At 57.8% G+C, this 57,671-nt stretch carries 50 protein-coding genes, 1 tRNA gene and 1 other RNA gene (2 of these 52 running past the window's edge); 43 read left to right on the forward strand and 9 right to left on the reverse strand.

The annotated features are described in order from the left end of the window. Together msrB and FGO67_RS05085 are read left to right on the forward strand one after the other, a co-directional pair. A protein-coding gene (gene msrB, locus FGO67_RS05080; protein WP_203299600.1) for a peptide-methionine (R)-S-oxide reductase MsrB crosses the window boundary here: on the forward strand, nucleotides 1–86 show its final stretch. Its footprint begins 340 nt before the window's first position; 86 of the gene's 426 nt are visible here — the last part of the coding sequence; its start codon lies beyond the left edge, outside the window; it ends in the stop codon at nucleotides 84–86. 13 nt (nucleotides 87–99) lie between these two features. Next, nucleotides 100–864, forward strand: coding sequence for a lysophospholipid acyltransferase family protein (locus FGO67_RS05085; RefSeq protein ID WP_203299601.1), 765 nt, complete (start codon nucleotides 100–102; stop codon nucleotides 862–864). 38 nt (nucleotides 865–902) lie between these two features. Here FGO67_RS05085 and FGO67_RS05090 read toward each other — a convergent pair whose 3' ends face one another. Together FGO67_RS05090 and nhaD are read right to left on the reverse strand one after the other, a co-directional pair. Beyond that, on the reverse strand, nucleotides 903–1,886 hold the full coding sequence (locus FGO67_RS05090) for a calcium/sodium antiporter (RefSeq protein WP_203299602.1): 984 nt from the start codon (nucleotides 1,884–1,886) through the stop codon (nucleotides 903–905). Nucleotides 1,887–1,895: 9 nt separating this feature from the next. Then, on the reverse strand, nucleotides 1,896–3,146 hold the full coding sequence (gene nhaD / locus FGO67_RS05095; protein ID WP_203299603.1) for a sodium:proton antiporter NhaD: 1,251 nt from the start codon (nucleotides 3,144–3,146) through the stop codon (nucleotides 1,896–1,898). Nucleotides 3,147–3,475: 329 nt separating this feature from the next. Here nhaD and mqo point away from each other — a divergent pair, with 329 nt between their 5' ends. From mqo to FGO67_RS05120, 5 genes are all read left to right on the forward strand, one after another. Next, the gene (gene mqo, locus FGO67_RS05100) at nucleotides 3,476–4,957 is read left to right on the forward strand and encodes a malate dehydrogenase (quinone) (protein ID WP_203299604.1); all 1,482 of its coding nucleotides are present in this window, start codon (nucleotides 3,476–3,478) and stop codon (nucleotides 4,955–4,957) included. A 155-nt stretch (nucleotides 4,958–5,112) separates the two neighbouring features. After that, nucleotides 5,113–6,345, forward strand: a complete 1,233-nt coding sequence (locus FGO67_RS05105) for an ATP-grasp domain-containing protein (protein ID WP_203299605.1) — start codon at nucleotides 5,113–5,115, stop codon at nucleotides 6,343–6,345. Nucleotides 6,346–6,399: 54 nt separating this feature from the next. Further along, the gene (locus FGO67_RS05110; RefSeq protein WP_203299606.1) at nucleotides 6,400–8,424 is read left to right on the forward strand and encodes a hypothetical protein; all 2,025 of its coding nucleotides are present in this window, start codon (nucleotides 6,400–6,402) and stop codon (nucleotides 8,422–8,424) included. Nucleotides 8,425–8,513: 89 nt separating this feature from the next. Then, on the forward strand, nucleotides 8,514–10,187 hold the full coding sequence (locus tag FGO67_RS05115; protein WP_203299607.1) for an acetolactate synthase large subunit: 1,674 nt from the start codon (nucleotides 8,514–8,516) through the stop codon (nucleotides 10,185–10,187). A gap of 57 nt (nucleotides 10,188–10,244) precedes the next feature. Next, nucleotides 10,245–11,126, forward strand: coding sequence for an SNARE domain-containing protein (locus tag FGO67_RS05120; protein WP_203299608.1), 882 nt, complete (start codon nucleotides 10,245–10,247; stop codon nucleotides 11,124–11,126). Here the strand turns inward: FGO67_RS05120 and FGO67_RS05125 are convergent, their stop codons facing one another. After that, nucleotides 11,127–12,014, reverse strand: coding sequence for a chemotaxis protein (locus FGO67_RS05125; RefSeq protein WP_203299609.1), 888 nt, complete (start codon nucleotides 12,012–12,014; stop codon nucleotides 11,127–11,129). Between the two features lie 425 nt (nucleotides 12,015–12,439). Here FGO67_RS05125 and FGO67_RS05130 point away from each other — a divergent pair, with 425 nt between their 5' ends. From FGO67_RS05130 to FGO67_RS05185, 12 genes are all read left to right on the forward strand, one after another. After that, nucleotides 12,440–12,880 carry a BLUF domain-containing protein gene (locus FGO67_RS05130; RefSeq protein WP_203299610.1) on the forward strand — a complete coding sequence of 147 codons (441 nt, stop codon included), beginning with the start codon at nucleotides 12,440–12,442 and terminating at the stop codon, nucleotides 12,878–12,880. Further along, a complete protein-coding gene (locus FGO67_RS05135; protein ID WP_203299611.1) occupies nucleotides 12,877–13,173 on the forward strand; it encodes an STAS domain-containing protein in 297 nt (98 codons plus the stop codon). Before FGO67_RS05130 ends, FGO67_RS05135 begins: the two co-directional genes overlap by 4 nt. 5 nt (nucleotides 13,174–13,178) lie before the next feature. Beyond that, a complete protein-coding gene (locus FGO67_RS05140) occupies nucleotides 13,179–13,775 on the forward strand; it encodes a chemotaxis protein CheW (protein WP_203299612.1) in 597 nt (198 codons plus the stop codon). 3 nt (nucleotides 13,776–13,778) lie between these two features. Further along, nucleotides 13,779–14,978 (forward strand): methyl-accepting chemotaxis protein, encoded by a 1,200-nt coding sequence (locus FGO67_RS05145; RefSeq protein WP_203299613.1) that lies wholly within the window; start codon nucleotides 13,779–13,781, stop codon nucleotides 14,976–14,978. 17 nt (nucleotides 14,979–14,995) lie between these two features. Continuing rightward, nucleotides 14,996–15,358 carry a response regulator gene (locus FGO67_RS05150; protein ID WP_203299614.1) on the forward strand — a complete coding sequence of 121 codons (363 nt, stop codon included), beginning with the start codon at nucleotides 14,996–14,998 and terminating at the stop codon, nucleotides 15,356–15,358. A gap of 16 nt (nucleotides 15,359–15,374) precedes the next feature. Beyond that, nucleotides 15,375–17,438, forward strand: coding sequence for a chemotaxis protein CheA (locus FGO67_RS05155; RefSeq protein ID WP_203299615.1), 2,064 nt, complete (start codon nucleotides 15,375–15,377; stop codon nucleotides 17,436–17,438). Nucleotides 17,439–17,454: 16 nt separating this feature from the next. After that, on the forward strand, nucleotides 17,455–19,395 hold the full coding sequence (locus FGO67_RS05160; RefSeq protein WP_203299616.1) for a HAMP domain-containing methyl-accepting chemotaxis protein: 1,941 nt from the start codon (nucleotides 17,455–17,457) through the stop codon (nucleotides 19,393–19,395). A 24-nt stretch (nucleotides 19,396–19,419) separates the two neighbouring features. After that, nucleotides 19,420–20,268 carry a CheR family methyltransferase gene (locus FGO67_RS05165; RefSeq protein WP_203299617.1) on the forward strand — a complete coding sequence of 283 codons (849 nt, stop codon included), beginning with the start codon at nucleotides 19,420–19,422 and terminating at the stop codon, nucleotides 20,266–20,268. A gap of 7 nt (nucleotides 20,269–20,275) precedes the next feature. After that, the gene (locus tag FGO67_RS05170) at nucleotides 20,276–21,349 is read left to right on the forward strand and encodes a protein-glutamate methylesterase/protein-glutamine glutaminase (RefSeq protein WP_203299618.1); all 1,074 of its coding nucleotides are present in this window, start codon (nucleotides 20,276–20,278) and stop codon (nucleotides 21,347–21,349) included. A 19-nt stretch (nucleotides 21,350–21,368) separates the two neighbouring features. Beyond that, nucleotides 21,369–22,043 carry a ParA family protein gene (locus tag FGO67_RS05175; RefSeq protein ID WP_203299619.1) on the forward strand — a complete coding sequence of 225 codons (675 nt, stop codon included), beginning with the start codon at nucleotides 21,369–21,371 and terminating at the stop codon, nucleotides 22,041–22,043. Then, nucleotides 22,033–22,572 (forward strand): hypothetical protein, encoded by a 540-nt coding sequence (locus FGO67_RS05180; RefSeq protein WP_203299620.1) that lies wholly within the window; start codon nucleotides 22,033–22,035, stop codon nucleotides 22,570–22,572. Before FGO67_RS05175 ends, FGO67_RS05180 begins: the two co-directional genes overlap by 11 nt. Before the next feature lie 68 nt (nucleotides 22,573–22,640). Beyond that, on the forward strand, nucleotides 22,641–25,892 hold the full coding sequence (locus FGO67_RS05185; RefSeq protein ID WP_203299621.1) for an EAL domain-containing protein: 3,252 nt from the start codon (nucleotides 22,641–22,643) through the stop codon (nucleotides 25,890–25,892). Nucleotides 25,893–25,968: 76 nt separating this feature from the next. Here the strand turns inward: FGO67_RS05185 and ssrA are convergent. The 3 genes from ssrA to smpB form a co-directional block, all read right to left on the reverse strand. Further along, nucleotides 25,969–26,333: a transfer-messenger RNA gene (gene ssrA, locus FGO67_RS05190) on the reverse strand. Nucleotides 26,334–26,422: 89 nt separating this feature from the next. Then, on the reverse strand, nucleotides 26,423–27,853 hold the full coding sequence (locus FGO67_RS05195; RefSeq protein WP_203299622.1) for a WS/DGAT/MGAT family O-acyltransferase: 1,431 nt from the start codon (nucleotides 27,851–27,853) through the stop codon (nucleotides 26,423–26,425). Nucleotides 27,854–27,994: 141 nt separating this feature from the next. Further along, a complete protein-coding gene (gene smpB / locus FGO67_RS05200) occupies nucleotides 27,995–28,474 on the reverse strand; it encodes an SsrA-binding protein SmpB (RefSeq protein WP_041339082.1) in 480 nt (159 codons plus the stop codon). A 180-nt stretch (nucleotides 28,475–28,654) separates the two neighbouring features. Between smpB and FGO67_RS05205 the strand changes: the two genes are divergently transcribed. From FGO67_RS05205 to FGO67_RS05215, 3 genes are all read left to right on the forward strand, one after another. Beyond that, nucleotides 28,655–30,277, forward strand: coding sequence for a sodium-dependent transporter (locus FGO67_RS05205; protein ID WP_203299623.1), 1,623 nt, complete (start codon nucleotides 28,655–28,657; stop codon nucleotides 30,275–30,277). A gap of 66 nt (nucleotides 30,278–30,343) precedes the next feature. Continuing rightward, entirely contained in the window at nucleotides 30,344–30,787 is a 444-nt protein-coding gene (locus FGO67_RS05210; protein ID WP_203299624.1) for a type II toxin-antitoxin system RatA family toxin, read from the forward strand. Then, the gene (locus FGO67_RS05215) at nucleotides 30,787–31,068 is read left to right on the forward strand and encodes an RnfH family protein (protein WP_203299625.1); all 282 of its coding nucleotides are present in this window, start codon (nucleotides 30,787–30,789) and stop codon (nucleotides 31,066–31,068) included. Before FGO67_RS05210 ends, FGO67_RS05215 begins: the two co-directional genes overlap by 1 nt. Before the next feature lie 10 nt (nucleotides 31,069–31,078). Here the strand turns inward: FGO67_RS05215 and FGO67_RS05220 are convergent, their stop codons facing one another. After that, complete coding sequence (locus tag FGO67_RS05220; protein ID WP_203299626.1) at nucleotides 31,079–31,405, reverse strand: outer membrane protein assembly factor BamE; 327 nt, start codon at nucleotides 31,403–31,405, stop codon at nucleotides 31,079–31,081. 122 nt (nucleotides 31,406–31,527) lie between these two features. Between FGO67_RS05220 and fur the strand changes: the two genes are divergently transcribed. Next, on the forward strand, nucleotides 31,528–31,938 hold the full coding sequence (gene fur / locus FGO67_RS05225; protein WP_203299627.1) for a ferric iron uptake transcriptional regulator: 411 nt from the start codon (nucleotides 31,528–31,530) through the stop codon (nucleotides 31,936–31,938). A 73-nt stretch (nucleotides 31,939–32,011) separates the two neighbouring features. Here fur and recN read toward each other — a convergent pair whose 3' ends face one another. After that, on the reverse strand, nucleotides 32,012–33,691 hold the full coding sequence (gene recN, locus FGO67_RS05230; RefSeq protein WP_203299628.1) for a DNA repair protein RecN: 1,680 nt from the start codon (nucleotides 33,689–33,691) through the stop codon (nucleotides 32,012–32,014). 286 nt (nucleotides 33,692–33,977) lie between these two features. On the opposite strand from recN, the gene grpE reads away from it, so the two are divergent. The 7 genes from grpE to greA all read left to right on the forward strand — a co-directional run bounded on the left by grpE (nucleotide 33,978) and on the right by greA (nucleotide 43,798). Then, the gene (gene grpE / locus FGO67_RS05235; protein ID WP_203299629.1) at nucleotides 33,978–34,580 is read left to right on the forward strand and encodes a nucleotide exchange factor GrpE; all 603 of its coding nucleotides are present in this window, start codon (nucleotides 33,978–33,980) and stop codon (nucleotides 34,578–34,580) included. 90 nt (nucleotides 34,581–34,670) lie between these two features. Next, the gene (gene dnaK, locus FGO67_RS05240; RefSeq protein WP_203299630.1) at nucleotides 34,671–36,587 is read left to right on the forward strand and encodes a molecular chaperone DnaK; all 1,917 of its coding nucleotides are present in this window, start codon (nucleotides 34,671–34,673) and stop codon (nucleotides 36,585–36,587) included. 79 nt (nucleotides 36,588–36,666) lie between these two features. Beyond that, nucleotides 36,667–37,797: a molecular chaperone DnaJ gene (dnaJ, locus tag FGO67_RS05245; protein ID WP_203299631.1), complete on the forward strand. Its 1,131-nt coding sequence runs from the start codon at nucleotides 36,667–36,669 to the stop codon at nucleotides 37,795–37,797. A gap of 26 nt (nucleotides 37,798–37,823) precedes the next feature. Next, nucleotides 37,824–38,624 (forward strand): 4-hydroxy-tetrahydrodipicolinate reductase, encoded by an 801-nt coding sequence (gene dapB, locus FGO67_RS05250; protein ID WP_203299632.1) that lies wholly within the window; start codon nucleotides 37,824–37,826, stop codon nucleotides 38,622–38,624. A 250-nt stretch (nucleotides 38,625–38,874) separates the two neighbouring features. Further along, nucleotides 38,875–40,005, forward strand: coding sequence for a glutamine-hydrolyzing carbamoyl-phosphate synthase small subunit (gene carA, locus FGO67_RS05255; RefSeq protein ID WP_203299633.1), 1,131 nt, complete (start codon nucleotides 38,875–38,877; stop codon nucleotides 40,003–40,005). Nucleotides 40,006–40,095: 90 nt separating this feature from the next. Continuing rightward, a complete protein-coding gene (carB, locus tag FGO67_RS05260; protein WP_203299634.1) occupies nucleotides 40,096–43,314 on the forward strand; it encodes a carbamoyl-phosphate synthase large subunit in 3,219 nt (1,072 codons plus the stop codon). 4 nt (nucleotides 43,315–43,318) lie between these two features. Continuing rightward, nucleotides 43,319–43,798 carry a transcription elongation factor GreA gene (gene greA, locus FGO67_RS05265; protein ID WP_203299635.1) on the forward strand — a complete coding sequence of 160 codons (480 nt, stop codon included), beginning with the start codon at nucleotides 43,319–43,321 and terminating at the stop codon, nucleotides 43,796–43,798. Between the two features lie 75 nt (nucleotides 43,799–43,873). On the opposite strand, the gene yhbY is transcribed toward greA, so the two are convergent. After that, nucleotides 43,874–44,185, reverse strand: coding sequence for a ribosome assembly RNA-binding protein YhbY (gene yhbY, locus FGO67_RS05270; protein ID WP_138438757.1), 312 nt, complete (start codon nucleotides 44,183–44,185; stop codon nucleotides 43,874–43,876). A gap of 406 nt (nucleotides 44,186–44,591) precedes the next feature. Between yhbY and ftsH the strand changes: the two genes are divergently transcribed. The 13 genes from ftsH to pnp form a co-directional block, all read left to right on the forward strand. Continuing rightward, nucleotides 44,592–46,529: an ATP-dependent zinc metalloprotease FtsH gene (ftsH, locus tag FGO67_RS05275; protein WP_238942173.1), complete on the forward strand. Its 1,938-nt coding sequence runs from the start codon at nucleotides 44,592–44,594 to the stop codon at nucleotides 46,527–46,529. Between the two features lie 87 nt (nucleotides 46,530–46,616). Then, on the forward strand, nucleotides 46,617–47,447 hold the full coding sequence (gene folP, locus FGO67_RS05280; RefSeq protein WP_203299636.1) for a dihydropteroate synthase: 831 nt from the start codon (nucleotides 46,617–46,619) through the stop codon (nucleotides 47,445–47,447). Beyond that, complete coding sequence (gene glmM / locus FGO67_RS05285; RefSeq protein ID WP_203299637.1) at nucleotides 47,447–48,790, forward strand: phosphoglucosamine mutase; 1,344 nt, start codon at nucleotides 47,447–47,449, stop codon at nucleotides 48,788–48,790. Before folP ends, glmM begins: the two co-directional genes overlap by 1 nt. 75 nt (nucleotides 48,791–48,865) lie before the next feature. Continuing rightward, entirely contained in the window at nucleotides 48,866–49,630 is a 765-nt protein-coding gene (tpiA, locus tag FGO67_RS05290; protein ID WP_203299638.1) for a triose-phosphate isomerase, read from the forward strand. A gap of 18 nt (nucleotides 49,631–49,648) precedes the next feature. Then, a complete protein-coding gene (gene secG, locus FGO67_RS05295; RefSeq protein WP_041339108.1) occupies nucleotides 49,649–50,029 on the forward strand; it encodes a preprotein translocase subunit SecG in 381 nt (126 codons plus the stop codon). Between the two features lie 7 nt (nucleotides 50,030–50,036). Next, nucleotides 50,037–50,121 (forward strand) — tRNA-Leu (locus tag FGO67_RS05300). Between the two features lie 319 nt (nucleotides 50,122–50,440). Then, the gene (rimP, locus tag FGO67_RS05305; protein ID WP_041339111.1) at nucleotides 50,441–50,902 is read left to right on the forward strand and encodes a ribosome maturation factor RimP; all 462 of its coding nucleotides are present in this window, start codon (nucleotides 50,441–50,443) and stop codon (nucleotides 50,900–50,902) included. Between the two features lie 57 nt (nucleotides 50,903–50,959). Beyond that, nucleotides 50,960–52,453 carry a transcription termination factor NusA gene (nusA, locus tag FGO67_RS05310; RefSeq protein ID WP_203299639.1) on the forward strand — a complete coding sequence of 498 codons (1,494 nt, stop codon included), beginning with the start codon at nucleotides 50,960–50,962 and terminating at the stop codon, nucleotides 52,451–52,453. Nucleotides 52,454–52,471: 18 nt separating this feature from the next. Further along, the gene (infB, locus tag FGO67_RS05315; protein WP_203299640.1) at nucleotides 52,472–55,012 is read left to right on the forward strand and encodes a translation initiation factor IF-2; all 2,541 of its coding nucleotides are present in this window, start codon (nucleotides 52,472–52,474) and stop codon (nucleotides 55,010–55,012) included. Then, entirely contained in the window at nucleotides 55,012–55,437 is a 426-nt protein-coding gene (gene rbfA / locus FGO67_RS05320; RefSeq protein WP_203299641.1) for a 30S ribosome-binding factor RbfA, read from the forward strand. Before infB ends, rbfA begins: the two co-directional genes overlap by 1 nt. After that, on the forward strand, nucleotides 55,434–56,363 hold the full coding sequence (gene truB / locus FGO67_RS05325) for a tRNA pseudouridine(55) synthase TruB (protein ID WP_203299642.1): 930 nt from the start codon (nucleotides 55,434–55,436) through the stop codon (nucleotides 56,361–56,363). The genes rbfA and truB overlap by 4 nt, the downstream gene beginning before the upstream one ends. A 78-nt stretch (nucleotides 56,364–56,441) precedes the next feature. Next, nucleotides 56,442–56,711, forward strand: coding sequence for a 30S ribosomal protein S15 (gene rpsO / locus FGO67_RS05330; RefSeq protein ID WP_041339122.1), 270 nt, complete (start codon nucleotides 56,442–56,444; stop codon nucleotides 56,709–56,711). 360 nt (nucleotides 56,712–57,071) lie between these two features. Continuing rightward, a protein-coding gene (gene pnp, locus FGO67_RS05335) for a polyribonucleotide nucleotidyltransferase (RefSeq protein WP_238942273.1) crosses the window boundary here: on the forward strand, nucleotides 57,072–57,671 show its 5' portion. It continues 1,515 nt past the right edge of the window; the window shows 600 of its 2,115 coding nt (coding positions 1–600); its start codon is at nucleotides 57,072–57,074; the stop codon falls past the right edge of the window.

Raw genomic sequence — 57,671 nt, forward strand, 5'->3', positions numbered from 1 at the left:
GGCACGTATTCCCGGATGGCCCGCCGCCGACCGGCAAGCGCTACTGCCTGAACTCCGTTGCCATGGTATTCCAGGAAAACCAGTAACGGCGCAGCATCGATGATTCGATTGAAACTGAACCCACTGACCGAGTCGGCAACCCTGCTGAGACGGGTGGGTGTGGTTCTCGGTAGTGTCGGGCTGACTGCACTTTACTCCCTGCTGATTCTGCTGCGCGCCTTGTTCGGGCGCCTGCACCGGCAGATTGTCGATCAGTACTGCCGGGAGTGGTCAGCAGCCCTGCTCAGGCTGGTACGTGCCAGCCTGACCGTGCGCGGACACGTCCCGGATTTCGGTGATGGCCGGCGCTACATCATCATGTGTACCCACGCCAGCCACTACGACATTCCCGCCAGCTTCGTCTCGCTGCCGGGCTCCATCCGAATGCTCGCAAAAAAAGAACTGTTCAAGATCCCGCTGTTGGGCCAGGCCATGCGGGCGGCGGAATTTCCATCGGTGGACCGGTCCAATCGCGAGAAGGCGGTGAAGGATCTGGAGCGTGCCCGCGCCATGATGGAGAGCGGAATTGTGTTGTGGGCCGCACCCGAGGGCACCCGCTCGCCGGATGGTAAGTTGCTGCCGTTTAAGAAGGGCTGTTTCCATCTGGCGCTGGATACCGAAGCGGTGATCGTGCCAGTGGCCATTCGCGGCATCCATCAGGTGCTGCCGGCCCGGAGTTGGCAGATCAATCTGGGGCAACCGGTGGACGTGCGTGTAGGCCAGCCGCTGGAAACTGCGGGCAAGACCAAGGCGGAACTGGACGAGGTAATGGCCGAGGTTCGGCTCAGGCTGGAAGAATTGCTGGGAGACGGCGAGGCCGAATGAGTCGGCCCCGCCGGGGTTTTCGGGTGAGGGATGACCGGTCAGGCGCCGGAGGCCGCCACTACGGTTGAGAGCAGGTAGCCGGTGTAGGCAAAGTACGCCAGCAACAGCACCGCGCCGTTGCCCCGCGAAATGAGTTTGCGCTTGCCCATCACGCCGAAGCCCATCATCAGCAATCCCACTGTTAACGCCAGCATCAGGGTCCAGTCCCGGTACAGCACTTCCGGATCAACTTTCAGTGGTTCAATGGCCGCCGCCAGGCCAACCACCGCCAGGGTGTTAAAAATGCCCGAACCGACGATGTTGCCCAAGATGAGGTCGTGCTCGTTCTTCTTGACCGCCGCCAGGGCAGAGGCCAGTTCCGGCAGCGAGGTGCCGATCGCCACGATGGTCAGCCCAATCACCAGATCACTGACGCCCAGGGCTTGGGCAATGGTTACAGCGCCCCAAACCAGCAGTCGTGAGCTGACTACCAGCAGAATCAGACCAACCACCACCCAGATCACAGCGGTTTTCAGGGGCATCGGGTGGGCAATCATCTCGGCGTCGGTGTCGCCCGCCAGGGGATCGGTTTTGCCTTGAACGCCCTGGTAGATTGACCAGCCCATCACCCCGGCAAATACGGCCAGCAGCACCCAGCCATCCAGTCGCGTCAGCTGGCCGTCGATCAGTTGGGCCCCGGCAATCAGGGTCAGCACCAGCAGCAGCGGCAGCTCCTTGCGGATGACCTGGGAATGCACGGCAATGGGCGCGATGACGGCGGTCAGGCCGACGATCAGGGCGATGTTGGTGATGTTGGAGCCGTAACCGTTACCCAGGGCCAGGCCCGGATTGCCGTCTGCCGCCGCCATGGCGGAGACCGCCAGTTCTGGAGCGGAGGTGCCGAACCCAATGATCACCATCCCAATCAGCAGCGTGGGCATGCCCAGGTGTTTGGCGGTGGCCGCGGCGCCTTCGACAAACTTGTCAGCGCTCCAGACCAGCAGGATCAAACCGGCGACGATTGCGCCCATTGCCATTAGCATAGAAAAACCTCAGTTAATAAAACGTCCGAGCATGAACACACCGGCATACCCCAGGGTGTAGGCGGCCAGGAGGTGCGCAAGATACCGCATGTAGGCCCCAAAGGTCAGCCCCGGAATCTTGGTCATGGCCACAATACCGGCCGCCGAGCCGATGATCAGCAGCGAACCGCCCACGCCCACGGCGTAGGTCAGGCCCATCCATTCGCCCGGGGTCATCCCGATACCGGACTTCAGCAGCGCGGCCGTCAGCGGCACGTTGTCGATCACCGCCGAGAAGATGCCCATCAGATAATTGGCGTACAGCGGCGGCAGCACATCATAGATGGCAACCAGGGAGTCGAGCGCGTGAATCTCCTTGAGCATGCCCACCAGCAGCAGGATGCCGAGGAAGAACAGCAGTGTTTCGAACTCGATGATACGGATGTACTCGAGAATCGGGTCCAGATCGGAGTCGTCACTCATGAAGCGTGAGATCAGAAACATAACCGACAGACCGAACAGAAAGGTCAGCACCGGCGGAACCCCGTACAGGGCATTACCGGCGATGGTGCACAGGATTGTTAACAAAAACAGCCCGCTGATCACCGCATCTACGGGGCGGATTTCGTTCTTGGTCGCGCGCAGGGTCACCGTTCCGGTCAGTCCCCGGGACAGGAACACCGCCAGTATGAACACGGTGATCGATGCGGGGATGGCGAGCGTCAGCAAGGTGAGTATTTCCACCTTGTCAGCGAGAAAAATCATCAGGGTAGTGACGTCGCCGGTGATCAGGGAGACGCCGCCGGAGTTGACCGCAAACACCACCAGCGTGACGAACTGCAGGCGTTTTTTCAGCTCCAGGTCGAGCGACAAGATGAGCGAGCATGAGACTAACGTAGCGGTGATATTGTCTGCCAAAGAGGAGAAGATGAAGCAGAACAGTCCGGTCAAAAATAACAGCTTCCGCTCGCTGACCTGCTTCGGCATGATCAGATAGATCAGATTTTGGATCATCCCTTTCTTGTTCAGGTAAGCGACGAATGTCATGGCCGCGACCAGGAACAGCCAAAGACCCGCAATTTCGGCGATACTCTCGGATAAACCGGCCGAAATCGCGGAAGTCTCACCCTCGCTTTTGCTCGTAAGAAACAGAAGAATCCAGCTCAGGGTGCCGAAAAACAGCGTCACCTTGGCTTTGTTGACGTGAGTAACTTCTTCGAAAATAACGCCGAGCAGCGCGAGTACAGCAAGAACGATCAAAACAGCTTCTAGGGCAGGCATGGGCGCGTCCCGTCTCGATACTGAGGTAAACAGGCCGACCTGGCCTGAACCGTCGTGTTTGAGGCCGGAGTTTAGACCCTCGGCTGGAAGCGGGCTACTGCCCTTAGGTAGTAAAGATCGGTGGCGTCAGCACGGACAAAGGCCTGTGCGAAGCGCATCGAATGACAATCGCAATTTATTCTTCCGTCAAAAATCGGGATAATTGCACCACGTTGATATCCGGAAGCACACAGCGGCGCCTTTTACCAAGTGCCCGGTCGGCTTTCGACAGGCTTTCCTGCTGATCGTGGGAGAGTACACAGGCTCAATACTAGTTAGGGTATAAAGCAATGGCCGTTAGACAGGCAGACGTAGTGCTGGTCGGCGGTGGCGTCATGAGCGCCACCCTCGGCATGATGCTCAGGCAGCTCGATCCGTCCCTGGACATCGTCATGGTTGAACGTCTCGATCACGTTGCCCATGAGAGCACGGACGGATGGAACAACGCAGGTACCGGCCACGCCGGGTACTGCGAGCTGAACTACACCCCGGAAACCGACGACGGCGATGTGGCCATCGATCGGGCTCTCAAGATCAACGCCCAGTTCGAAGTGTCGCTGCAGTTCTGGTCGTATCTGGTGGAGCAGGGCATGCTGCCCGACCCCAAAACCTTCATCAACCGCACCCCGCACCAGAGCTTTGTCTGGGGCGAAAAAGATGTGGCCTTCCTCAAGCGCCGGTTCGAGCGCCTGAGTGCCCATCACCTGTTCCGCGAGATGGAGTACACCGAGTCCCCGGATGACCTGGAAGAATGGATGCCGCTGGTGGTTAAGCACCGGGATCCGATGGAGCGGGTTGCCGCTACCCGGATCAAGCACGGTGCCGATGTCGACTTCGGTTCCCTGACCCGGAGTATGGTCGAATACCTGCAAAGCCAGCCCAACTTCGAGCTGATGCTGAGCAGCCCGGTACACTACATCGACCAGCGTGATAACGGCCGCTGGAAAGTGCGGGTACGGAACCAGAAAACGGGCGAGCTGACCAAGCTGGAAGCCGGCTTTGTCTTCCTCGGTGCCGGCGGTGGTGCTCTGCCCATGCTGCAGAAATCCGGCATTGAAGAAGCCCGCGGTTACGGCGGCTTCCCGGTCAGTGGTCAGTGGCTGGTGTGCCGCAAGCCGGACATCGTGGAGCAGCATCATTCCAAGGTCTACGGCAAGGCACCTATCGGTGCGCCGCCGATGTCGGTTCCGCATCTGGATACCCGGATCATCAATGGCGAACCGGCCCTGCTGTTCGGGCCCTTCGCCGGTTTCACCACCCGCTTCCTGAAGCAGGGCTCACTGTTCGATTTGTTCGGCTCGGTCAAGCCCACCAACCTGCGTCCGATGCTGTCGGTGAGCAAAAGCAACATGGATCTAACCCGCTACCTGATTGGCGAAGTGTTCCAGTCCCACAGCGACCGGGTGGCATCACTGCGCAACTTCTTCCCGGACGCCCGTGAGGAAGATTGGGAGCTGAAAATGGCGGGCCAGCGCGTGCAGATCATCAAGCAGGTCGACGGTGGCGGTGGCAAGCTGGAGTTCGGTACCGAAATCGTGGCGGCCAATGACGGTACGCTGGCGGCCTTGCTGGGTGCCTCACCCGGTGCGTCGACTGCGGCCAATGCCATGCTGACGGTTCTGGAGCGTTGCTTCCCGGAGAGTCTGAAAACGGCCGAGTGGCAAGAGCGGCTGCGCCAGCTGGTTCCGTCCTATGGTCAGTCGCTGGTCAACGACGAGCAGTTGTTGAACAAGGTGCGGGCGAGAACGCTTTCGACCTTAAAACTTAGCTGATATTGCCAATCAGTATAAAAACTGCTCAGACATTGAGGCCGCTGGAACACAAACCAGCGGCCTTTTTGTTTTTAAGTGCTTTATCGATGGTCTGATTTGCGATTTCCCAAGTAACGCGTACTGTAAGAGGACACCCCAAGCAAAGGAGAGAGCCTATGAGCGAGCAAAAGTACAATCCGGACAAGGGGTATGTAGCACTCCTCGGTTGGAGTCTGAGTGCCGTTGAGGCCGCGGACAAGTTTGACCGGCGCTATGTGGTCGTCGCCCCCGACTGGGCGGAGGCTTATTGTAAAGAGCACGATATTCCCTACGTGCCCTGGAACTTCGAACGTCTGAATGATCGCTCGGTCGAAATCGCCCAGACCCTGCAAGAGATGGGCGTTGACGTGGCCATCCCGCTGTTTGAAGAAACGGTTGAATGGGCAGGTGCCATCAACTCCGTGCTCATGGACAAGCCGCGTCTGTTTGGCCAGGCCATGCTCCTGCGTGACAAGGCCCTGATGAAGCGTCGGGCCCAGCTCGGTGGCATCCGTGTCGGTATCTTTGAGGAGGCCCACGACAAGGGCGACGTCATCCGCTTCCTGAAGCGGGTCAACCAGACCCTGCTCAAGCTGGACGGTGACCCCAACGACCCGATTCACCTCAAAGCCTTTGATAAGGCGGGTTGCCTCGGCCACCGAGTCATTCGCACGCCGGATGAAGTCGACACCATTCCGGATGAAGAATTTCCGGTGTTGATGGAATCGCACCTCGACGGCTGGGAATTTGCGGTTGAAGCCTGGATTCACAACGGCAAGATCGCGTTCCTGAACATCTCCGAGTACGTCACCCTGGGTTACTCCGTGTTTGTGCCGGCGACACCGGATCTTGAGAAGTATCGTGACCAGATTCGGGGCGAAATCGAGAAACTGATCAAAACCTTCGACATCGATTTCGGCTTTATTCACCCGGAATACTTCGTCACCAGTGACAGCACCATGTACTTTGGCGAAGTCGCTTACCGGCCGCCGGGTTTCAAAGTATTCGAATTGCTGGAGCGGGCGTATGGCTTCAACGCCTACCAGGGCCTGATCCTATCCTTCGATCCGAAGACCACGGCCGAAGAAATTAAGGCGTTTTTCCCGAAAGAAGTGGTCGATGCCAAGGGCTACGCCGGTTGCTTTGGTGTGTATCCGCGTCGCCGTGTGGTCAGCAAGCTGGAAATTCCCGAGGAGACCGAAAACCACGAGTATTTCGAGTCTCACGAGCTGACAGCGCCGCTGGAAGAAACCGTCACCAAGCGGACGGCGTTCGGTACTCACTGGGGGCTGGTGTACTTCTTCGGTGACGACCCATATACCATGCGGGATCTGCTGAAACATCAGGAAGAGCTCGATTTCTATGTATAATCCGGAGAAGCATTAACAACAAATGGGTTTGGTGCAGGCCCTGAGGAACGTCGTTTGAACGATCACCAACCGGGCAGCGCAGTACCGGCGGTCAACTTTGACAAGCTGGTGCAAAAACTGGATGACGCCATCCAGGTACTGGAGGAAAGCCGGTCTTTTGCCAAGGCCGGCAAGCTTCCGCGCGTGTTTGATATTGCCCGTCGCGTCCTGATGCAGCCGGAGGGTTGCCGGGTCATCGAAGAACGGGCGGAACGTCTGGAATTGGCAGGCGTGTATCTGGGCACTGACTGGGCTGAACCCGGCATCCTTCTCCCAACTCTCACCACGCACTCGCTGCAGAGCCAGAACGCCGACACGGTGGTTATCGAGGCTTTCAGCGAACTGCGTTTGCTGGCGGTTGCCAGGGGCTTTTACCTGCATCCGTCGGTGTCCGCCGAACAGGCTCATCATTACCTCACTCAGGTGTTGGCCATTAATCTGGGCCTGCTATTTGGCATGGTGGGCGAGGCGGAGCGAGAGCAGGGTAAGCTGTCGCAAATCAGTCAGTCAGTGGTGCAGTACGTTGCCCATCACATTGGCTACGAACACGTCATCGATAGTCTGATTGAGGAAATCTGGCGCATTCTTCAGCAGCGTCCGATCCAGGTTTCCGATGTCCGAAAAATGATTACCCAGATCGCCATCTGTCGCGCCGATCCCCACGCTGATTTGGGCGGGGCCGGCCGGGGTGCCGATCGACTGATTTCCAGTCTCTATGGACCAACGCGCGCCTGCAGCGAGGATCCTGGGACCGTCGTTTATGAGCAGCGCCTGGAATCCATGGATGCCCAGGCCTTGCAGAATGAGGCCACGGGTTTTGCCCGCGCCATGCACGACACCGGTCTGGTGTCGCCCTACCACGCCAGCTTTGTTCGCTTCATCCTGGACGATCAGGACGCCCTCCTGACCGAAGCCCTGGGCTTGTCGAGCACCGGGCGTGACTGCCTGCTGTGTTACCGGGAGCTGGTTTGCACGCTGATCCGGGAAGGCGTGTACCCGGAAACGGCCCAAGGCCTGTACGGCCTGGCCTTGATGCTGGAACGGGGCATTCTCTACCAGCCCCCGGTCGCGCCGGCATTGTGGCGTCAGGCCAGGCTATCGCTGTGCCCGGACGCCCGCGAACGGCTGCAACTGGCCTACGGCTATCACCCGCAGCCGGGCGCCTGGCTGGTGCAGGGCGTATTGAACATGCTGGGCCAGCCTTTGGGTGTGGGGCAGGGCAACAACCCGACCTGCCAGTCGGCACGGGCGCTGTCCATGTGGGCCTACAACGATCCTGACTACCTGCTGCAGATGGTGGCCTGGGCCGCGCGGGATAATGAAATCATCATGCACTTCGAGGGCAAACCGGTGTCCTCGGCGCACAGCCGTGGTGGTGTTGCATCCGAGGTAACGCTGGATCTTGATCCGGTGTCGCTGGTGGTGGTGCCGCACCTGGACCGGATCTATGCCGAAATGGGGCGCATGGTGGGCGACCGGGAAGGCGATCCGCACCGCTGGGTGAACCCGGAATTCCACGGCTGGTCTGCCGGCCGGGGCTTCGCCATCAATGTGGACGTGGCGACCGGCAAGCTCGATGACCTTGAGGGCTTCATCCGGCATTTCTACGCCAGCTACCACCCTTACTACAACGGGAATCAGCCGCTGATTCATCCCCAGCCTGCCGGTGTGGCCGTAACCGATAGTGCTGCACGTTTTATTGGCTGGCACGCCATCACCATTCTGCGGGTGGCGCTGGATCCGGAAGGCCTGATGCGGGTCTATTTCTTTAATCCCAATAACGACAGTGGTCAGAACTGGGGTGACGAAGTGCGCGTTTGTACCGCCGGTCACGGTGAACGGTTTGGTGAGTCATCGCTGCCGTTTGAGCAGTTCACCTCCCGGCTGTATATCTTCCATTACGATCCGCTGGAGCGGGGCGAACCTGCGGATGTTGGCGACGAGGAACTGCAACGGGTGGTTGCGGGGGTTCATCGCAGCTGGGGCGAAGATCGGTTACCGGCCGAGACCTTGCAGGCGGAGCCGCCGCTGGCCCGGTAATTTGTGCGCCTCCTGTGCACTTCTCAGGCATCCCCCACGTAGGTCATAGATCAGGACGGTGACACCGGCAACAAACAAAGGGGACAATAATGACAACCGAGCTAACCAGGGAGGCGCGTAACGGGGCTGAGCTGTTCATCCGCGCACTGGAGAACGAAGGCGTCCGCTACCTTTTCGGGGTTCCCGGGGAAGAGAACCTTGCCCTGCTGGAAGCATTGCGGGAATCCAATATTCAGTTGGTGCTGAACCGCCACGAACAGGCCGCCGGCTTCATGGCCGCCACCTATGGGCGGCTGACCGGTCGGGTTGGCGTGTGCCTCTCCACCCTCGGCCCGGGTGCCACTAATTTGGTAACTGCCGCCGCTTACGCACAGCTCGGGGGTATGCCCATGATGATGATCTCGGGCCAGAAACCGATCAAATCGTCAAAGCAGGGCCTGTTCCAGATCCTCGATGTGGTGGATCTGATGCGCCCGCTGACCAAGTACACCCGCCAGATCAGCAACGCCAACACCATTCCTGCCAAGGTGCGTGAGGCCTTCCGGCTGGCGTTGGAAGAGCGGCCCGGCGCGGTGCATCTGGAATTACCCGAAGACATCGCCGCCGAGCATCCGGACTCAGACACCCACATCTTCGAGCCCAGCGATGCGAGGCGCCCCTCGGCCAGTATCAAAAGTCTGGAGATGGCGTGCGACATGCTGCGCCAGGCCAAGCACCCGCTGATCATGATCGGTGCCGGGGCGAACCGGAAACGGGTGTCGCAGGCGCTGATTCACCTGGTCAACGTGACCAACATTCCGTTCTTCACTACCCAGATGGGCAAGGGCGTGGTGGATGAGCGGCATCCCCGGTATCTGGGAAATGCCGCGCTCTCCTCGGGCGATTTCGTGCACTGCGCCATCGACCATGCTGACCTGGTGATCAACGTGGGCCACGATGTGGTCGAGAAGCCGCCGTTCTTCATGAAGCCCGGCGGCAAGCAGGTCATCCACGTGAACTTCAGCGGTGCCGATGTAGACCCGGTGTACTTCCCCCAGCACGAGGTGGTGGGCGACATAGCCAACAGCGTGGAGTACATGGCCGAGCACTGCGGCCACTGCGGCAGCCACGACTTCACCTGGTTCATGGAAGTGAAAGCTGCAGTGGACAAACATCTGAAGGATCGCGCCGACGATCCTCGGTTCCCGATCATTCCCCAGCGCATCGTCAGCGACGTGCGAGCTGTCATGCCGGACGACGGCATCATTGCCCTCGATAACGGCATGTACAAGCTGTGGTTTGCGCGCAATTATCCGGCTTACGACAACAACACGGTGCTGCTCGATAACGCCCTGGCCTCGATGGGCGCCGGCCTGCCCAGCGCCATGATGGCTGCCATGCTGTACCCCCACCAGAAGGTGATGGCTATTTGTGGCGACGGGGGCTTCATGATGAACAGCCAGGAGGTGGAGACAGCGGTTCGCCTGAACCTCAACCTGGTGGTGCTGATCATCAACGACAGTGCCTACGGCATGATTAAGTGGAAGCAGGCCCAGGAAGGCTTCCAGGACTTCGGTCTGGACTACCACAACCCGGATTTCGTCAAATACGCCGATGCCTACGGCGCCACCGGTCATCGGATAACCCGCACTGAGGATTTACGGCCGGTGCTGGAAAACGCTCTGGCGGCGGGCGGTGTGCACCTGGTGGACGTGCCGGTGGATTACAGCGAGAACCGACGGGTGTTTGATGAGGAACTTGCCGACCTGACCTGCCGGCTCTAGCCGTTGTATGATGGCCTCCTGACACAGCCAGCTATTGAGTCATTAGGAGGCCACTGAATGAGCCAGTCCCTGTTCCGATGTCTGTTCGCCGCCGCAGCCCTGCTGGTGTTGGCCGGTTGTAGCAAACCGGAAACACCCCAGCAAGTGGCGGAAGCCTTCTGGCAGGCCGTCGCTGAAAACGACGCCGATGCCGTCGCCGAATTCTCTACCCTCAGCTCTCCCGACGACTTCGATGGTTTCCGCAAAGACTGGACCGGCATTGAGCCGTCTTACGGCCGGGTGGTGATTGATGAACGGGAAGCTACCGTGGTCACTCGGCTGCCGCCGGAATACGGTAAGGAAGGTGAGCACCAGGAGCTGATCACCTTTCTGATCAAAGAGGCCGAGACCTGGCAGGTGGATTATGACCGCACTGGGGATGCGCTCCTGCGGCCATCAATGTTCGGCAATCTCATGGGCGAGCTGAAAAAGCTGGGCGAAAAGCTGTCGAGCAGCTTCGCCTCGTCATCAGACGACATTGAAGCCAGCATGAACGAGTTTGCCCGCAACTTTGAGGCTTACTCGGCGGAAGTAGAGCGCAAGACCCGGGATGCCGTTGAGGACTTTGGTGCACTGATGCAGCAGGCCATCGAGAAACTGCAGGAGTCGATCAACGAAGCGTTGGAGCAGGGTGAGCAGGCAACGCCTGAAGACCGAGTGATTCTGGAGCAGGCATCCCGAAGCCTGAGTAAAGAGGTTAAGTCACTGGAAGAACCCACCATGGAAACCCTGGCGCAGGCCAGCCGCACCTTGGCCGAGACTGGCGAGCGATTCACTGAACTGAGTGCGCAAACTTACAATCGTTATAGGGATGACTGGGAAGCTCAGCTGGAAGAGATTCGCGCTGAAACCAACGCGTTCTTTGCCGACCTGCGCGAGAGCCTGACCGCCGAAGGCTGATTACCGGGCCTGCTCGGCACCCCGCAACATCGCCTGCAGCAGTTCTTTGGCGTCGAACTTGGTGAGCGCCTCATTGGCGCCCACCTGGTTGGCGTAGCTCAGGCTCATCTCACTGTTCAGTGAGGTGTGGAGAATCACATAGGGCTGTTTCAGTGCCGAGTTGTCGCGAACATTGAACGTCAGTTCGTAGCCATCAAGCCCGGGCATTTCAATATCGCTGACCAGAATGTCGATGGGCTTTTGCAGTTCATTGTTGGTCAGCAGAATTTGCAAGGCTTCATCGCCGTTGGACGTCACCTGATAGGAAATGTCCTTGCTGTCCAGGGCATCTGACAGCTGCTTGCGAGCCACCTGGGAGTCGTCCACGAGCAGGATGTTGAGCGCCTTCAGGGTTTCACTCTGAACATCGGTGAGGGCCACATCCGCAGTAAGCAGGGATTCCGGATACACCTTCGCCAGCAACAGCTCTACATCCAGCAACTGGATGATGTCCCCTTCCCGGTCCAACAGGCCGGTGATAAAGGCCCGGTCGCCGAGCGCCTTGGGTGGCGGCATCACCTGCTTCCAGTCGGCCTCGATGATCTGATTCACACCGCGCACCAGAAACCCGATTTCCTGGCGCTGGATGTCGGTAATAATGATGGATGCCTTGGCCTGTTCGTCTGGGGTCAGTGGGGAGTGTCCCACAGCAGCGGCCATGTCGATGACTGGCACCGCAGAACCACGAAACATCGCGGTGCCAATAACGGCGTGGTGACTGTGAGGAAGCTTGCTCAAGCGCATGAACGGCAGGATTTCCCGAATCTTCAGGGTACCAATCCCGAACAACCGGGCACCGGACAATTGAAACAGCAGTAGTTTCTGGGCCTGTTTCGTTTTACTGAGCATGCAACTGAATCCTCGAAGCGACGAAAGCCTGCAAGTACAGGCGTTCTCTGGTGTATGTGCTGCGTGTAGCTTGGCCGAGAGCGGCACGCCTGCGAGCTTTAGATGACGTCGTATGATATCAGCAGATTGGGGAATCCGGGCCAACTGCTTTGTAGCAAATAGTGACCGGTCCGTGATGTTCTCTCCCCAGCTCATCGTCCCGGCGCGTTCAACGCTCACGAGGGTTATCGGCAGCTTCGGTAAACCCATTAGCCCAACGAATATCACCCTTCGCGTATCACCGGTAATTTGACTCTGATCAATGAAAAGCCAAGTGCGTGGAAAAAATCAGCAGTTACCTCCAGCCTGTCTATACTCAAGTCAGTATCCGAGTTATTGGGAAATCGCATAGAAAGCAGTCGATTGGTTCGATTTGGGGAAAGACCATGGCGCTTCACCGGTTAATCTATGCCAGCTATGTGGCCCCGGGGTTAAATGCCGCGGAGATAGACGAAATCATGGCCGCCTCGGCGCGCAACAACAAGAAGCGCTTCGTCACCGGCGCGCTCGCCTTCGATCGAAAATATTTTCTCCAGTGCCTTGAAGGTGAGCACCAGGCCATCAATGACCTGTACAACGTCGTAATCCGCGACGAACGGCACCATTCCGTGGTGTTGCTGGATTTTCGTATGGTGGAGCGTCGTGCTTTCAACAGTTGGATGATGCCCTATGCGGGCAGTACCGAGGCCAACTCACGCATCTTTTTCCGTTATTCCGGCACGGACCAGTTCGAACCGCTGACCATGTCCGGCGGTTGTGCATTCGGCCTGTTGCAGGAGTTAGAACAGGCCAACGCCCACCCGAATTCCTCGGACGGTGGCGCATGACGGAGTCTTCTGTTGATGAGGTCGCCAGCGTCAATCTTGGTGACTCGCTGACCGCGTATGAATTGACCCGGCTGCACGAGATTCTGGATCCCCTGTTGGCAGACCAGCAAACCGTCCAGTTGGATTTATCGGGCGTCAATGACGTTGACGCTGCGGGCGTTCAGTTACTGCTGGCCTGGATTCGCAGCGCCCGAGCGCAGGGGAAAACAGTGCAGGTCAAGCAGCTTTCGGACCCGCTTGTGGACGCGTGCCGCCTGCTCGGTCTGCTCAATCTCATCTTGAATGAGGACTGATGGTGATGAACCGGGAATCCGAAGGTGTCCCCGAACAGGCCGTGTTTCCGGAAGAAGGCGAAAAACTGCAGGTGCTGTTATTTCGCCTTGATCAGGAAATTTACGCCCTGGAAATCAGTTGTATCCATGAGGTCTTGGAGTACAGCAAGGTAACCAAAGTGCCGCGTACCCCTGATTTCATGTTGGGTGTGATTAACCTGCGCGGCCGCGTTGTGCCGGTAGTAGACCTGCGTCGTCAGTTTGAGATGACGATCAGCGAGGTCACGGTAGACACCTGCAACATCATCATTGACGTGTCGCTGGATGGAGAGGACATCTCGGTTGGTATCCTCGCTGACGACGTTCGCGAAGTCGTGGAAATCGATAAAAACCACTTGCGGCCACCCCCCAGTTTTGGCTCGACCATGGACATCGGATTCATCAAGGGCATTTCCCAGGTGAATGACGATTTCGTGATCGTGCTCGACATCGCCGAGATCTTCTCCTCGGCTCACCATTTCGATATCGCCAATCAGCTCAGCGGGCTCAAGCAGAGCCTGGCGTCTGACGAGAGCTTGAAGGCCGGCGAACCGGAAATCGACCTACCTGACAACCAGGAGTGAGGGATGCAACGGATTCCGACCTTATCCGTGCCAAACGCGCGGCGTTTGCTGGGCGCCGTGTTTGCCGGTCTCGTCGTGCTGGCGGGTTGGTCGGGTGGCTGGTTGGGCGGTCTGGTGGGGCTGGTGCTGGCTGGCATCGGCTGGGTTGTAGCCGCGCAGCTGCAACGAGCACCAGAGACGTCCTCTCCCCTGGAGCCATTACCGCAAGCATCATCGGTGCCCCACGATAGTGACATAACGAGCCGGTTGGCGAGTATTGAAGCCCTCGTGTCGACCTCGGTACCTCTGGTGAACAAGCAGGTTCAGGGTGGCCGCGAGGACATGGAGCGGGAAGTCCTCCGAATCGTTGAACAGTTCCAGGCGTTGAAAGGGCACCTGCAAAGGGTCATCACTGCGGTCTCTGATACCGAGGGAAAAGACGATCGGGACTTGCGGCGCATTGGCGGGGAGGTTGATCGGATCATTAATCTGACCGAAACCATCGTCTCGGATTCGGTGACGTCCCAGGAGAATACCCTGGCGCAGCTTCGCAACTTGAGTGATCAAGTCAATGACTTGGAAACGATGACCGACGACATCCGAAAAATCGCGGACCAGATTAACCTGTTGGCACTCAATGCCAGCATTGAGGCCGCCAGGGCCGGCGAGCATGGCAGGGGGTTCTCGGTGGTAGCCGATGAAGTTCGAAGTCTAGCGGCCTCCTCGTCAGACCGGGGCGAGGCAATTCGGGACAAAATCAGGGCCGTATCTGAGGCGATGGACGTTACATTGCAGCGGGTCAGTGAGAACACCGAGTCCTCCCAGAATAACCTGAGTGAGCATATCGGGACGATCAGTCAGACCCTCAACGCCATGAAATCGACGTTGATGTCTCTGGCAGAGGATACGGCCCAGCTGATTGGGGTTGGTGAGGATGCGCAAAACGAAATCAGTGCAGTCATTGTTGCCTTGCAGTTTCAGGATCGGGTGGGGCAGGTTCTGGAACACGTGATTGAAAATCTGACTGAGGTGGAACAGGCCATTTCCGCAGGAGCAGGCGGGCCGGGCTATCCAGCCATCGATGCAGAGGCGTTTCTGGACAACATGTACCGAACCTACACCACCGACGAGGAGCGCACCTCACACAAACGGATGCTCCATGAGCAGGAAGGCAAAGCGCCCAAATCGGACCCTTCGGCCGAGGATGATCTCACGTTTTTTTAATGGGGAGCCAGACCAGCATGAGTAAAGAAATTTTAGTGGTTGATGACAGTGCGTCGATTCGTCAGGTAGTCAGTATGACCCTGCAGGATGCTGGCTACCGGGTCACTGAGGCCAAGGACGGGGTGGATGCGCTGGGCAAGTTGAGGGGCCAGAAATTCAATCTGATCGTGAGCGACGTCAACATGCCCAACATGGACGGCATCTCGTTGTTGCGAGAGATCAAAAAGCTGGACTCCGCCAAATTCACCCCCGTGCTCATGCTAACGACCGAGTCGGAGGAATCGAAGAAAATGGAGGGTAAGCAGGCCGGTGCTAAAGCCTGGCTGGTTAAGCCTTTCAAACCCGCGCTGCTGTTGTCGGCGGTCGCCAAACTGATCTGAGAGTGGAGACGGTGCCATGGTAGATCCACTGGCGACCTTTAAAGAAGAAGCCCGGGAACATCTCGTTGCCCTCGAGGACGCGCTTCTCGAGTTGGATGAAAATCCAACCGATGAGGAGGTGATCAATACGGCGTTCCGGTCGATGCATACCATCAAGGGCGCGGCAGGGATGTTTGGTTACCAGGCTTTATCGGACTTCACCCACCACCTCGAAACTGTGTTCGACAAGTGCCGGAAAGGCGAACTGTTGGTGTCGCCGGGCTTAATCAGCACCATTCTCAAGGCTAAGGATTATATCCACAGCTTGCTGGCCGATCCGGATCCGGCCCCCGAACTGCTGGAACAAGGTAATCAGATTCTTCAGGAACTCCACGATCAGGTACCGGTTGGGGCCAGTGGCGAGCCCAGTGAGCAGCAAGTCACGCCCAAGTCCTCACCTGCATCGGTGAAAACCTACCGCCTCGCCATTCGTCCCCACGCCGGCACCTTCAAAGATGGCTTTGATCTGCTGCCGGTTTTGCGTGAACTGTCTGGGCTTGGCGAATTCAAGCTGAGCGCAAACACTGGTGGGTTGCCGGACTGGGAACACTTCGAGCCTGATCAGTGTTATCTCACCTTTCAGGCATTGTTGACGACCAAGGCTTCGGCGGACGACATCGACGACGTGTTCATTTTTGTGCAGGACGACTGGCAAGTAGAGCTGTCCGAGAGCTCGGTCGATGAAGACGCCATGCTGGGAGACATCCTGGTTGATCGCGGTGTTATCAAGCCTGAGCAGTTGCGGGAAACCCTGGAGGATAGGCCAAAATTAGGACAGATACTCCAGACCAAGGGCGTGGCAGAATCGGCAGAAGTTGAAAGGGCGTTGGCTGAACAGGAGCTGATGCGCGAGCCCACCAAGTCTAAGGAGGCTGAAGAGAGTATCAAGGTGGCCTCCAGCAAATTGGACGCCTTGATGGACCTGGTTGGCGAGCTTGTGATTGTGCAGGCTCGGATGGCGCAACTAGCGAAAGACAGGGATGACCCCGACATCGAAGTAGTGTCGGAGGAAATGGAACGCCTGACCACTTACCTGCGGGATCAAACTCTGGAGATCCGCATGGTGCCCATCGGTGTGACCTTTGGGCGCTACCGCCGACTGGTGCGGGATCTTTCCGTCGAACTCGGCAAACAAATCAAGTTAAACACCACCGGTGCCGACACAGAACTGGACAAGATGGTGATCGACCGTCTGGCTGATCCGATGCTTCATTTGATCCGCAACAGCATCGACCACGGCATCGAAGCCCCCGAAGAACGGGAAGCCGCGGGCAAGTCCCCGCATGGGACGGTGCATCTTTCGGCTGAGCACGACAAAGGGGCGGTTTTGATTCGGATTCGGGACGATGGTCGCGGCATTGATGCTGCCCGTGTGCGACGAAAGGCCGAAGAGCGGGGACTGCTGTCGGCCGGAGAAAAAATCCCGCGGGACGAACTGCTCCAGATGATTTTTCAGCCCGGCTTTTCCACCGCCGAGCAGGTGTCTGACATTTCCGGTCGAGGGGTCGGTATGGACGTGGTCAAACGTTCCATCGAAGCCTTGAGAGGTTCCGTCAGGATGCGCTCAGAGGAGGGCGAGGGCACCGAATTCGAGATCTCCCTGCCCATGACGCTTGCCATTATCGAGGGCTTGATGGTGGCGGTTGAAAAAGAGAAATACGTGATTCCGCTGGCGGTCGTGGAGGAGTGTATCGAGGTCAGCCAAGGTGGAGAAGAACAGCAGTCTGAGCATCTGATCAAGAATCGAGGCGCTCTGCTGCCGTTTGTTCGGTTGCGCGATCAGTTTGTTGTGGACGGCAACCGGCCAAACATCGAACAGGTGGTGGTGGTCAACACAAAGTCCGGTGCCTTTGGGGTTGCTGTCGATGAGGTCATCGGCCAGTACCAAACCGTGATCAAGAAACTTGGCAAGTTATACGAGCGAACAGAAGGCATTACAGGGGCAACCATTCTGGGGGATGGCGGGGTTGCATTGATTCTGGATACCGATCGTTTGGCTAGCAGTCTGAACCAGCACTCCGGATCTGAGGCACTCACCTAGTCAGAGGTGTAAGACAATGAAAAACATGAATCTTAGGGCGCTTTTTAACACCATCTTTGCAGCTTTGATAGTGGTGATCCTGGTCATCAGCGGTTTGGCCCTGATGAGGCTGGCGGGCATGAACGATAACCTGTCTGAAATGGCCAACGTCACGGCCGAGAAACTGCGACTGGGCATCATGATCCAGCGTCTGGTGAACAAGGTTGGGCTGGAAGAGAAGAACATCGTTTTGGCGAATACCCCCGAGTCCATGGATGAGTTCGCCGCGCAACTGGAGACGGCGGAATCGGAAATAGATACGCTCCGAACGCAGTTACGGGATTTGTCGACTCCCGAGCAGATCAGCAAACTGGATAATTTTGCCCAGCAGTTCGAGACCTATACGCGGTTATCCCGGGAGGTCCGACAGCTGTCGCGGTTGAACTCCAATAACCGTGCCTTCTCAGTATCCGTCGACGAGGCGCGCCCGTTGATGGATGCGCTGGAAATGCAGATTGAAAGGCTTGTTGAGTCCCTGGCCGCGGAGCTGGAACGGGCGATCGATCTGTCCAGGGCACAGGATCTAGGCGAGGCGCTCAGGCTGGTCAATCGGGTGAAGGCGGATGCCATCAAGCTGCAGCGGACCGAAAAGAATATCATTCTGGAGCGGGACGCGAGGACCATGGAAACTCTGGTCGCCAACTTCCAGTCCACGGCCGACGAGATCCATAAGGACACGGACCAGCTGCAGCGTAATTTCCGGCAGTATGCGAATGAGGTCAGCGACATTCGAACCACTCTCGACAACTATTTGCGCGCCGCAGAACAAGTGATTGGCCTGAGTCGGGAGAATGGCAACAAGCGGGCGTTCGATTTATCCACCGGCGATTCTTCTGCAGCCCGCAACCAGGCAATTGGCTATCTGGACAGCTTGGTAGAGGATTTGAACGGCATTATGACCGATCGTCGGCTGCAGGCTCAATCCACTTATGAAGGGACCCAGCTGACCATGATTGTGGTCGTGCTGGTTGCCATTGTTGCTGCCCTGGCGATGTTTGTACTGATCATGCGCCAGATCTCGGGAGCAGCCCGGCGGGCTTCGGAAGCCACCGAAAATGTCGCTTCTGGAAGTTTGCAGCTCAGTAGCACTGGCCAGCAGATTGCCCAGGGTGCGACCCAGCAGGCAGCGGCCCTGGAGGAAATTTCTTCGTCCATGGAAGAAATGACTGCCAACATTTCTCACAGCGCCGATAACGCTCAACAGACTGAGAAAATTGCCCGCCAGGCGGCAACCGACGCGAAAAACAGCGGTGAGGCGGTCAGTGAATCCGTTGAGGCGATGAAAGAAATCGCCGACAAGATCGGGATAATTGAGGAAATTTCCCGTCAAACCAATTTGTTGGCCTTGAACGCCGCCATTGAGGCGGCGCGCGCCGGGGAGCATGGTAAGGGATTCACCGTGGTGGCGGCCGAGGTCAGAAAGCTGGCGGAGCGTTCGCAGCGAGCGGCCACCGAGATCGTGGAAAGGTCAACGAGCAGCCTTCAGGTGTCCCAGCGCGCCGGTGAGATGCTTCGGGAGCTAGTGCCGAATATCCAGAAGACCTCCGAACTGGTGCAGGAGATAAGCGCGGCGGCGACCGAGCAGGATAAAGGTGCCAGCGAGATCAACCGAGCGCTGCAGGAGCTTGACCAGGTCGTCCAGCAATCGGCGGCCGCCGCGGAGGAAATGGCTGCGACTTCCAGCGATCTGGCACATCAATCCGACCAGATGCGCGAAAGTATCGCCTTCTTCAGTGGCGCCAAAGCGACCCAAAATGGGCCGGCCAGAGTTGGCGGCGCGACGGCGCACCAACAATCGCCTGTTGCCAGGACCAAGCCCAAAGCGCCGAAACCAGCCCCCACAAAGCCGGCCTCAGTCGGAGGCGGTATTGATCTGGATCTGGATGAGGACCACGAGGACGACTTCGTGAAGTATTGATCGGGGCGCGCGATGGGATCTTCGGTGGCTATCAATTCCCCGGTTGCCGGTGGGTTAACCGATAGGGAACACGCCAGAATCGCCGAGTACGTTGAGTCGCTGGCGGGAATTCAGCTGCCTGCGCACAAGCGTAGCTTGATCGAGACACGCTTGCGAAAACGGCAGAAGCATCTGGGTTTCGACACCCTGAGCCAGTATGTGGCTGCCGTGTTTGACAACCGGGACGATAACGAGCTGATCATGCTGGTTGATGCCCTGACCACCAACAAAACCGAGTTTTTTCGGGAGCCCATGCACTTTCAAGTGCTGGAGCAGGAAATCGTGGAGCGTATTCGAAAGGCGAACGGCGGCAACGTTCGGGTAAGGATCTGGAGTGCCGGTTGTTCGAGCGGTGAGGAGCCCTACACCCTCTCTCTGGTATGCAACGAAATCCAGGAGAAACACCCGAACTTCCAGTTCGATATTTTCGCGACCGATATTTCTGTAACGGTCCTGCGCACGGCGGCTCGGGGCGTTTATCCCGAAAACCGCATCGGTCCCATTTCGACGATGTTAAGGCGCAAATATCTGTACCGCAGCCGCGATCCGCGCAAGCGACTGGTGAAGATGGGGCCGGAGCTGCGTCGCCCCATCCGTTTTTCCTCACTCAACCTGATCTCGGACGACTTTCGGACCTTTAGAGACATCGACTTCCTGCTGTGTCGAAACGTGATGATCTATTTTTCCCTGGAGGACCGGAAACGCATCATCGATAAGTTTCATCGCTGTCTGACGTCAGACGGCCTGTTGTTTTTGGGACACTCGGAGACGTTGCCAGAGCGCACCAGTCAATTTCAGCACATGATGCCAACGGTCTATAGAAAACTCAGATGAGGTCGCCATGGACAAGATCCAGGTTATGATTGTGGATGACTCTGCGGTGGTCCGGAATACCCTGCAAGACATCGTAAGCGCGGCACCGGACATGGAGGTAGCGGCGGTCGCCCAGGACCCTTACGTGGCGGCAGAGAAGCTTCGTCGGGTGGTGCCGGACGTGATCATCCTGGATGTCGAGATGCCTCGAATGGATGGTATTACCTTCCTGAAAAAACTGATGAAACAGCATCCCATTCCCGTCATTGTTTGCTCCTCCCTGGTTCAGGAAGGCTCCCAGACCCTGATGAACGCTCTGGAAGCAGGCGCAGTGGACATCGTCACCAAACCTCAGCTGGGCACCAAGCAGTTTCTGGAGGAGTCGTCGGTGTTGCTCACTGACAGCATCCGGGCGGCTGCGGTGGCCAAACCCAGAGCCGTAACACCGCGGCCATCGTCGCAGGCAAGGCAAAAACTCACCGCCGACGCCATTTTGTCCAAGCCTAAGGTGACCAGGTCCGCCATGGCGGAAACCACCGAGAAGGTCATTGTGATTGGTGCCTCCACGGGCGGGACCGAAGCCATTCGTGCGGTGCTAGAGGTGATGCCGCTGGACTCGCCGGGGATTGTCATTGTGCAGCATATGCCGCCGGGTTTTACCCGTTCCTTTGCCGAGCGGCTCGACAGCCTCTGCGCGATCACAGTTAAAGAGGCGCGCAATGGCGACTATGTTTTGAGGGGCCAGGCGCTGATTGCTCCGGGCAATGCCCACATGCTGCTCAAGCGCAGTGGCCATCGTTACTACGTTGAGCTGAAAGAGGGGCCCCTGGTAAGCCGCCATCGGCCGTCGGTGGATGTGCTGTTTCGTTCAGCAGCCAAATACGCCGGCAAAAATATTGCTGCCGCCATACTGACTGGAATGGGAGCCGACGGTGCCGATGGCATGGTTGAACTGCGGCAGGCGGGCGCCTGGACCTGTGCTCAGGATGAAGCCACCAGTGTGGTTTATGGTATGCCCAAAGAAGCTGTGGCTCGTGGAGGAACCACCCGGGAATACCCGTTGGAAACTATCGCTGCCAACTTGCTGAAAGCTGCCAACTGATCATGCGGGAGTGACGATCATGCCCAGTGTTCTGGTGGCGAACCCGAAAGGGGGTGTTGGCAAAACCACCGTTGCGCTCAACCTGGCAGTTGCCCTGAAGCGCGGTGACCGGCCGGTTCGGCTTTGGGACGTTGATCCCCAGCAGTCGCTGTGGGACTGGGTTCAACGCCGCCCAAAATCATTGGCGCTCCTGCCTTGTAAGCGGGTCACGCAGTCCCAGATGCTCGCGCTTCCCGATGATCCTAAGGTGCTGGACATTTTCGATTTACCCTCCGGGTTTGCCGAAGAGGCTTTTCTTCAGTTCTGCCGGGCCCATCGAACCTTGGTTCTTATACCGACGTCAGTTTCACCCGTGGACATGGATGCCCTGACCCATCACTTATTCCGGTTGTTGCGTGGTGGTATTCAGGATTTGGGTGGGGTGTCCCTCGGGATGGTGATTAATCGAGCCCGCGTGCGTTTGAGGTTGCACCGGGAGGCAATGGCGTGGCTCTCAAAGCTCGCGATATCGCAAGTAGCAGAGCTGCGCGACACGGTGAATTACGCGCTGTCAGCGCGGGAAGGGCTGTCGGTGTTGGAGTTGCCCGAACGCTTTTCCAGTAAGGACCGCGTAGCCTGGCAGCAGTTGACCGCCTGGGTTGAGTCCGAACTGGCGGATGCGCCCGACTCGGCGGCGGTGACACATGGACGTTAGGCTAAACCCGAACAGTGTGTACTTTGACCGAGGGCAGGTCAGAATTCGAACCCTGCTGGGCTCCTGTGTGGCCGTTACCTTCTGGCACCCGGCCAAGCATTTTGGCTTCATGTGCCATTTTTCCGAGCCTTCGTCCACGCGCATCGGCTCCCGACCGAACACCATGGACAAGCTGGATCCAAGGTTCGGTGACGATTCGCTACAGCTGTTTCTGCGCATGGCCACAGCGGTGCATACCCGGCCCCGAGACTACGTGGTCAAGGTCTTTGGCGGCGGTAATATGTTTCACGATAAAACCCGAGTACATCAAAAGCGCAACAGCGCACGGATGGGAGAGCAGAACGCGGAGCAAGCCTTTCGCTTGTTATTAGCCCATGGTTTGGAGATCGAGGTCGCTGATGTCGGAGAGTTCGGCTACCGGGATATTATCTTTGATCTGAGCGACGGCTCGGTTCTGGTGAAATTGTCGGGCCGCTCCGTCCGCGCGAAACAAGTAACACGGAGCTTGGGCGAGCAGTTCAAAATTTGATCTAGATCCAGTGTGTCTGTTTAAAAAAAACGATAATGATCGCAGGTCAGGCGGCATCTGGAGAGCGTATGCGGAATATCCGAGTCGGACATAAGCTTGTTGCAGGCTGTCGCTGCGTGACCGCGCGCGCCATCTCTCTCATCGGCCTATGTGTCCTCGGTGTTGCACCGGCTGTTTCGGCAAATGACCAAGTACGGCTCCAGCTCCATTGGCACCACCAATTCCAATTCGCGGGTTACTATGCGGCCGAGGAGCTGGGTTTTTACGATGAGGCCGGGCTGGATGTTGAGATTGTGTCCGGCATCAGCGAGCCGTCAAACCGGTTTTTAGATCCGGTCGAAGAAGTGGTTTTCGAGCGGGCAGAGTTTGGCTCCTATCGTTCTGACGTGCTGTTGCATCACGCTAACGGGGTTCCGGTGAAAGTGATCGCTAATATTTTTCAGCGATCACCCGGCGTACTGATGACGACCGAAACCTCGGGATTGACCTCCCTCTCGGACATTGGCGACCGCCCCGTCAGTTTTTTTCTGCCCGACGTCGCCGGCGGTGACCGGGCAAATGCTGAGACACTGGCGCTGTTAACAGCTCTTGGCATCGATCTGTCGAGCCTCAACAACCATGCACCAGTGCCTGACCTTGCGCCTCTGGTTAACGGTGAGACTCAACTTCGGTACGACTACATCACGGCAGGCCCCTTCGACCTTGAGCAGCTTGGCGCGAAACCACGGTTGTTTCACCCGCAGGATTACGGCATCGATTTTTTTGGCGATTTGCTGTTCACCTCCGAAGCGCTGGCGCGGCGTAATCCGGGCTTGGTTGAGCGTTTCCGCGACGCTTCCATTCGCGGGTGGCGATACGCTTTCGACAATCCGGACCGCGTGATCCAGATTATCCTCGAAAAATACCCACCCCGGGGAACGCGAAACTCAGAGGCTTTCCTGCGTTACGAGGCCGAGCAGACCAGCGCTCTGATACTGCCGGAACTTGTACCGGTCGGGTACATCAATCGGGACCGGTGGGCCTATGTTGCCAGTCAGTACCAGTCTCTCGGCCTAATCGATGATTTTAATTTGGATGGGCTCTTGTACATCCCTCAATACCCTGCTCGCCTGTATTCAGCTCTCAAAATCGCATTGCCGGTGGCGCTCGTTGCGCTGATGTTACTGGTGGGCTGGGGGTGGCTGCAGCGCCGTCATCGCCAGCAGCTGCAGGCCGAAGTCAGACTGAGGGCGAAATCAGAAGAAGCGCTGGATAAGGCCATCGCTCACAGCATGATGGTATTGGCAGCCTCGGAGGAGGGCATCATAGGCCTGGATACTGAGGGGCACTTTGTCTTCCTTAATGACGTCGCCCTGGACTTGTTGGGGTTCGAACGGGAGCAACTTCTGGGACAGCCTGCTCACACGATCATTTGCCACCAAGATAGCAACGGAGCAAACCAGAAATGGGAAAACTCGTCTGTTTTCAAAACGCTGCAGACTGGCCAGATTAGTGAAGTAAGGGGAGAGTTGTTTATCACCTCGGACCGGACGCCGCTCTATGTTGACTTGGTGGCCAAACCTATTCGACAACGGGGGCAACTCAAAGGTGTGGTGGTGGCCTTCAATGACGTATCCCAGCGGGTGGAGAGCCAAAGTGCCATTGATTTGGCCACATCGATTCTGGAGGGCACCAAGGATTGTATGTTGATCGTCTCGCTGCGGGATGGCGTGGTCGATGCCAACGCGCTCCTGCAACAGGTCACCGGTTACACCCTTGCGGATTTGAAGGGGCGGTTCTTCGACGCCCTGCTGTCGCCGAAAAATGGCGCGGACCTGGCCAATCGACAGCTTGCGTCGGTGAGAGCACACGGGGAATGGGTGGGCGAGGCCTTTCTTCAAAGGGCTGATGGGAGCAGTTTCCCGGCCCAGATGAAGCTGCGGGCGGTGAACGACCAAAGTGGCGCTATCGATAAGATCGTGGTGTTGTTCGAGGACCTGACCAAGCTTAAAGCTGCAGAGCGATTAATCTGGCAACAGGCGAATTTTGACGAGCTGACCGGCTTGCCCAACCGGAACATGTTCACCGAACGCCTGCAACAGGCCATCGTGGTGGCGGAACGGGCTGGTTCACGGTTGGCTTTGTTGCTCATTGATTTGGACAACTTCAAGCAGATCAACGACGTTCTGGGTCATGCCAAGGGCGATGCCCTGCTGGTGGAGGCTGCATCACGACTGACAACAGCGGTACGCTCAAGTGATGTGGTTGCACGGCTAGGCGGTGACGAATTTGTGATTCTGCTGACCGACGCGGGCCATTACGAATACATTGATCGGGTCACCAGATCCATACTTTCCATGTTAGTTGGTGAGTATCAGCTGGGGCAGCGCCGGGCCTACATGTCTGCCAGTGCTGGCGTAACCTTATACCCCGACGATGGCGGTAGTGTCCAGGAACTGATGATGAACGCAGATCAGGCCATGTACCATGCCAAGGAGGAAGGGCGGAACTGTTTCCAGTATTACACCCTCGCTATGCAGCAAGCGTCCCAAAGGCATATGAACCTTACCATCGATCTGCGGCGCGCTCTTCAGGAACAGCAGCTTGCCGTTTATTTTCAGCCGATTGTTGACCTCAAAACCATGGAGATCGTCAAAGCGGAAGCATTGGTGCGCTGGCTGCACCCCGAGCTGGGTACGATAAGCCCCATGGAGTTCATTCCGGTCGCCGAAGAAACCGGGCTGATTATTCCGATTGGCGACTGGATAGCCAAGTATGCCATCGAGCGGGCCATGAAGTGGCGCCAGTTCAAGCCCGGTTTTCAGGTGAGTGTCAACACCTCGCCGGTGCAGTTCAGAAGCAAAAAGGAAATCCTCGGTTGGCTTGATAGCATTCGCCAGCAGTGGGAGAGTGTTGGGCTCCTGGCACTCGAAATCACCGAGAGTCTGTTGATGGAATCCGGTGCCACGGTGCAGAACTTTATCCACGGCCTGAGAGACCAGGGGGCTTCGGTCTCTATTGATGATTTTGGCACCGGCTATTCATCTTTGGCTTACCTGAAACGATTTGACATCGATTTCATAAAAATCGACCGCTCGTTCGTGATGAACCTGGAGGAGGATGGGAATGATCAGGTCATGTGCGAGGCGATGGTTATCATGGCGCACAAGCTAGGAATGAAAGTGGTGGCTGAAGGCGTGGAAACCCAAGCCCAGTTGGAGACTCTCAGAGAGGTGGGGTGTGACTACGTCCAGGGTTACTTGCTGAGCAAACCGCTGACTGTGGACGACTTTGAGGCCAGGTGGATACTTCCTGTTAAGGAGTCCTCCGGACCTGCCTAATAGATGATTCGGTGGTGTGGAGGATATGTTTGGATATAAAAAAGCCCCTGAAATCAGGGGCTTTTTTCTGGGTAGTTGGTGGAGACGGCGGGAATTGAACCCGCGTCCGCCAGTACTCAACCTTGAGAGTCTACATGCATAGCGTCCCTCTATTAATTTAACTTCAAGCGACCCGAAGGTCAGGGTGCAAGAAGCGATCTCTTTATATCTTAGCCGTTAACCAGTGAGCTCTGGGTAACGGAGCATCCCGTAAGCGATGACGTCCTGAGATGTAGCTCTGGGCTACGGGCGACCCAGTCAGGACGACTAGCAGCTTACGCTGCTAGTGCGTAGTTTTCGTCGTTTGCGACTATTGCGTTGCAGCTTTGGATTAACGAGATTGGCTGCCATCTCGACATGCACTCAAGGGTTCGCCACCAGCGTCGAAGCCATGTCGTCCCCTTACCAACAGTATATGTGTCCGGTTTGCCGTACTTCAAGGTTTGTTTCCTGGCATTGTTGATTTGAGGTAGGTATTTGTACTCACCCAGTCAGCTTGCTTTGCGTTCAATGGCGCCTCGTCGGCCTGCCAGGGCGATGTGGCTAAGGGCTTCAAAGCTTTCCTGGAAGTACGTCATGATTTCGTCCGGATCGGCGTGCACGTTTTTGTCCACGGTGATGCCGAATTGGACGGTTCCGGCGTAGCTGAAAATGCTCATGCCAATGCCAATGGAGCCGCTCTGGGGCACCCAAAACATGGGCTGGGTGACTTTGGCCCCGGCCAGGTACAGGGGCTCTTTCGGGCCGGGTACGTTGGTCAGTACGGCGGAGGCCTTGTTGCTTAGTAAGCCCAGGGCTCGGCGCTCCAAGGCGTCGGGGCCGCGGCCAAAAAGGTCGAGAAGGCTGTAGGTCACTTGCGCCTGGTAAGAGCGCTTCAGGCGGTTCATGTTTTCCTGCACCTGCCGGAAACACATGAACGGATCCTGAACCTCCACCGGCAGGTTCACCAGCACCAGGCCGAACTTGTTGCCGAGGATTTCAATCGGCTGATTCAGTGGTCGCAGGTTGAACGGTACGGCGACCCGCAGGCCGCACTCGGGTACCGCTTCGCGATGGGCGGCGAAGTGGCGCTGCAGGGCACCGGTTGCGGTACACATCAGGGTGTCGTTCACGGTGCCGCCAAGGGCCTTGGCGCAGGCTTTAACTGCGTCCAGATCCAGCGGTTTGGCCCAGGCGACGTGTTTGCGCCCGGACAGAGGGCGTTTCAATCCGGTCTCCGGCTCGAACGGCGCGAGCCCCAATTTGAGCAGATCGAAAGCGACACTGCTGGCAGTGGACGCCAGTTTGGCAGGGTAACTCGGATCTTCACGAACCGACTGGATAAACAGCTGGGTCTGATAGGTGGCGGCCTGAATGTTGTCCACGGCCCGGTGCAGGGTGCTTTGCAGCCATGACCGTTTGGGCGCAGGCCGGTTCGAGCTGACGGCCATTTTCAGCAGGACCGGTTCCGGGGTATTGTCGGTGAGCGACAGCATCACTCGCACCAGCGAAATGCCATCGGCAATGCAGTGATGGATGCGGATCAGCAACACGCTGCCGCCCTGGTAATTGTCGATGTAGTGCAACTGCCAGAGTGGCCGCCGGAAATCCAGCGCGGTGCTGTTCAGGTCGCCCACCAGTTTCTGCAGCTGGGCCTGGTCGGCCTTGCCGGGCAGGGCAACCGTGTGCAGGTGGTTGTCCAGATCAAAGGACGGGTCATCCTGCCAGTACGCGCGGTCGCCGGTGTCGACTATCCTCTGTCGAAACTGACGGAACCGGAGAAGCCGCTCTTCCAGCGTGCGCCTGAGATGATTCACTGAAATTGGCCGGTCCAGCACCAACAGGCTGCAGACCATCATTGGATTTTCAGGGCTGTCCATGCGCAGCCATGCGCGATCGACGGCCGCCATCGGGGTTCGGGTATTCGAGGAGGTGAGGGACATTTGCACTCCCTTTGCAAGGCCTCGGGAACCCCCGAGTATAGGCCTGATTAAAAACTGTGCAAAGAGAGTGCGAATGCGACATACCTGAGCTGCCATTTGAGGCAGGCATCAGGTATGGAGGGGGCTCGCTTGGCTGGGGCTTCAGGCGTTGGCGTCGCGCAGAATGCGTTGCTTCTGGCGGTTCCAGTCGCGTTCTTTCTCGGTCGCCCGCTTGTCGAACTGTTTCTTACCGGTCACCAGGGCAATCTCGCACTTCACCTTGTTCTTTTTCCAGTACAGGGCGAGCGGGATGCAGGTGCGGCCGGTCTGGTTAACTTTGCCGATGATCTTGGCAATTTCCTTGGCGTGCAGCAGCAGCTTACGGGTGCGGGTCGGATCGGCGACCACGTGCGTGGAGGCCGTGTTCAGCGGCATGATGTGAGACCCAAGCAACCAGGCCTCGCCATTTTTCAGCAACACATAAGCGTCCACCAGCTGTGCTTTGCCAGCACGCAGGGATTTCACCTCCCAACCCAGCAGGGACAGGCCGGCTTCGAAGCGTTCTTCAATGTGGTACTCGTGTTTCGCCTTTTTATTCAGGGCGATGGTACTGCTCGGCGTTCCGGGCTTTTTCTTGCTCATGAATCAGTTAATCCGGGGTCGGACGAATGAACGAATTGGCCGGCACGATCACCGGCAAAACGGCCATTGTAGCTCAGGACTGCCAGACCGGTCACGAAATGGCCGTGATCGGCTTCCTACGATCGTGCGTCGGCGAGTGGATCAGCTACAATGTCAGCCCAGAATCTAGCAGGGACTTGAATGCCTACGCCGTATCAGACACACATCGGGTCCTTTACCCGTAAATCGACGTTTTTCTGGGCCGCGTTGGGTGCCACTGTCGGGCTCGCCAACCTGTGGCAATTTCCCTATCTTGCCAGCCTGCACGGTGGCGGGCTCTTTATCCTTATCTACCTGGCTTGCCTGCTGCTGGTGACCTTGCCATTGATGGTCACGGAGGCGGCGTTGGGCCGACACTCCCGACATGGCCTGGTGCTGGCGCTCGACGGTTTTGTCCGCAGTGCCAAAGCGTCCAACGCCTGGCTCATCGTGGGCCGGTTGGGCATTCTGGCGGCGTTTCTGGTGTTGTCGTTCACTGCGGTATTCGGCTCCATTGCGCTGGCCTACGTGTTCTATGGGGCCATGGGGAAGTTCTCCAATATTGATCAGGCCGGGGCCACCCAGATTCTGGCAGGCCTGGTGTCCGATCCCCGGGAATACCGGGTGTTCATGGGCTGGCACGCGCTGTTCCTGGTGTTGGTGATCTGGGTTTCAATCCAGGGCGTGGTGAGCGGGCTCGAGCGCGCACTGCGGGTTGTAGTGCCGGGCTCCCTGTTGTTAATGATGTCGTTGTTTGCGCTGGCGGTCTGGCACGGTCGGATCGATGGTGCCATTGAGCACATTCTGGCCACCCATCCCGAAGATGTCAGTTTCGCGAGTGTGAAGGCGGCGCTGTTTCACGCCTTCTTTACTCTGGGCCTTGGTATGGGTGTGTGGGCGATCTTCGGTGCCTACACCGCACCGGGCACCCGCTTGAAACGTTCGATCCTGGCGGTGGTGCTCATGGATACCCTGGTGGCTATTGTTGCCGGTCTGATGATTTTCTCGGTGGCGACGGGCGGCACCAGCTTTGACGGTGAGCGCGGCTTTGGCCTGCTGTTCGTGACGCTGCCGGTGACCCTGGCGGAGTTCCCGATCAGTCAGTTCGTGATTGCCGTGGTCTTTCTGCTGACGGTCATGATTGTCTGGACCACCTCGCTGGCGTTGATGGAGCCGGTAGTGGGCTGGTTCCGGGAATGGACGGGCGCCCCCCGGGGCTGGTCTGCGCTGATTATTGGTCTTGCGGTCTGGTTCGCGGGGTTGGCGTCGTTGTTGTCGTTCAACGTTTGGGCCAGTGACCGGATGGCCGGTGCCACGGTGTTTCGCTGGTTGGAGCTGATTACCGGTGGTCTCCTGATTCCAGCTGTCGCCATCCTGGTGTCGGTGTTTACCGGGTGGCGCATCACCCGCAGTCTGTCGAACCAGATTCTGGGGCACGCGCCCAAGCTGTTTGCCGGGATCTGGTTCTGGGTGATGCGCCTGGTGCTGCCGGTGGTGGTGGCCTATATCGGCATTCAGTACACCGCTTTTTCACTGACTAATCTGTGTGAATCCGGCAGCGATGGCATCTGGTGTAGCCAGCCCGCCACTGTGCTGTTTGAGCCTGGTGAAGACTCTCTGCTGGAGGAATCCGCGCCTGCGCCAGAGCGTAGGCCCGATGAAGCGGGTGAGCAGACGGAAAAGGCCTTGCCTGCCGGTGACTCAGGCTCAGAGGAGCCAGCGGACGAAGCCGAATCCGGCGAAAATGCCCCCAAAGACGGCGAGATCCTTTATCATAGTGTCTGATCAATCGTAGCTGATCAGCCATGCGTATAATCTTTTGAATGTCTGCCAGCAGGACCGTCGGTTTCCATGCCCCATCAGATCGATAAAACAGCCCTTGTCATGCACTCCGCCGAGCGCATGTTCCATCTGGTAAACGATGTCGCCCGTTACCCGGAGTTTCTGCCGTGGTGTGCCAACACCGAGATTCATGAACAGAACGCCGACGAAATTACCGCGTCGATGGAGATTGCCAAGGGCGGTGTGCGCCACACTCTGACCACTCGCAATCAGTTGCAGCAACCTGAAGTTATTGAGATGAACCTGGTGGACGGTCCGTTCCGGAATCTGGCCGGTCGCTGGCATTTCAAACCGCTGAATGACAACGCCTGCAAAGTGATCTTGACGCTGGAATTCGAGTTCACGGGTTCGCTGTCGCGCATGGCGTTTGGCACGGTGTTCAGTCAGGCGGCCACGACTATGGTGGATGCTTTCTGCAAGCGGGCCGACCAGCTGTATCAAGGGGCGACGTAATGCCCCGTGTGGAAGTGGCTTATGCTCGTCCGGATCGGCAGGAAATTGTGCCAGTGACGGTGCCGCAGGGCACTACTGCACTCGAGGCGGTGAAGCTGTCCGGCATTGTTGCGATCTTCCCGGAAATCGACCCCGATGGCATCGACATGGGTATCTTCGGCAAGGTGATCAAGGATCCGTCCGCACATCCTTTGCGGGAAGGTGATCGGGTTGAGCTCTATCGCCCGCTCCAGATCGACCCCAAGCAGGCACGTCTGAACCGGGCCAAGAAGAAAGGCTGAGCGTCGTGGCTCAGTAGGCGGGTGTTTCTTCCAGCAGCTGGGCTTCGTAGTGGGAAAACTGGTCGTCGTTGTAGTACACGATGATGCGCTGTTCCTTGATGTCACCGCCGCGACGCTGGAAGGTATACACGTAATATTCCCGGGATGAATCAATCGGATTCAGCATCAAGGGAGTTCCCATCACTGCATGCACCTGGCTGCGAGGCATGCCCGCGGTCAATGCCGTCAGCTCCTCATCGGTCACAATGTTGCCTTGCTGGACGTTGATTTTATACACGCCAGGAAAGGCGCAACCGGCCATAATGAGAGTGAGAATCAGAGCTGTGAGCTTTTGCATCGCGGGGGGAAATCCTCTATCTTAAAATCGCCCGCCTGAGGCGGGTGTGGCACGGGGTAACCGTTTCAAGGCGGCTTCATCATACCGGAAGCCGAGAGACACACCAAAGAGTGAATCGTAACATGTCATCTGAAAACACCGAATTACGCAAAGTCGGTCTGAAAGTTACTCTGCCGAGAGTGAAAATCTTCAATATTCTGGAAACTTCCGAAGAGCATCACCTCAGTGCCGAGGACGTGTACAAAAAACTGCTGGAGCAGGGCGATGACGTGGGCCTGGCGACGGTCTACCGGGTGCTGACGCAGTTCGAAGCGGCGGGCCTGGTTTTGCGCCACAACTTTGAAGGTGGTCACGCGGTGTTCGAGATGGCTGGCGACGACCATCACGATCACATGGTCTGCACCCAGACTGGCCAAGTCATCGAGTTCGTTGACGATATCATCGAAGAGCGTCAGCAGAAAATCGCGAAGGAGCATGGCTTCGAGATCGTCGACCACAGCCTGATCCTGTACGTAAAGCCGATTAAGTCGTAAGCAAAAAAAGGGGCGGGTTTTAGCCCGCCCCAAACAGCTCTCAGGATCGAGAGGGGGTAGTGTGTCTGGTGACCTAGTGGTGGGTTGCCTGTCCCTTGGAAAACATCTCCCGGGCATGCGCAATGGTGTGCTCAGTCATATCGACCCCGCCCAGCATTCTCGCCACTTCATCAATTCTGCCCTGATCATCCAGCGTCTCGATTTTCGAGAAGGTTGCGTCCCGCTCAGTGAACTTGCTGACAAACAGGTGTTGGTGACATTGCGCCGCCACTTGCGGCAAGTGAGTCACGCACAGGACCTGGCCATTTTCGCCCAGTGCGCGCAGCAGCCGGCCAACCACTTCGGCGGTACCGCCGCCAATACCCACGTCCACTTCGTCAAACACCAGAGTTGGTGTGGTGGAGGTCTGCGCAACGACCACCTGAATGGCCAGGCTGATGCGTGACAGTTCGCCACCGGATGCCACCTTGGCCAGCGAGCGTGCTGGTTGGCCGGGGTTGGCGCTGACTAGAAACTCAATGTCCTGCTGGCCGTGAGGCGCGGGTTCGTCCCCTTTGTTGCGGCTCAGGTGGGTGACAAACTGCATGTTGGGCATGCTCAACTGTGCCAGTTCCCCGGCAATGCGCTGATCCAGTTCCACGGCGGCGCGTTCGCGAGCGTCGGTCAGTTTGCTGGCCAGTTCGTCAAAGGTGGCGCGCTGGCTGTCCAGCTCCGCTTCCAGTTGTTCCAGGCTGCCGGCGCCGCCGTCCAGTTCGGCCAGTTCCGCGCTCAGACGTTGGTGCAGTTCAGGCAGCTCCTCAGGGCCGATTCGGTGCTTGCGGGCCATCTGGTAGATGGCACTGAGTCGTTCTTCAACCTCGGCAAGCCGGGCCGGATCCGCTTCGTAATCGTCAACGAAGCGGCGCAGGTTATCGCCGGCTTCGCTGATCTGGATCTGGGCCTCGCTCAGCATTTGCAGGGTGTCGGCCAGTGCCGGCACTTCCACTGGCAGTTGCTCGAGCTGCTGCAGGGCCTGGCGTACCAATCCGGCTGCGCTGGTTTCCTCTTCGGTACACAACAGGGCGGCCTGGTGGCTGCTGTGCAGCACGGCGTCGGCCTGGCTCAGTTGCGCCTGCTCTTCTTCCAGCCGTTCCTGTTCGCCGTCTTCCAGGGCCAGTCGGTCCAGTTCTTCAACCTGGTAGCGCAATAGCTGCAGCTTGGCTTCGGTTTCGTCCGCATTTTGCTGGCGTTCGGTGAGGCGCTGTCGGGTCTGGTTCCAGGCCTTGAAGGCGGCGTGGGTGTCGGCGGCCAGCGGTTCCACGCCAGCAAATTCGTCCAGCAGTTTGCGGTGGGTTTCCTTGCGCAGTAGTGACTGGTGCTGGTGCTGGCTGTGGATATCCATCAACACGCCGCCCAGGTCTTTCAGGTGTGCAAGCGGGCAGGGCTGGCCATTGATGTAAGCCCGCGAGCGGCCGTCTTTGCTAATCACGCGGCGCAGGATGCAGTCGTTGTCGTCATCGAGTTCGTGAGAGCTCAGCCACTCCGCGGCTTCCGGGATATTAGCTACGTCAAAGGTGGCGGTGATGTCTGCACGCTTGGCGCCATGGCGTACGGCGCCGGCGTCTGCTCGGCCGCCCATTGCCAACCCAAGGGCATCCAGAACGATGGATTTGCCAGCGCCGGTTTCACCGGTCAGTGCTGTCATACCCTTGCTGAACTGGAGTTCGACCCGTTCGGCAATGGCGTAATTGGAAACTGTCAGCTGTGTGAGCATGCAGGTAACCTCCGCGTCCTTCGAAATGCTGGCATGGCCCGGCCCGATCTTGGGCGCCTGCCGACCACTGTTGGTATATACAGTGCCTGTGAATATATACAGGCTTTTTGCTGTTTGCAAACTGTGTAGCTCCGAAAATCTTTCGGATTGAATGGCGGGGTGGTTGAAACCTGAGAGTGGGGCCCCATATCCGATCGCATCTATATTTTTCCGGCTCGCTGCGGTCGGAAGCCATGTTCAATTGGCCGTCCCGTGATCGGCCACCGGATAGCTAGCAGGAGAACTCATGAGCAACGACGAGAACCGCAACGAACAGGTCGAAGACGAACTGAAGGAAGCAACTGAAGCTGCGGCCGAAGAAGCACAGGCCGAAAGCGAGGTTGTAGATGGTGAAGAGTCTGAAGTGGACGCATTGAGAGCCCAGGTCAAGGAAGCGCAAGAGCAGATGCTGCGCTCCCAGGCCGAGATGCAGAATGTGCGTCGTCGGGCCGAAATCGACGTCGAAAAGGCTCACAAGTTCGCCCTTGAGAAGTTCGTGAAAGAGCTGCTGCCTGTTGCCGATAGCCTTGAGAAGGCGGTTGAGAGTACCGAGGGTAGCGAGGATGCCGGTGAGCTGGTTGCGTCCATTCGAGAAGGCGTTGAGATGACCCTCAACCTGTTTATGAACAGCCTTGGCAAGTTCAACGTTGAGCAGCTTAACCCGGTCGGTGAGCCGTTCGATCCACAGCAGCACGAAGCCATGTCCATGGTGCCGTCGCCGGACGCTGAGCCGAACAGCATCGTAGCCGTGGTACAGAAGGGCTATCTGTTGAATGGTCGTGTTGTCCGTCCGGCCATGGTGGTCGTTGCCAAGGCAGAAGACGCACCAAAAATTGATGAGCAGGCTTGAAAAGCTGATTAAAGCGCCAATATAGCCAGTAAATGGTCGAAGCCGGAGTGATTTCTCCGGGAAAGCATTCAGAAGAATTGGAGTGATTCAATGAGCAAGATTATTGGTATCGATCTGGGAACCACAAACTCCTGCGTGGCCATCATGGATGGTGACAAGGTAAAGGTCATTGAAAACGCGGAGGGTGATCGCACTACACCTTCGATCATCGCCTACACCGACGATGGTGAAACCCTGGTAGGTCAGTCTGCCAAGCGTCAGGCCGTGACCAACCCGCACAACACCCTGTACGCCATCAAGCGTCTGATCGGTCGTCGTTTTGAAGACGACGTGGTTCAGAAAGACATCAAGATGGTGCCGTACAAGATTGCCAAGGCCGACAACGGCGATGCTTGGGTTGAGGTGAAGGGCGAGAAGATGGCCCCGCCGCAGGTTTCTGCAGAAGTTCTGAAGAAGATGAAGAAGACTGCAGAAGATTACCTGGGCGAGAAAGTAACCGAAGCGGTTATCACCGTGCCGGCTTACTTCAACGACAGCCAGCGTCAGGCCACTAAAGACGCCGGTAAGATTGCTGGTCTGGAAGTGAAGCGGATCATCAACGAGCCGACCGCAGCAGCCCTGGCCTATGGCCTGGACAAGAAGAGCGGCGATCGCACCGTGGCAGTCTACGACCTGGGCGGCGGTACCTTCGACCTGTCCATCATTGAAATTGCGGATGTGGATGGCGAGCACCAGTTCGAAGTACTGGCCACCAACGGCGACACCTTCCTGGGTGGTGAAGACTTCGATATGAAAATCATCGAATACCTCGCCGACCAGTTCAAGAAGGACAGCGGTATCGACCTGCGTGGCGATTCCCTGGCGATGCAGCGTCTGAAGGAAGCTGGTGAAAAGGCCAAGATCGAGCTGTCCAGCAGCCAGCAGACCGACGTGAATCTGCCGTACGTGACTGCTGATGCCAGCGGCCCGAAGCACATGAACGTCAAGCTGACTCGCGCCAAGCTTGAGTCGCTGGTAGAGGACCTGGTTCAGCGCAGCCTGGAGCCGTGTAAAGTCGCTCTGCAGGATGCGGGCATGAAGGCCGGTGAAATCGACGAGGTTATCCTGGTCGGTGGTCAGACCCGTATGCCGTTGGTTCAGGAAAAGGTTAAAGAGTTCTTTGGCAAAGAAGCTCGCAAAGACGTTAACCCGGACGAAGCCGTTGCCATGGGTGCTGCTATCCAGGCCGCCGTTCTGTCTGGCGACGTGAAAGACGTGCTGCTGCTGGACGTAACTCCGCTGACCCTGGGTATCGAGACCATGGGTGGCGTAGCTACTCCGCTGATCGACAAGAACACCACGATCCCGACCAAGAAGTCGCAGACGTTCTCCACTGCGGATGACAACCAGACAGCGGTAACCATCCACGTGGTTCAGGGTGAGCGTAAGCAAGCCGCCCAGAACAAGTCGCTGGGCCGTTTCGATCTGGCCGACATTCCGCCGGCAGCGCGCGGTGTGCCGCAGATCGAAGTCACCTTCGACATCGATGCCAACGGCATCCTGAACGTGTCGGCGAAAGACAAGGCGACTGGCAAAGAGCAGTCCATCGTGATCAAGGCCTCTTCTGGTCTGAACGACGATGAGATCGAGAAGATGGTGCAGGACGCCGAGGCCAACGCCGAGGAAGATCGCAAGTTCGAAGAGCTGGTGCAAACCCGTAACCAGGGCGATGCCATGGTGCACGCGGTTCGTAAGACTCTGACTGAAGCTGGTGACAAGGTCAGCGACAGCGAGAAAGAGTCTATCGAAGCGTCCATCAAAGAGCTGGAAGAAGCCCTGACCGGGTCCGACAAGGATGACATCGAAGCCAAGACCCAGAAGCTGACCGAAGTCTCTTCTGAGCTGGCTCAGAAGATGTACGCGGATCAGGCAGAGCAGGCCGAAGGGCAGGAACAAGCCCAAGGTCAGCAGTCTGACGACGCCGTTGATGCCGAGTTTGAAGAAGTCAAAGACGACGACAAGCGGTAAATCTGACGTACATCAGGCAGTTGGAAAACGCGGGGGAGTCCCCCGCGTTTTCCGCGTTTAAAAAACAGGGTTTTAAAGCATGGCCAAGCGCGATTATTACGAGATTCTCGGTATTTCCCGGGATGCGGACGAGAAGGAAGTCAAGCGAGCTTACCGCAAGCTCGCGATGAAATATCACCCCGACCGTAACCCGGACGACACCGACGCCGAGAACAAGTTCAAAGAGGCCAGCGAAGCGTATGAGATTCTGGCCGACGACTCGAAACGTGCCGCCTACGACCAGTTCGGTCACGCCGGCGTTGATGGCCAGGCCGGTGGCGGCTTCGGCGGCGGTGGAGGCTCCAGCTTCTCCGACATCTTCGGGGATGTGTTCGGTGACATCTTTGGTGGCGGCGGTGGTCGTGGCCGGACCTCTCGTGGTGCAGATCTGCGTTACACGCTGGAGCTGGACCTGGAAGAGGCTGTTCGCGGCAAGACCGTAGAGATCAAGATCCCGGGTCATCGCGAGTGCGATACCTGCGACGGCAGTGGTGCGGAAAAAGGCTCGACGCCGGAAGCCTGTGGTACCTGTAAGGGTATGGGGCAGGTGCGTATGCAGCAGGGTTTCTTCACTGTGCAGCAGGCCTGTCCGACGTGCCGCGGCTCTGGCCAGATCATCAAGAATCCGTGCAAATCCTGTCACGGGCAGGGTCGGGTTCAGGAAGAAAAGACGCTGTCGGTGAAAGTGCCGCCGGGTGTTGATACCGGTGACCGTATCCGGTTGTCAGGCGAAGGCGAAATGGGCATGGACGGTGGTCCTCCGGGCGACCTGTACGTGCAGATCGCCGTGCGTGAGCATTCGATCTTTACCCGTGATGGTCGCAACCTCTATTGCGAGGTTCCCATCAGCATCGTGGATGCTGCCCTTGGTGGTGAGTTGGAAGTGCCGACGCTGGATGGTCGGGTCAAGCTGAAGATTCCGGCAGAAACCCAGACCGGCAAGCTGTTCCGTTTGCGCAACAAGGGTGTGAGCCCGGTGCGCGGTGGTCCGTCCGGTGATCTTCTGTGCCGGGTGATGGTCGAAACGCCGGTCAATCTGACCAAGCGTCAGAAGGATCTGCTCGAGGAGTTCCAGCAAACACTGGACGGCGGCGACGGCAATCAGCATGCTCCGAAGAAGACCTCCTGGTTCGAAGGTGTGAAGAGCTTCTTCGACGAGATGAAATTCTGACGGCGGATTAAAAGGGAAGTGTGATCATGAGGGTAGCAATCATCGGCGCCGCCGGGCGCATGGGTAAGGTGTTGATCGAAGCCGTAGACGGTACCGAGGGACTGGAACTGGGTGCGGCGGTGGTCGAGCCAGGCAGCAGTCTGGTAGGCGCCGATGCCGGTGAGCTTTCGGGTGTTGGCAAGACCGGAGTCCGGTTGGCCGGGTCCCTGGAAGACGTGAAGGCGGATTTCGATGTGCTCATCGATTTCACCTTCCCGGATCTGACTTTGGCCAACGCCGAGTTCTGCAAGGCCAATGGCAAGATGCTGGTGGTCGGTACCACTGGGTTGTCAGAGGCTGAAAAGCAGCAGCTGGCACTGGCCGCTGAGTCGGCGCCGGTGGTGTTTGCCCCCAACATGAGTGTTGGCGTCAACGTGGTGCTTAACCTGCTCCAGACTGCGGCGGCAACCCTGGGCGACGACTACGATGTCGAAATCATCGAGGCCCATCACCGCCATAAGAAAGATGCTCCCTCGGGTACCGCGCTGCGCATGGGCGAAGTGGTTGCCGATGCGCTCGGGCGCGATCTGAAGGAGTGCGCCGTGTACGGTCGAGAAGGCTTTACCGGTGAGCGTACCCGAAAGGAAATCGGCTTCGAGACCATCCGCGCCGGCGATGTGGTGGGTGATCACACTGTGTTGTTCGCCACAGAGGGCGAGCGCATTGAGGTGACTCACAAGGCCAGTAGCCGGATGACCTTTGCCAAGGGCGCCATGCGTGCAGCACTGTGGTTGGCGGACAAGCCGGCCGGCCTGTACGACATGCAGGACGTGCTGTCACTGAAGTAAGCGTGAAGGCTGGGCCTGGCATTTGAGCTGGCCGGTGATTTTACATGGACAGAAAGCCGCACTTTTTTTACAATAAGGCGGTTTAACTGCACCAAGCGTGGTTTTAAAAATGCCCGGAGCGCCTAAGTCGTTCCCGGACAACAAAAAGCGGGACGGAGTTTTGACTCCCTCTCGCTTTTTTGCGACCTGAATTTGCGCTTGCGTTCCTGTTCGTGACGAACCGATACGCCACTCGATGAGGATACAAGCCTTGAGCACACCCGCAATCCTAGCACTCGCAGACGGAAGCCTTTTCTATGGCACTGCCATTGGCGCTGATGGAGAAACCAGCGGTGAGGTAGTGTTCAACACCGCCATGACCGGCTACCAGGAAATCCTGACCGATCCATCCTACTCCCGCCAGATCGTAACCCTGACCTATCCGCACATCGGCAACACTGGTGTGAATGAAGAGGATGTGGAATCCGACCGGGTTCAGGCTGCTGGCCTGATCATTCGCGATCTTCCGCTGATGGCCAGTAACTGGCGCAGCACCGGCAGCCTGGATGAATACCTCCGAGCCAACAACATTGTCGGCATTGCCGACATCGATACCCGACGCCTGACCCGCATTCTCCGGGACAAGGGTTCCCAGAATGGCGCTGTGGTTGCCGGTGCCGGTGCCAGCGCCGAACGCGCGCTGGAACTCGCCAAGGCATTCCCGGGGCTGAAGGGTATGGACCTGGCCAAGGAAGTTACCTCAGAGAAAATCTGGAACTGGACGCAGAGCGAATGGACGCTGGATAACGGCTACGGTGAGCGCGGCGAAGCCCGGTTCAAAGTCGTGGCCTACGATTACGGTGTTAAGTTCAACATCCTGCGCATGCTCGCTTCCCGCGGTTGCGATATCACGGTGGTTCCGGCCCAGACGCCGGCAGCAGACGTGCTGGCGATGAACCCTGACGGCGTTTTCCTGTCCAATGGCCCCGGCGACCCCGAGCCTTGCGATTACGCCATCAAGGCCATTCAGGAAGTGCTGGAAACTGAGATTCCGGTGTTCGGTATCTGCCTCGGGCACCAGTTGCTGGCCCTGGCGAGTGGCGCCAAGTCCATGAAGATGGGGCACGGCCACCACGGAGCCAACCATCCGGTGCAGAACACCGAGGACGGCACCGTAATGATCACCAGCCAGAACCACGGCTTTGCGGTGGACGAGAGTTCCTTGCCGGCTACTCTGACGGCAACCCACAAATCCCTGTTCGACGGCACCTTGCAGGGAATCCGGCGTACCGACAAGGCGGCGTTCAGTTTCCAGGGTCATCCGGAAGCCAGTCCCGGTCCTCACGACGTGGCGCCGCTGTTTGACGAGTTTATCCGGCTGATGGAAGCCCGGACTGCCTGAGGGTAGGTTCCCGGGCCCCGGGTCCGGGACAACACGCGCCGCCATTAGTGCTGCAAGAATTCTAAAAGTTGCTGACAGGTTTACCGAGACATGCCAAAACGTACTGACATCCAAAGCATCCTGATCCTGGGCGCGGGTCCCATTGTGATCGGGCAGGCGTGCGAGTTCGACTATTCTGGTGCACAGGCCTGTAAGGCCCTGCGGGAAGAGGGCTACCGGGTTATTCTAGTGAATTCCAACCCGGCGACCATCATGACCGATCCGGTCATGGCCGACGCCACCTACATCGAGCCGATCACCTGGAAAACCGTCGCCAAGATCATTGAGAAAGAAAAGCCGGACGCGCTGTTGCCGACCATGGGTGGCCAGACCGCCCTGAACTGCGCGCTGGATCTGGAAAAGCACGGCGTGCTGGAAGAGCACGGTGTTGAGATGATCGGCGCCAACGCCGACACCATCGACAAGGCCGAGGACCGGGACCGGTTCGACAAGGCCATGAAGAAGATTGGCCTTGAATGCCCCCGTGCCACCATCGCCCACTCCATGGACGAAGCCTGGAAGGTCGCAGATGATATCGGCTTCCCCTGCATCATCCGCCCGTCGTTCACCATGGGTGGTTCCGGTGGCGGTATCGCCTACAACCGGGACGAGTTTGAAGAAATCTGTACCCGTGGCCTGGACCTGTCTCCGACCAACGAGCTGTTGATCGATGAATCGCTGATAGGCTGGAAGGAATACGAGATGGAAGTGGTCCGCGACAAGGCGGACAACTGCATCATCGTCTGCGCCATCGAGAACTTCGACGCCATGGGCGTGCACACCGGTGACTCCATTACCGTGGCTCCGGCCCAGACCCTGACCGACAAGGAATATCAGATCATGCGGAACGCCTCGCTGGCGGTTCTGCGTGAGATCGGTGTTGAAACCGGCGGCTCCAACGTTCAGTTCGGTATCAACCCGGACACTGGTCGCATGGTGGTGATCGAGATGAACCCGAGGGTTTCACGTTCCTCGGCGCTGGCGTCCAAGGCCACCGGCTTCCCAATCGCCAAGGTTGCCGCCAAGCTGGCCGTGGGGTACACCCTCGATGAGCTGCGCAATGAAATTACCGGTGGCGTGACGCCGGCCTCGTTCGAGCCCAGTATCGATTACGTGGTCACCAAGATCCCCCGGTTTACCTTCGAGAAATTCCCTCAGGCCGACGCCCGCCTGACCACCCAGATGAAATCCGTGGGTGAAGTCATGGCCATTGGGCGGACCTTCCAGGAATCCCTGCAGAAAGCCCTGCGTGGTCTGGAAGTGGGCTCCGAGGGCTTCGATGAGAAGCTGGAGGACCTGAGCACCAAGAACTCTGAGGAAACCCTGACCCGCGAACTCAACGTGCCCGGTGCCGATCGCATCTGGTACATTGGCGATGCCTTCCGGGCGGGAATGACAGTGGATGACCTGCACCAGCATACCCACGTGGACCCCTGGTACCTGGTGCAGATCGAGGATCTGATCAAGGAAGAGCAGGCCCTGAAGAGTGCCGGTAAGGCCGACATCGACCAGGCCACCCTGTTCCGCCTCAAGCGCAAGGGCTTCTCCGATGCCCGTCTGGCCAAGCTGCTGGGCATCTCTGAAGTCAGCGTGCGCAAGCTGCGCCACGACCTGAACATTCGCCCGGTGTACAAGCGGGTGGACACCTGCGCCGCCGAGTTTGCCTCCGACACCGCCTACATGTACTCCACCTATGAGGAAGAGTGCGAGTCGGACGCCAGTGATCGCGACAAGATCGTGGTGATTGGTGGTGGCCCTAACCGGATTGGCCAGGGCATCGAGTTTGACTACTGCTGTGTACACGCGGCCCTGGCCATGCGTGAAGACGGCTACGAAACCATCATGATCAACTGCAACCCGGAGACCGTGTCCACCGATTACGACACCTCCGACCGGTTGTACTTTGAGCCGATCACCCTGGAAGACGTGCTGGAGATCATCCACGTCGAAAAGCCCAAGGGCGTGATCGTGCAGTACGGCGGCCAGACCCCGCTGAAGTTGGCTCGCGGTCTGGAAGCGGCCGGTGTGCCGATCATCGGTACCAGTCCGGACGCCATCGACCGCGCCGAAGACCGTGAGCGGTTCCAGCAGATGATCACGCGTTTGGGTCTGAAGCAGCCGGAAAACGCCACCGTGCGCAGTCACGAAGAAGGCATTCTGGCGGCCCGTGAAATCGGTTACCCGCTGGTGGTGCGTCCGTCCTACGTGCTGGGTGGTCGTGCCATGGAAATCGTCTACGACGAAGAAGAGCTGGTGCGCTACATGCGCAACGCCGTGCTGGTGTCCAACGACAGCCCGGTGTTGCTGGACCACTTCCTGAATGCCGCCATTGAGGTCGACATCGACGCCATCTGCGACGGCAAGGATGTGGTCATCGGCGGCATCATGCAGCACATTGAGCAGGCCGGCGTGCACTCCGGTGACTCCGCCTGTTCGCTGCCGCCGTATACCCTGTCTCAAGCCGTGCAGGATGAAATGCGCGACGCGGTGAAGAAGATGGCCATCGAGCTGGACGTGGTCGGACTGATGAACGTACAGCTGGCCTGGCAGGACGGCGAAGTCTACGTGATCGAGGTCAATCCACGCGCCTCCCGGACGGTTCCGTTTGTCTCCAAGGCTATCGGTGTGTCCTTGGCCAAGGTGGCTGCGCGCGCTATGGCCGGTGTGTCGCTGGCTGAACAGGGCTTCACTAAGGAGATTATTCCGACCTATTATGCGGTGAAAGAGTCTGTGTTCCCGTTCAACAAGTTCCCGGCTGTTGACCCCATCCTGGGGCCGGAAATGAAGTCCACCGGAGAAGTCATGGGCTTGGGTGATAGCTTCGACGAAGCTTTTGCCAAGGCCGCGTTGGCGGTAGGTGAGCGTCTGCCGGTGCAGGGAACTGCCTTTATGTCGGTTCGGGATGTCGACAAGGCGGAGGCGGTGAAAGTCGCGCGCGATTTGTCTGACGCCGGTTTCAAGCTGATTGCCACCACCGGCACTGCCAAGGCCCTGAAAGAGGCCGGTATCGATGTTGAGCGGGTTAACAAGGTTCGCGAAGGCCGCCCGCACATTGTTGATGCCATCAAGAATGGTCAGGTTCAGCTGATTATCAACACCACTGAAGGTCGCAAGGCTATTTCGGACTCGGCGCAGATTCGCCAGTCGGCGTTGCAGACCAAGGTGACTTACACAACCACATTGGCAGGCGGCGAAGCGTTCTGTCGGGCCATTAAATTCGGCCCTGAGCGCACTGTACGTCGCCTCCAAGATCTTCACGCAGGAAAGTAAGACTATGGCTGACAGAGTACCAATGACTACGGCGGGCGAGTCCCGCCTCCGTGAGGAGCTTCAGAAGCTGAAGTCGGAGGATCGCCCGCGGGTGATCGCAGCAATCTCTGATGCCCGTGAGCACGGCGATCTGAAAGAAAACGCGGAATACCATGCCGCTCGCGAGCAGCAGAGCTTCATCGAAGGCCGAATTCAGGAAATTGAAGGCAAGCTGTCTGCGGCCCAGGTGATTGACGTCACTACCATGGATAACACCGGTAAGGTGATCTTCGGCACGACTGTGCATCTGCTGAACATGGATAGTGAAGAGCAGGTGGTCTACAAGATCGTGGGCGAGGACGAGGCCGACATCAAAGCCGGCAAGATTTCCATTTCATCCCCCATTGCCCGCGCTCTGGTGGGCAAAAGCGAAGGCGATGTCGTGGCGATTCGTGTCCCGTCGGGCACCGTGGAATACGAAATCGAAGAAGTGGAATACGTCTGATCAGGCGCAAGCCCACAAAAAAGCCGGCTTGGGGTGACCCAGCCGGCTTTTTTTACGCCTGTATCGCGCCTGCGATCAGTTCTTGTAGCGTTGCAGATTGGACAGTTTCGGGTTCGGTTTCTTGGCTCGACGGAGGATAACCGCAATCTTGCCAATGGACTGTACCAGCTGCGCGCCGGCCGACTCGCACAGGGCGTTTACCGCTTCTTGGCGGGCTTCGCGATCGGGATTGGCGATCTTGATCTTGATCAGCTCGTGGTCGTTGAGTGCGCGCTCAAGTTCTTCCTGTAGACCTTCGGACAGGCCTTTGTCACCAACAATGATGACCGGCTTCAAATTGTGGGCAATGGCCCGGTATTCCCGGCGCTGTTCCGGTGAAAGGCTCATGATGTAATCTCTTTATCGGTGCAATTAACAAAAGGTCAGCGAGTTGACGCTGGCAAATTCGTACAATGGTCCGATTGTAACAGATCACTGTTTGGTAAAAATGGCTGTAAACACTTACGGTGCGCGGGTTGAGTCTCGAATCGCCGGCGAAGCACGGAAATGGCAGGAGTTTGGCGGGCTGGCAGGTTGATTGCAGGTCGGCCCGTTGTAATTTCAGAATCTGCGCCCACTATTTGATTATGGCCAAAAGTTATAGGGTCCAGGCGGCACAAACACTGGATTCCGGCGCGCCGGTCTGTGGCCGATACGGATGGGCCGTTTCTGGTGGACGGGCGTACAATTGGTGTAAGGTGTCAGAAAAGAGCGGTGCCTGCGGGGCAGCCCTTCAATTCACAGGTGATGATCCTTGAACGATATGGCAAAAAATCTGGTTCTCTGGCTAATCATAGCCGCAGTACTGCTGATGGTGTTTCAGAACTTCTCTCCCACCACCAGCGGACAACAAGTCAATTATTCGCAGTTTGTTGAGATGGTCCAGCAGGGCCAAGTCAACAAAGTGACGATCGATGGCCTGGAAATTCAGGGTACCCGTGGTGACGGCTCCCAGTTCCAGACAATCCGGCCCCAGGTCTCCGACAACAAGTTGATGGATGATCTGCTGGCCAACAACGTCGAGGTTATCGGCAAGGAGCCAGAGCGCCAGAGCCTGTGGACGCAGTTGCTGGTGGCGGCTTTCCCGATTCTGATCATCATTGCGTTGTTTGTGTTCTTCATGCGCCAGATGCAGGGCGGCGGTGGCGGTAAAGGCCCCATGTCGTTCGGCAAGAGCAAGGCGCGTCTGATGAGTGAAGATCAGATCAAGACCACGTTTGCCGACGTAGCCGGTGTCGATGAAGCCAAAGAAGACGTGAAAGAGCTGGTGGATTTCCTGCGGGATCCCAGCAAGTTCCAGCGTCTGGGCGGCAGCATTCCGAAAGGCGTGCTGATGGTCGGTCAGCCAGGTACCGGTAAAACCCTGCTGGCGAAAGCTATCGCGGGTGAGGCGAAGGTGCCGTTCTTCTCCATTTCCGGTTCTGATTTCGTGGAAATGTTCGTGGGTGTTGGTGCCTCCCGGGTTCGTGACATGTTCGAGCAGGCCAAGAAACAGAGCCCGTGCATCATCTTTATCGACGAGATTGATGCCGTCGGTCGCCATCGTGGCGCTGGCATGGGTGGTGGTCACGATGAGCGTGAGCAGACCCTGAACCAGTTGCTGGTTGAGATGGACGGCTTCGAGGGTAACGAAGGCGTTATCGTAATCGCCGCGACTAACCGTCCGGATGTTCTGGACCCGGCGCTGCTGCGTCCCGGACGCTTTGACCGCCAGGTCGTGGTTGGTTTGCCAGACATTATTGGTCGTGAGCAGATTCTGAAAGTGCACATGAAGAAAGTGCCTTTGGGGGATGGCGTTGAGCCGGCCCTGATTGCTCGCGGTACACCCGGATTCTCCGGTGCCGATCTGGCCAACCTGGTCAACGAGGCGGCGCTGTTTGCGGCTCGTCGTAACCAGCGCCTGGTATCGATGGAAGAGTTCGAGCTCGCCAAAGACAAGATCATGATGGGCGCCGAGCGCAAGTCCATGGTCATGAGCGAGAAAGAAAAGCGGAACACCGCCTACCACGAATCAGGCCACGCCATTGTTGGTCGTCTGGTGCCAGAGCATGATCCTGTCTACAAGGTCAGCATCATTCCTCGTGGTCGGGCCTTGGGTGTCACCATGTTCCTGCCCGAGGAAGACAAGTACAGCCACAGCAAGCGCTTCCTGATCAGCTCCATTTGTAGCCTGTTCGGTGGCCGGATTGCAGAGGAGCTGACCCTTGGCTTCGACGGCGTTACTACCGGTGCGTCCAATGACATCGAACGGGCGACCAGTCTGGCTCGTAACATGGTCACCCGTTGGGGGCTGTCCGAGAAGCTGGGCCCGCTGCAGTACGATACTGACAGTGAAGAGCCGTTCCTTGGCCGTTCCGCCGGGCAGGCACAGACCGTGTACTCGCCGGAAACCGCTCAGCGGATTGACGAAGAAGTTCGCAACATTATCGACGAGTGCTATGAAAAGGCCCGTCAGTTGCTGATTGACAATCGTGACAAGCTGGACCTGATGGCCGACGCGTTGATGAAGTACGAAACCATCGACCGCTTCCAGATCGACGACATCATGGAAGGTCGTGAGCCTCGCCCGCCCAAGGGCTGGGGGGACAGTGGCCCTACTGGTGGTGTGACGTCTGAGGAGCCGGCGCCTGAGTCCAAGGGCTCTGACGATGGTCGGCAGCCTGATGTTGGCCGGCCCGCCGGCGAGCACTGACGCCGCTCGCACGACCTTAAGTAAGACCCACGCGCCGCCCGGATTCCGGGCGGCGTTTGTTTTTGCAGACCCTCGACAGGATTTGTTATGGACATGAACTTCGCTGGCCGCAGGCTGGATATGGCTCGGTGCCACGTGATGGGTGTTCTTAATGTCACGCCTGATTCCTTTTCTGACGGCGGACAGTTCAATCGCCCCGAGGTTGCCATTGCCCGGGCTCGGCAAATGGCCGCAGACGGGGCCATGTTTATTGACGTAGGCGGTGAATCAACGCGCCCGGGCGCAACGCCGGTGTCAGTTCAGGAAGAGCTGGACCGGGTGTGTCCGGTGGTTGAAGCCATTGCCAAAGAGCTTGATGTGGTGGTTTCAGTGGATACCAGTGCCCCTGAGGTGATGGCAGAAACTGCCGCCCTTGGTGCCGGGCTCATTAACGATGTTCGCGGCTTGCAGCGCGAAGGAGCGCCTGAAGCGGTAGCCAAGGCGGATATTCCCGCCTGTATCATGCATATTCAGGGTGAGCCGGAAACCATGCAGGCGCGCCCGGAATACCGGAATGTCTGCCGCGAGGTCAGTTCCTTTCTGACCGAGCGCATGCGGGTGGCGGAGTCGGCCGGGATGCGGCCGGAGAATATTATCCTGGATCCCGGCTTCGGTTTTGGTAAAACCCTGGAGCACAATCTTCAGCTGCTGGCCGCCATGGAGCAGCTGCATGTGCTGGGCCACCCGCTGTTGGTGGGTATGTCGCGCAAGTCCATGTTGGGGGCGATCACCGGGCGTGAGGTAAATGAACGGTTGCCCGCCAGCCTTGCGGCCGCGACAATAGCCGCCATGAAAGGAGCCAGCATCGTTCGGGTGCATGATGTCCGTGAAACAGTGGATGCCGTTAAGGTAGTAACGGCAATGAAGGAGACGCGCTAATGTCCGACAGAAAATACTTTGGTACCGATGGCATCCGAGGCCGGGTCGGCGAGTCCCCGATCACGCCCGAGTTCATGTTGCGCCTGGGTTGGGCTGCAGGTCAGGCGTTCAAGCGCGACGGCCAGCGCAACAGTGTGCTGATTGGTAAGGATACCCGCCTTTCCGGTTACATGTTTGAATCCGCTCTGGAGGCAGGCCTCGCCGCCGCCGGTGTGGACGTGAAACTACTGGGCCCCATGCCAACGCCCGCCATTGCCTATCTGACCCGTACCTTTCGTGCGTCTGCCGGTATTGTGATCAGCGCCTCCCATAACCCGCATCACGACAACGGTATCAAGTTCTTTTCGGCGGCCGGTACCAAGCTTGACGATGCCCTGGAAGCCGAGATTGAGCGTTGGCTCGATCAGCCGCTGGAGGTGTGTGCTTCCGGGGAATTGGGTAAAGCATCCCGGGTAGACGATGCGCCCGGTCGTTATGTTGAATTCTGCAAGAGTACGGTGCCGAACGAATTCAGTCTCGATGGCATGAAAATCGTCCTCGATTGCGCCCATGGCGCCACCTATCACGTTGCCCCCAAGGTCTTCCGTGAGCTCGGTGCGAATGTTTCGGTCATCGGTGGTGAGCCGGATGGGCTGAACATCAACCTGAATGTTGGTTCTACCGAGCTGGGCGCGTTGAAGCAGGCCGTGGTCAGTCGCGGCGCCGATCTGGGTATTGCCTTCGATGGTGACGGCGACCGGGTGTTGATGGTGGATCGCGACGGTTCCGAGGTCGACGGTGATGAGTTGTTGTACGTGATTGCTTGTCAGCGCTTTGCCGAGGGCCGGCTTAAGGGTGGCGTGGTTGGGACCCTGATGACTAACCTGGGTGTCGAACTTGCACTGCGGGAGCAGGGTATTGAGTTCGAGCGCGCCAACGTGGGCGATCGCTATGTCATGGAGCGCCTGATCGCGAATAATTGGGTGCTCGGGGGCGAAGGCTCCGGTCACATGGTGATTCGCGATTGCACCAGCACCGGTGATGGTATTGTCTCTGCATTGCAGGTCTTGCTGGCGGTCTACAAGTCGGGCAAGCCTCTGGCTGAGCTGCGCCGCACCATGAGCAAGTTGCCGCAGACCATGGTGAATGTCCGTGTGGCCGAGCGCTTTGATCCTCATAGCCGCGAAGATATTGCCAGCGCCGTGCGTAAGGCTGAGGCCGAGTTGGGTGAGGCTGGTCGCGTGCTATTGCGGGCGTCCGGAACCGAGCCGCTGATTCGGGTAATGACCGAGGGCCAAGATGCCGAGACGATTGATCGTATCGCCAATGAGCTCGCCGTAGTGGTCGAGAATTCCTCCGCTTAATTTCGTATTTTCAGGCGGTTGTCTGTCGGGAGGGACTGCTGTATAGTTCGCCCTCCCTCACGTTTGGGAACTGTTATGCGCCGCAAGATTGTAGCCGGAAACTGGAAAATGAACGGGTCGAAAGACCTGGTGCAGCAGCTCGTTGGCTCTGTCCGGTCCGAGGCTGAGTCGCTTGATAATGGTGTGGAGGTTGTTATTATCCCTCCTGCAATTTATGTCAGCGACGTTGTGGCGCAGTCAGGCGGTCGCCTGATGGTTGGCGTGCAGAACGTAGGGCAGTGGTCTTCAGGTGCTTACACCGGCGAGATCGCCGCGGGCATGGCCAAAGATCAGGGCTGTTCTTATGCACTGGTTGGGCACTCTGAGCGTCGGCAGCTGTTTGGCGAGACCGATGATGAGGTTGCCGCCAAGGTTGAGAGCCTGGTCGCCAGTGGTTTGGTCGCCGTTGTATGTGTTGGCGAGACCCTGGAGCAGCGCGAAGCTGGCCGTGCAGAAGCGGTTGTGGCGTCGCAGGTTAAGGCAGCTCTGGCTAATGTGGCCGCAGATCAGTGGGGCCGAATTGTAGTGGCCTACGAGCCGGTCTGGGCCATTGGTACCGGGAAAACCGCTACCGCGGAAGATGCTCAAGCCATGCACGCGTCGATCCGACAAGTGCTGACTGAGATGAATGCGCCGGCCGAAAGCATTTCACTGCTTTACGGCGGCAGCGTAAAAGCGGATAATGCAGCCGCTCTTTTTGCCGAGCCGGATATAGACGGCGGTTTGATCGGCGGGGCGTCACTGAAAGCAGACGATTTTGTGAGTATTTGCCAGGCAATGCCGGCGAGTACCAACAGTTAAAGGTTCGCGAGAGTCGATATGGATTGGATGGAAACACTGGTAGTCGTAGTGCACGTGGTTATCGCCGTGGCACTGGTGGGTCTTGTGCTGATCCAGCAGGGCAAGGGTGCAGACGCTGGTGCAGCGTTTGGTGGCGGTGCCTCGCAGACGGTGTTTGGTAGTCAGGGTAGCGGAAGCTTTCTGACACGCCTCACTACGATTCTTGCAATCGTGTTTTTTGTAACGAGTTTTTCGCTGGCGGTATTCGCCAAGCAGCGTGCGGAAGTGGCCGGTGAGGCAGGTATTCCTATGGTTCAGGAATCCAGCCATTCAGCCCCGATGGAGCAGGCGTCTGAGGCAGATGCAGCGCAGTCCAGCGAAACCGAGAGCGGGGAGTCTGATCTCCCCGAGCTCGAGTAAGAGTGTTGCCCGGGTGGTGGAACTGGTAGACACGCTATCTTGAGGGGGTAGTGGCGAAAGCCGTGCCGGTTCGAGTCCGGCCCCGGGCACCATATTGAAGAAAAACGGCTTGGATTTTCCAGGCCGTTTTTTTTGGTCAGTCCTTGACCAGTCCGTCTGGCGTCTCTATACTCCGGCGGTTATTGGAGCCGGTGCGTGTGAGCGTATCGGTTTCTGGCAGGCCAGGTGTCTGTCAGCAGGAAGCGGTTCACCGGTTTGCTTCCTGCGAGTTCTTGCAACAAAGAGCCCCATTTTTAGGGGCTTTTTGATTAAGGGGCCTGGCGCATCAGGCCCTGGTGCGTAAAAAGGGCTGATTAACAGCCCTTTTTTTGTTTTTGGGGCCGGTAAATTTGAAAACGGAGACGGCATAACTTGTCAGCCAAGCTTAAGCAACTGGAAGACATTCTTCGGCCGGTGGTCGAAGGCCTGGGGTTTGAATACTGGGGTATTGAATATCGGTCCCAGGGTCACCATTCGAAGCTGCGGGTGTTTATCGAAGATGTTGAAAACGGCATCTCGATTGAAGACTGCGAGAAGGTCAGTCGGCAGATCAGCGGCGTGATGGATGTGGAAGACCCCATCCAATCCGAATATACCCTGGAGGTGTCTTCCCCGGGTATGGATCGGCCGCTGTTTCGCCTGGAACATTACGAAGCCTTTGCTGGCCAGCAGGTCCAGATCCGTTTGCGCATGGCCTTTGAGGGGCGGCGCAAGTTCAACGGTCTGATCAAGGGCGTAGAGGGCGACGATGTGGTTGTGATCGTTGATGATCACGAGTATCTGCTGCCGTTCGATAGCATCGAGCGGGCGCACATCGTCCCGGTATTTGAATGAATACATCTGAACGCACGTCAGTGGACGCACAGTTTAATTTGAGGGCAGGGCAATCGAATGAGTAAAGAGATCTTGCTGGTGGTTGAGTCCGTCTCGAACGAGAAGGGAGTCGAGAAGGATGTGATTTTTGAGGCGATCGAGCTGGCACTCGCCACTGCCGCCAAAAAGCGGTATGAAGACGAGGAAGCCGATATCCGGGTGTCCATTGATCGTCGCACCGGAGAATACGAAACCTTCCGCCGTTGGCTGGTTGTTGATAACGACGCCGTTCCGGCGCTGGGCACCGAGCTCACGTTCCAGGAAGCGGAAGAGATTTCCAGCGAGCTGCAGCCCGGAGACATTCACGAAGAGAAAATCGAATCGGTGGCCTTTGGCCGCATTGGCGCCCAGGCGGCCAAGCAGATCATTTTCCAGAAAGTACGTGAAGCAGAGCGCACCAAGATTGTTGATAGCTACCGCGATCGCGTCGGTGAGCTGGTGTCCGGTACGGTCAAGAAAGTAACCCGTGACAACGTTATCGTTGATCTGGGTGCAAACGCCGAAGCCCTGCTGCCGCGCGAAAACCTGATCCCCCGGGAAACTTTCCGGATGGGTGATCGTGTTCGTTCGCTGCTGCTGGAAATCCGCACCGATCACCGCGGCCCTCAGCTTATCCTGAGCCGGACCGCTCCGCAGATGCTGATCGAACTGTTCCGCATTGAGGTGCCTGAAATCGCCGAGGAGCTGATCGAGATTCGTGGCGCTGCCCGTGATCCCGGTTCACGCGCCAAGATTGCGGTTAAGACCAATGATCGCCGGATCGATCCGGTGGGTGCCTGTGTCGGTATGCGCGGCTCGCGTGTGCAGGCGGTATCCAACGAGTTGGGCGGTGAGCGCGTTGATATCGTGCTGTGGGACGACAACCCGGCCCAGTTGGTGATCAATGCCATGGCACCGGCCGAAGTCGCCTCCATTGTGATGGACGAAGACCGTCACACCATGGACGTTGCGGTTGCTGAAGATAACTTGGCCCAGGCCATCGGCCGTAACGGGCAGAATGTCCGCCTGGCGACCGAGCTGACCGGTTGGACCCTGAACGTAATGACCGAAGAAGAAGCCGGTGAGCGTCAGGAACAGGAGTACAATCGACTGGTGGATCATTTCACCGCCAATCTTGATGTCGACGATGAGTTTGCAGGCTTCCTGATTGAGGAAGGCTTCACATCGCTTGAAGAAGTGGCCTATGTGCCGATGGAAGAAATGCTGGCCATCGAAGGCCTTGATGAAGACACGGTGACCGAACTTCGCCGCCGGGCCAAGGACGTCCTGTTGAACCAGGCGCTGGCCAGCGAAGAAGCACTCGAGGGTTCGGAGCCGGCAGAAGATCTTCTGGGAATGGACGGCATGGACCGTGGCCTGGCCTTTAAGTTGGCCGGCATGGGTGTGCGCACCATGGAAGATCTCGCTGAGCAGTCCGTCGTGGATCTGCTTGATATTGAAGGAATGGATGAAGAGCGTGCCGGTCAACTTATCATGACTGCACGTGCCCCCTGGTTTGAAGACCAGGCCTAATTCGGGAGGAGGACCAGTATGGCTGAAGTAACGGTAAAACAACTGGCCGAAGACGTAGGCGCTCCCGTGGATCGTTTGCTGAAGCAGATCGTTGAAGCGGGCCTGAAAGCCCGTTCTGAGAACGATTCTGTGTCCAGCGATGAGAAGCAGCAGTTGCTGGCCTATTTGAGAAAGACTCACGGTGAAGCGGATTCTGAACCCCGCAAGATCACCCTGAAGCGCAAAACCACGACCACGCTGAAGGCAGGTAAAGCCAAGACGGTGAACGTGGAAGTTCGCAAGCGCCGCACCTACATCAAGCGTGCGGAAACTCAGCCGGACGCGGAAGTACCAAAGGCTGAGGGCGTTGAGGAAGAAGTTAAACAGGCAGCGCCGGCGGCCGAGGAAGCTCCGAAGGTAGCGGCTGAGGCGGCACCGAAGGTCGAGGCGGAAGCGCCTGCGGAACCTAAGGCGGAGCCAGCTCCGGAACAGCCGGTTGCCGAAGACAAGGCCAAGAAGGTCGAGGAGCCGGCACCGGTTCCTGCGCCGGAAGACATTCCGATTCCTCCGCCGGAAGGCGAAGGAAAAGACCGCAAGCCGAAGAAAAAGAAAGCTCGCGAGCGCGGTGATGAAGTTGAAGAAGGCAAGCCGAAGAAGAAATCGGCGGGCCATCGTGGTCCACGCAGCCGCCCGGTGGATGAGCCTCTGGTGATTTCCGAGGACGAAGAAGATACCACCCTGCGCAAGCCGCTGCGTGCGAAAAAGAAACCCAAAGAGAAGCGTCATGCTTTCGAGAGGCCGACCAAACCAATGGTCAGAGAAGTAGAGATTCCCGAAACGATTTCCGTGGGTGACCTTGCCCAGCGCATGGCCGTTAAGTCGGCCGATGTGATCAAGACACTGATGGGCATGGGCGTAATGGCCACCATCAACCAGGCACTGGACCAGGAAACTGCAGTGCTGGTAACTGAAGAACTGGGCCACAAGGCCAAAACCGTCAGCGACGACGCCTTTGAGGAAGAAGTTCTGAGCGAATTCTCCTTTGAGGGCGGCGAGAAGACCAAACGTGCACCTGTGGTGAGCGTGATGGGTCACGTTGACCATGGTAAGACGTCACTGTTGGACTACATCCGTCGCACCAAGGTTGCCTCCGGCGAGTCCGGTGGTATTACCCAGCACATTGGTGCTTACCACGTTGAGACCGATCACGGCATGGTCTCCTTCCTGGATACCCCGGGCCACGCCGCGTTTACCGCGATGCGCGCTCGTGGTGCCCAGTGCACCGACATCGTTATCCTGGTAGTTGCGTCTGACGACGGCGTTATGCCGCAGACCAAGGAAGCGGTTCAGCATGCCCGTTCCGCCGGTGTTCCTCTTGTCGTTGCCATCAACAAGATGGACAAGGAAGGCGCCGATCCAGATCGGATCAAGAGCGAGCTGGCAGCTCTGGAAGTCGTTCCTGAAGATTGGGGCGGTGACGTCCAGTTTGTGCCTGTTTCCGCCCACACGGGTGAAGGCATTGAAGCGCTGCTGGAAGCTGTCCTGCTGCAGTCCGAGATCCTCGAACTGGAAGCTTCAACCGATGCGCCTGCCAAGGGCGTAGTGGTTGAATCCAGCCTCGAGCGCGGACGTGGTTCCGTGGCAACGGTTCTGGTTCAGAACGGTACCCTGCGTCAAGGCGACATGGTTGTTGCTGGTTCTTACTTCGGTAAGGTCCGCGCCATGACTGACGAAGCGGGCAAGCAGGCTAAAGAAGCCGGTCCGTCGATTCCGGTCGAGATCCTGGGTCTGAACGGTACGCCGGATGCCGGCGATGAGTTCTTTGCCGTAGCCGATGAGAAGAAGGCCAAAGAATTGGCCGAATTCCGTCAGTCACGTGAGCGTGAGCAGCGTCTTCAGCGTCAGCAGGCTGCCAAACTTGAGAACCTGTTTGAGAACATGGGCAAGGACGAGGTCAAAACCCTCAACGTTGTGCTCAAGACCGATGTTCGTGGTTCCCTGGAAGCCATCACCAAGGCGCTTCAGGACCTGGGTAACGATGAAGTGCAGGTGAAGATTGTGTCCTCTGGCGTCGGCGGCATTGCTGAAACCGACATCAGTCTGGCCATGGCGACCAACGCGGTTATCTTCGGCTTCAACGTTCGTGCGGATACCGCGTCCAAGCGTCTGGTTGAACAGGAAGGCCTGGATCTGCGCTACTACAGCATCATCTATAACCTGATCGATGACGTGAAAGCAGCCCTGACCGGCATGTTGGCACCGGAATTCCGCGAAGACATCGTTGGTATTGCCGATGTGCGCGACGTGTTCCGTTCACCCAAGTTTGGCCAGGTGGCTGGTTGCATGGTTACCGAAGGCAACGTGTACCGGAACAAGCCGATCCGCGTTCTGCGGGACAACGTTGTTATCTTTGAAGGCGAGCTGGAATCCCTGCGTCGCTTCAAGGACGACGTGCCTGAGGTTCGTAACGGCATGGAATGTGGTATCGGTGTTAAGGGCTACGACGTGAAGGTCGGTGACCAGATCGAAGTGTTCGACCGTGTACGGGTTGAGCGTAAGCTCGAATCCACGGGGGCCTAATGCCTAGAGAGTTCAGTCGTATTGATCGCATCGGCGATCAGATGCAGCGTGAACTGGCGCAGCTGATCCAGCGGGAGGTCAAAGACCCGCGGATCGGCCTGGTCACGGTTAACGCCGTCAAGGTGAGCCGTGATCTGGGTTACGCCGACGTTTACGTATCTTTGCTGTCCACGGAGGAGCTCGATCAGGAGTCCCCCGAAGTGAAAGAGTCGCTTGCAGTGCTGACCAAGGCCTCCGGGTTCTTGCGCAGTCAGGTCGGGCGCGCCATGAAGCTGCGGGTGATACCCCAGCTTCGCTTCCACTTCGATACCCTCCAGGGCTACAGCCGCAAAATGGACAGTCTCATCAAAGAGGCCGTGGGCGAAAAGCCAGCTGTCAGCCGTGATGACGACGACAGTCAGGAAGAGCCGGAGCAAAACGTTTGAGCCGCAGACGCAAAGGTCGTGACGTAAACGGAATTCTGGTGATTGATAAGCCTCAGGGTGTCACCTCCAATGGCATCCTTCAGCAGGTGAAACGCCTGTATGGTGCGGCTAAGGCCGGCCATACCGGCGCACTGGATCCCTTGGCCACGGGCGTGTTGCCCTTATGCTTTGGTGAAGCCACCAAGTTCTCCCAGATGATGCTGGACAGTGACAAGGCCTACATCGCCACTGCCAAGCTGGGCATCCGGACGGAAACCGGAGACAGCGAAGGTGCCGTGGTCGAAGAGAAGCCAGTACCGTCAGAACTGTCGGCGACATACCTGGAGTCGGTGTTTGACGACTTCCGGGGTGACATTCAGCAAGTTCCCTCCATGTATTCCGCGCTCAAGCACAAGGGGCGTCCTCTTTACGAATACGCCCGCGAAGGCATTGAGATTGAGCGTCCCTCCAGGCCGGTCACTATCTATGAGCTGACTTTGCTGGACGTGCGTGAGGACGAGCTCGATATCGCCGTTAGTTGCACCAAGGGTACGTACATTCGCTCACTCGTTGAAGACATCGGTGAGGCTCTTGGCTGTGGTGCCCATGTGTCGGCATTGCGTCGCACCATGGCTTCCGGATTTACCCTGGCGGATGCTCAGGAAGTCCCGGAAATGGAGGCCATGCGCGAGCGTGACGAAAGTCTGGACGGCCTGCTGGTAGCGCCGGATGCCGCGCTGTCGATGTTCCCCGAAGTGAAGTTGTCGGGGCCGTCGCTGGTGTCGATATTGAATGGACAACCGGTTAGAATAACCGGTCAATCTGTCGAAGGATTCGTGCGCGTTTATGGCAACGAAGGCTTCGTAGGATTGGCAGAAGCAACACCGGAAGGTGAGGGGATCACGTTGGTCCCGCGCCGTTTGGTGAAGACCAGCGACCAACGCTAAGCGTGGCGCTGATTAGCCGGGCTGTAGAGATGCGCGGTTCGGCCGTATTCGAGAGCATCGCAAACAAAGAGGTGTAAAATGGCACTTTCTGCCAGTGAGAAGTCACAGATCGTTAAGGATTTTCAGCAAGGTGAAGGCGATACCGGTTCTCCTGAAGTTCAGGTTGCACTGCTGAGCGCCAACATCAACAAGCTGCAGGATCACTTCAAGACCAACAAGCAGGATCACCATTCCCGCCGTGGTCTGATCCGGATGGTAAACCAGCGTCGTAAGCTGCTGGACTACCTGAAGCGCAAGAACGCTGACCGTTACCTGGAGCTGATCCAGCGCCTTGGTCTGCGTCGCTAATCCGGTCTTTTCGACCTGAAGGCTGCTCCGGCTTCGGCCAGAGCACGCCGGCAGCCGGTAGAACCTTACGAGGTTCTGCCGGTTGTGCTTTTCTCACCAAGTAAGACTGCAGTGGCTGTGTCAGTGAGTTCGACGGATACCCTGTCGTAATGGAAAGCCGAAATCGATAGCAGGTTGTTGAAAAGCCCGGGTGGGTCTACTTGAACACCCCTCGCTCTCCGGGGTTTTGCAACAGCCTGTTAGCTTTCAGACGGGTTGGCTTTCGGACCATGTGACTGACACCTGCAGACCAACGACCGCACGCATGGGCGTGTTGGTTGAATCTAGCTGAAATAGAGTGATCAGGAGTTTTTTGTGGATCTGAAACCTGTAAAGAAAACGTTTGAGCTGGGCGGCAAGACCGTCACTCTCGAAACCGGTCGTATTGCCCGTCAGGCTACCGGTTCAGTTCTGGTAACTATCGATGACGTATCCGTACTGGGTACCGTGGTAGGCGCCAAGGAACCGAAGCCGGGCCAGGGCTTTTTCCCGCTGACCGTTAACTACACTGAAAAAACCTACGCCGTTGGCAAGATCCCAGGTGGTTTCTTCAAGCGTGAAGGTCGTCCTTCCGAGAAGGAAACCCTGACCTCTCGCCTGATCGACCGTCCGATTCGTCCGCTGTTCCCGAATGGCTACATGAACGAAGTCCAGGTTGTGCTGACCGTTATGTCCGCCAACAAGACTCAGGATCCGGACATTGCCGCGATGCTGGCTGCTTCTGCGGCACTGTCGATTTCCGGTATTCCGTTCGACGGTCCGATCGGTGCATCCCGCGTTGCCTTCACCAATGAGCGTGGTTACTTCCTGAACCCGACGTTCGAAGAGCTCGAAACCTCGCTGCTCGATATGGTCGTTGCCGGTACTGAAGACGCAGTCCTGATGGTTGAATCCGAGGCCAAAGGCCTGACCGAAGACCAG

The sequence above is a fragment of the Marinobacter sediminum genome, from assembly GCF_016820575.1.
Taxonomy (GTDB): domain Bacteria; phylum Pseudomonadota; class Gammaproteobacteria; order Pseudomonadales; family Oleiphilaceae; genus Marinobacter; species Marinobacter sediminum.

Bases quoted from the DNA above. Each gene is read 5' to 3' on its own strand.
- secG (WP_041339108.1), top strand. From the start codon at position 49,649: ATGGATTGGATGGAAACACTGGTAGTCGTAGTGCACGTGGTTATCGCC.
- yhbY (WP_138438757.1), bottom strand. From the start codon at position 44,185: ATGAGCCTTTCACCGGAACAGCGCCGGGAATACCGGGCCATTGCCCAC.
- fur (WP_203299627.1), top strand. From the start codon at position 31,528: ATGTCATCTGAAAACACCGAATTACGCAAAGTCGGTCTGAAAGTTACT.
- FGO67_RS05155 (WP_203299615.1), top strand. From the start codon at position 15,375: ATGGTAGATCCACTGGCGACCTTTAAAGAAGAAGCCCGGGAACATCTC.
- nhaD (WP_203299603.1), bottom strand. From the start codon at position 3,146: ATGCCTGCCCTAGAAGCTGTTTTGATCGTTCTTGCTGTACTCGCGCTG.
- dnaJ (WP_203299631.1), top strand. From the start codon at position 36,667: ATGGCCAAGCGCGATTATTACGAGATTCTCGGTATTTCCCGGGATGCG.
- FGO67_RS05125 (WP_203299609.1), bottom strand. From the start codon at position 12,014: ATGCTCAGTAAAACGAAACAGGCCCAGAAACTACTGCTGTTTCAATTG.
- FGO67_RS05195 (WP_203299622.1), bottom strand. From the start codon at position 27,853: ATGTCCCTCACCTCCTCGAATACCCGAACCCCGATGGCGGCCGTCGAT.
- carB (WP_203299634.1), top strand. From the start codon at position 40,096: ATGCCAAAACGTACTGACATCCAAAGCATCCTGATCCTGGGCGCGGGT.
- FGO67_RS05105 (WP_203299605.1), top strand. From the start codon at position 5,113: ATGAGCGAGCAAAAGTACAATCCGGACAAGGGGTATGTAGCACTCCTC.
- glmM (WP_203299637.1), top strand. From the start codon at position 47,447: ATGTCCGACAGAAAATACTTTGGTACCGATGGCATCCGAGGCCGGGTC.
- nusA (WP_203299639.1), top strand. From the start codon at position 50,960: ATGAGTAAAGAGATCTTGCTGGTGGTTGAGTCCGTCTCGAACGAGAAG.
- mqo (WP_203299604.1), top strand. From the start codon at position 3,476: ATGGCCGTTAGACAGGCAGACGTAGTGCTGGTCGGCGGTGGCGTCATG.
- FGO67_RS05205 (WP_203299623.1), top strand. From the start codon at position 28,655: ATGCCTACGCCGTATCAGACACACATCGGGTCCTTTACCCGTAAATCG.
- recN (WP_203299628.1), bottom strand. From the start codon at position 33,691: ATGCTCACACAGCTGACAGTTTCCAATTACGCCATTGCCGAACGGGTC.
- folP (WP_203299636.1), top strand. From the start codon at position 46,617: ATGGACATGAACTTCGCTGGCCGCAGGCTGGATATGGCTCGGTGCCAC.
- FGO67_RS05140 (WP_203299612.1), top strand. From the start codon at position 13,179: ATGAACCGGGAATCCGAAGGTGTCCCCGAACAGGCCGTGTTTCCGGAA.
- dnaK (WP_203299630.1), top strand. From the start codon at position 34,671: ATGAGCAAGATTATTGGTATCGATCTGGGAACCACAAACTCCTGCGTG.
- FGO67_RS05215 (WP_203299625.1), top strand. From the start codon at position 30,787: ATGCCCCGTGTGGAAGTGGCTTATGCTCGTCCGGATCGGCAGGAAATT.
- infB (WP_203299640.1), top strand. From the start codon at position 52,472: ATGGCTGAAGTAACGGTAAAACAACTGGCCGAAGACGTAGGCGCTCCC.
- FGO67_RS05135 (WP_203299611.1), top strand. From the start codon at position 12,877: ATGACGGAGTCTTCTGTTGATGAGGTCGCCAGCGTCAATCTTGGTGAC.
- FGO67_RS05150 (WP_203299614.1), top strand. From the start codon at position 14,996: ATGAGTAAAGAAATTTTAGTGGTTGATGACAGTGCGTCGATTCGTCAG.
- FGO67_RS05185 (WP_203299621.1), top strand. From the start codon at position 22,641: ATGCGGAATATCCGAGTCGGACATAAGCTTGTTGCAGGCTGTCGCTGC.
- dapB (WP_203299632.1), top strand. From the start codon at position 37,824: ATGAGGGTAGCAATCATCGGCGCCGCCGGGCGCATGGGTAAGGTGTTG.
- rbfA (WP_203299641.1), top strand. From the start codon at position 55,012: ATGCCTAGAGAGTTCAGTCGTATTGATCGCATCGGCGATCAGATGCAG.
- FGO67_RS05175 (WP_203299619.1), top strand. From the start codon at position 21,369: ATGCCCAGTGTTCTGGTGGCGAACCCGAAAGGGGGTGTTGGCAAAACC.
- smpB (WP_041339082.1), bottom strand. From the start codon at position 28,474: ATGAGCAAGAAAAAGCCCGGAACGCCGAGCAGTACCATCGCCCTGAAT.
- greA (WP_203299635.1), top strand. From the start codon at position 43,319: ATGGCTGACAGAGTACCAATGACTACGGCGGGCGAGTCCCGCCTCCGT.
- grpE (WP_203299629.1), top strand. From the start codon at position 33,978: ATGAGCAACGACGAGAACCGCAACGAACAGGTCGAAGACGAACTGAAG.
- FGO67_RS05130 (WP_203299610.1), top strand. From the start codon at position 12,440: ATGGCGCTTCACCGGTTAATCTATGCCAGCTATGTGGCCCCGGGGTTA.
- FGO67_RS05160 (WP_203299616.1), top strand. From the start codon at position 17,455: ATGAAAAACATGAATCTTAGGGCGCTTTTTAACACCATCTTTGCAGCT.
- tpiA (WP_203299638.1), top strand. From the start codon at position 48,866: ATGCGCCGCAAGATTGTAGCCGGAAACTGGAAAATGAACGGGTCGAAA.
- FGO67_RS05220 (WP_203299626.1), bottom strand. From the start codon at position 31,405: ATGCAAAAGCTCACAGCTCTGATTCTCACTCTCATTATGGCCGGTTGC.
- FGO67_RS05120 (WP_203299608.1), top strand. From the start codon at position 10,245: ATGAGCCAGTCCCTGTTCCGATGTCTGTTCGCCGCCGCAGCCCTGCTG.
- FGO67_RS05090 (WP_203299602.1), bottom strand. From the start codon at position 1,886: ATGCTAATGGCAATGGGCGCAATCGTCGCCGGTTTGATCCTGCTGGTC.
- rpsO (WP_041339122.1), top strand. From the start codon at position 56,442: ATGGCACTTTCTGCCAGTGAGAAGTCACAGATCGTTAAGGATTTTCAG.
- FGO67_RS05085 (WP_203299601.1), top strand. From the start codon at position 100: ATGATTCGATTGAAACTGAACCCACTGACCGAGTCGGCAACCCTGCTG.
- FGO67_RS05210 (WP_203299624.1), top strand. From the start codon at position 30,344: ATGCCCCATCAGATCGATAAAACAGCCCTTGTCATGCACTCCGCCGAG.
- FGO67_RS05115 (WP_203299607.1), top strand. From the start codon at position 8,514: ATGACAACCGAGCTAACCAGGGAGGCGCGTAACGGGGCTGAGCTGTTC.
- FGO67_RS05180 (WP_203299620.1), top strand. From the start codon at position 22,033: ATGGACGTTAGGCTAAACCCGAACAGTGTGTACTTTGACCGAGGGCAG.
- FGO67_RS05145 (WP_203299613.1), top strand. From the start codon at position 13,779: ATGCAACGGATTCCGACCTTATCCGTGCCAAACGCGCGGCGTTTGCTG.
- FGO67_RS05170 (WP_203299618.1), top strand. From the start codon at position 20,276: ATGGACAAGATCCAGGTTATGATTGTGGATGACTCTGCGGTGGTCCGG.